At 65.4% G+C, this 55,316-nt stretch carries 54 protein-coding genes and 1 tRNA gene (1 of these 55 running past the window's edge); 38 read left to right on the top strand and 17 right to left on the bottom strand.

Going from position 1 to position 55,316, the window contains the following annotated elements; translation table 11 throughout:
• Positions 1–563 carry the 5' portion of a hypothetical protein gene (locus ACMNAY_RS11125; protein WP_418719437.1) on the bottom strand. The gene continues 97 nt to the left of window position 1, outside the view, so only the first 563 of its 660 coding nucleotides appear in the window; the start codon lies at positions 561–563; its stop codon lies off the left edge, out of view.
• Positions 564–946: 383 nt separating this feature from the next.
• On the opposite strand from ACMNAY_RS11125, the gene ACMNAY_RS11120 reads away from it, so the two are divergent.
• The 10 genes from ACMNAY_RS11120 (at position 947) to ACMNAY_RS11075 (ending at position 11,616) form a co-directional block, all read left to right on the top strand.
• Positions 947–1,636: a response regulator transcription factor gene (locus ACMNAY_RS11120; protein WP_418719436.1), complete on the top strand. Its 690-nt coding sequence runs from the start codon at positions 947–949 to the stop codon at positions 1,634–1,636.
• Positions 1,637–1,644: 8 nt separating this feature from the next.
• Positions 1,645–3,105, top strand: a complete 1,461-nt coding sequence (locus ACMNAY_RS11115; protein WP_418719435.1) for a sensor histidine kinase — start codon at positions 1,645–1,647, stop codon at positions 3,103–3,105.
• Between the two features lie 137 nt (positions 3,106–3,242).
• The gene (gene rpe / locus ACMNAY_RS11110; RefSeq protein WP_418719434.1) at positions 3,243–3,893 is read left to right on the top strand and encodes a ribulose-phosphate 3-epimerase; all 651 of its coding nucleotides are present in this window, start codon (positions 3,243–3,245) and stop codon (positions 3,891–3,893) included.
• 34 nt (positions 3,894–3,927) lie between these two features.
• Positions 3,928–4,932, top strand: a complete 1,005-nt coding sequence (locus tag ACMNAY_RS11105) for an RnfABCDGE type electron transport complex subunit D (protein ID WP_418719433.1) — start codon at positions 3,928–3,930, stop codon at positions 4,930–4,932.
• Positions 4,922–5,578 carry an Rnf-Nqr domain containing protein gene (locus ACMNAY_RS11100; protein ID WP_394977106.1) on the top strand — a complete coding sequence of 219 codons (657 nt, stop codon included), beginning with the start codon at positions 4,922–4,924 and terminating at the stop codon, positions 5,576–5,578. Before ACMNAY_RS11105 ends, ACMNAY_RS11100 begins: the two co-directional genes overlap by 11 nt.
• Positions 5,575–6,183, top strand: a complete 609-nt coding sequence (locus ACMNAY_RS11095) for an Rnf-Nqr domain containing protein (protein WP_394967655.1) — start codon at positions 5,575–5,577, stop codon at positions 6,181–6,183. The genes ACMNAY_RS11100 and ACMNAY_RS11095 overlap by 4 nt, the downstream gene beginning before the upstream one ends.
• A gap of 43 nt (positions 6,184–6,226) precedes the next feature.
• On the top strand, positions 6,227–7,309 hold the full coding sequence (locus ACMNAY_RS11090; RefSeq protein WP_418719432.1) for a putative glycoside hydrolase: 1,083 nt from the start codon (positions 6,227–6,229) through the stop codon (positions 7,307–7,309).
• 17 nt (positions 7,310–7,326) lie between these two features.
• Complete coding sequence (locus ACMNAY_RS11085; RefSeq protein ID WP_418719431.1) at positions 7,327–8,613, top strand: DUF1015 domain-containing protein; 1,287 nt, start codon at positions 7,327–7,329, stop codon at positions 8,611–8,613.
• Positions 8,614–8,646: 33 nt separating this feature from the next.
• Positions 8,647–10,305, top strand: coding sequence for a DEAD/DEAH box helicase (locus ACMNAY_RS11080; protein WP_394977111.1), 1,659 nt, complete (start codon positions 8,647–8,649; stop codon positions 10,303–10,305).
• Positions 10,306–10,419: 114 nt separating this feature from the next.
• Complete coding sequence (locus ACMNAY_RS11075; protein ID WP_418719430.1) at positions 10,420–11,616, top strand: FprA family A-type flavoprotein; 1,197 nt, start codon at positions 10,420–10,422, stop codon at positions 11,614–11,616.
• 94 nt (positions 11,617–11,710) lie between these two features.
• Here ACMNAY_RS11075 and ACMNAY_RS11070 read toward each other — a convergent pair whose 3' ends face one another.
• Entirely contained in the window at positions 11,711–12,109 is a 399-nt protein-coding gene (locus ACMNAY_RS11070; RefSeq protein WP_418719429.1) for a hypothetical protein, read from the bottom strand.
• Positions 12,110–12,134: 25 nt separating this feature from the next.
• Positions 12,135–12,623, bottom strand: a complete 489-nt coding sequence (locus ACMNAY_RS11065) for an Ltp family lipoprotein (RefSeq protein ID WP_394977117.1) — start codon at positions 12,621–12,623, stop codon at positions 12,135–12,137.
• Positions 12,624–12,731: 108 nt separating this feature from the next.
• Between ACMNAY_RS11065 and ACMNAY_RS11060 the strand changes: the two genes are divergently transcribed.
• Genes ACMNAY_RS11060 through ACMNAY_RS11045 form a run of 4 tightly spaced genes read left to right on the top strand, consistent with a single transcriptional unit; the run spans position 12,732 to position 14,458 of the window.
• The gene (locus ACMNAY_RS11060; protein ID WP_418719428.1) at positions 12,732–12,953 is read left to right on the top strand and encodes a helix-turn-helix domain-containing protein; all 222 of its coding nucleotides are present in this window, start codon (positions 12,732–12,734) and stop codon (positions 12,951–12,953) included.
• A 17-nt stretch (positions 12,954–12,970) separates the two neighbouring features.
• A complete protein-coding gene (locus ACMNAY_RS11055) occupies positions 12,971–13,333 on the top strand; it encodes a helix-turn-helix domain-containing protein (RefSeq protein ID WP_418719427.1) in 363 nt (120 codons plus the stop codon).
• 21 nt (positions 13,334–13,354) lie between these two features.
• Entirely contained in the window at positions 13,355–13,672 is a 318-nt protein-coding gene (locus tag ACMNAY_RS11050) for a hypothetical protein (RefSeq protein ID WP_418719426.1), read from the top strand.
• 54 nt (positions 13,673–13,726) lie between these two features.
• Positions 13,727–14,458 carry a class I SAM-dependent methyltransferase gene (locus tag ACMNAY_RS11045; protein ID WP_418719425.1) on the top strand — a complete coding sequence of 244 codons (732 nt, stop codon included), beginning with the start codon at positions 13,727–13,729 and terminating at the stop codon, positions 14,456–14,458.
• Between the two features lie 49 nt (positions 14,459–14,507).
• On the opposite strand, the gene ACMNAY_RS11040 is transcribed toward ACMNAY_RS11045, so the two are convergent.
• Entirely contained in the window at positions 14,508–14,660 is a 153-nt protein-coding gene (locus ACMNAY_RS11040; protein WP_394977124.1) for a hypothetical protein, read from the bottom strand.
• A 98-nt stretch (positions 14,661–14,758) separates the two neighbouring features.
• Between ACMNAY_RS11040 and ACMNAY_RS11035 the strand changes: the two genes are divergently transcribed.
• The gene (locus ACMNAY_RS11035; protein WP_418719424.1) at positions 14,759–15,715 is read left to right on the top strand and encodes a hypothetical protein; all 957 of its coding nucleotides are present in this window, start codon (positions 14,759–14,761) and stop codon (positions 15,713–15,715) included.
• On the opposite strand, the gene ACMNAY_RS11030 is transcribed toward ACMNAY_RS11035, so the two are convergent.
• Positions 15,693–17,096 (bottom strand): PLP-dependent aminotransferase family protein, encoded by a 1,404-nt coding sequence (locus ACMNAY_RS11030; protein ID WP_418719423.1) that lies wholly within the window; start codon positions 17,094–17,096, stop codon positions 15,693–15,695. The two genes, ACMNAY_RS11035 and ACMNAY_RS11030, sit on opposite strands and share 23 nt — an antisense overlap.
• A gap of 152 nt (positions 17,097–17,248) precedes the next feature.
• Here ACMNAY_RS11030 and ACMNAY_RS11025 point away from each other — a divergent pair, with 152 nt between their 5' ends.
• Positions 17,249–17,821: an ECF transporter S component gene (locus ACMNAY_RS11025; protein ID WP_394977128.1), complete on the top strand. Its 573-nt coding sequence runs from the start codon at positions 17,249–17,251 to the stop codon at positions 17,819–17,821.
• Between the two features lie 48 nt (positions 17,822–17,869).
• Here ACMNAY_RS11025 and ACMNAY_RS11020 read toward each other — a convergent pair whose 3' ends face one another.
• Positions 17,870–18,811, bottom strand: coding sequence for a DUF1848 domain-containing protein (locus ACMNAY_RS11020; protein ID WP_418719483.1), 942 nt, complete (start codon positions 18,809–18,811; stop codon positions 17,870–17,872).
• A 102-nt stretch (positions 18,812–18,913) separates the two neighbouring features.
• Here ACMNAY_RS11020 and ACMNAY_RS11015 point away from each other — a divergent pair, with 102 nt between their 5' ends.
• The 9 genes from ACMNAY_RS11015 to ACMNAY_RS10975 all read left to right on the top strand — a co-directional run bounded on the left by ACMNAY_RS11015 (position 18,914) and on the right by ACMNAY_RS10975 (position 31,906).
• Entirely contained in the window at positions 18,914–19,597 is a 684-nt protein-coding gene (locus ACMNAY_RS11015; protein ID WP_418719422.1) for a response regulator transcription factor, read from the top strand.
• On the top strand, positions 19,594–20,505 hold the full coding sequence (locus ACMNAY_RS11010) for a sensor histidine kinase (protein ID WP_418719421.1): 912 nt from the start codon (positions 19,594–19,596) through the stop codon (positions 20,503–20,505). The genes ACMNAY_RS11015 and ACMNAY_RS11010 overlap by 4 nt, the downstream gene beginning before the upstream one ends.
• A gap of 121 nt (positions 20,506–20,626) precedes the next feature.
• Positions 20,627–21,298 carry an ABC transporter ATP-binding protein gene (locus tag ACMNAY_RS11005; RefSeq protein WP_418719420.1) on the top strand — a complete coding sequence of 224 codons (672 nt, stop codon included), beginning with the start codon at positions 20,627–20,629 and terminating at the stop codon, positions 21,296–21,298.
• Positions 21,299–21,302: 4 nt separating this feature from the next.
• On the top strand, positions 21,303–23,954 hold the full coding sequence (locus ACMNAY_RS11000) for an FtsX-like permease family protein (RefSeq protein WP_418719419.1): 2,652 nt from the start codon (positions 21,303–21,305) through the stop codon (positions 23,952–23,954).
• Between the two features lie 180 nt (positions 23,955–24,134).
• On the top strand, positions 24,135–25,760 hold the full coding sequence (locus ACMNAY_RS10995) for a GDSL-type esterase/lipase family protein (protein WP_394967683.1): 1,626 nt from the start codon (positions 24,135–24,137) through the stop codon (positions 25,758–25,760).
• A 75-nt stretch (positions 25,761–25,835) separates the two neighbouring features.
• Positions 25,836–27,599, top strand: coding sequence for an ABC transporter ATP-binding protein (locus ACMNAY_RS10990; RefSeq protein ID WP_418719418.1), 1,764 nt, complete (start codon positions 25,836–25,838; stop codon positions 27,597–27,599).
• Between the two features lie 437 nt (positions 27,600–28,036).
• Positions 28,037–28,759 (top strand): ABC transporter ATP-binding protein, encoded by a 723-nt coding sequence (locus ACMNAY_RS10985; RefSeq protein WP_418719417.1) that lies wholly within the window; start codon positions 28,037–28,039, stop codon positions 28,757–28,759.
• The gene (locus ACMNAY_RS10980; RefSeq protein ID WP_418719416.1) at positions 28,760–30,559 is read left to right on the top strand and encodes a hypothetical protein; all 1,800 of its coding nucleotides are present in this window, start codon (positions 28,760–28,762) and stop codon (positions 30,557–30,559) included. It abuts the gene before it with no gap.
• A gap of 3 nt (positions 30,560–30,562) precedes the next feature.
• The gene (locus ACMNAY_RS10975) at positions 30,563–31,906 is read left to right on the top strand and encodes an ABC transporter permease (protein WP_418719415.1); all 1,344 of its coding nucleotides are present in this window, start codon (positions 30,563–30,565) and stop codon (positions 31,904–31,906) included.
• A 194-nt stretch (positions 31,907–32,100) separates the two neighbouring features.
• Here the strand turns inward: ACMNAY_RS10975 and ACMNAY_RS10970 are convergent, their stop codons facing one another.
• The 3 genes from ACMNAY_RS10970 to ACMNAY_RS10960 are packed head-to-tail and all read right to left on the bottom strand — an operon-like array spanning position 32,101 to position 35,258.
• Positions 32,101–33,678: a HAMP domain-containing sensor histidine kinase gene (locus tag ACMNAY_RS10970; RefSeq protein WP_418719414.1), complete on the bottom strand. Its 1,578-nt coding sequence runs from the start codon at positions 33,676–33,678 to the stop codon at positions 32,101–32,103.
• Positions 33,668–34,342 carry a response regulator transcription factor gene (locus ACMNAY_RS10965; RefSeq protein WP_418719413.1) on the bottom strand — a complete coding sequence of 225 codons (675 nt, stop codon included), beginning with the start codon at positions 34,340–34,342 and terminating at the stop codon, positions 33,668–33,670. The genes ACMNAY_RS10970 and ACMNAY_RS10965 overlap by 11 nt, the downstream gene beginning before the upstream one ends.
• 28 nt (positions 34,343–34,370) lie before the next feature.
• Positions 34,371–35,258, bottom strand: a complete 888-nt coding sequence (locus ACMNAY_RS10960) for an AraC family transcriptional regulator (RefSeq protein WP_418719412.1) — start codon at positions 35,256–35,258, stop codon at positions 34,371–34,373.
• A 199-nt stretch (positions 35,259–35,457) separates the two neighbouring features.
• Between ACMNAY_RS10960 and ACMNAY_RS10955 the strand changes: the two genes are divergently transcribed.
• The 7 genes from ACMNAY_RS10955 (at position 35,458) to dnaJ (ending at position 42,222) form a co-directional block, all read left to right on the top strand.
• Positions 35,458–35,652, top strand: coding sequence for a hypothetical protein (locus ACMNAY_RS10955; RefSeq protein ID WP_418719411.1), 195 nt, complete (start codon positions 35,458–35,460; stop codon positions 35,650–35,652).
• Complete coding sequence (locus tag ACMNAY_RS10950; protein ID WP_418719410.1) at positions 35,580–36,527, top strand: uroporphyrinogen decarboxylase family protein; 948 nt, start codon at positions 35,580–35,582, stop codon at positions 36,525–36,527. The genes ACMNAY_RS10955 and ACMNAY_RS10950 overlap by 73 nt, the downstream gene beginning before the upstream one ends.
• A 117-nt stretch (positions 36,528–36,644) precedes the next feature.
• A complete protein-coding gene (locus ACMNAY_RS10945) occupies positions 36,645–37,187 on the top strand; it encodes a stage V sporulation T C-terminal domain-containing protein (protein ID WP_394977153.1) in 543 nt (180 codons plus the stop codon).
• Between the two features lie 212 nt (positions 37,188–37,399).
• Entirely contained in the window at positions 37,400–38,428 is a 1,029-nt protein-coding gene (gene hrcA, locus ACMNAY_RS10940; protein WP_418719409.1) for a heat-inducible transcriptional repressor HrcA, read from the top strand.
• A complete protein-coding gene (locus ACMNAY_RS10935) occupies positions 38,425–39,012 on the top strand; it encodes a nucleotide exchange factor GrpE (protein ID WP_394977156.1) in 588 nt (195 codons plus the stop codon). Before hrcA ends, ACMNAY_RS10935 begins: the two co-directional genes overlap by 4 nt.
• A gap of 80 nt (positions 39,013–39,092) precedes the next feature.
• Entirely contained in the window at positions 39,093–40,928 is a 1,836-nt protein-coding gene (gene dnaK / locus ACMNAY_RS10930) for a molecular chaperone DnaK (protein WP_418719408.1), read from the top strand.
• A gap of 112 nt (positions 40,929–41,040) precedes the next feature.
• Positions 41,041–42,222 carry a molecular chaperone DnaJ gene (gene dnaJ, locus ACMNAY_RS10925; RefSeq protein ID WP_418719407.1) on the top strand — a complete coding sequence of 394 codons (1,182 nt, stop codon included), beginning with the start codon at positions 41,041–41,043 and terminating at the stop codon, positions 42,220–42,222.
• A gap of 62 nt (positions 42,223–42,284) precedes the next feature.
• On the opposite strand, the gene ACMNAY_RS10920 is transcribed toward dnaJ, so the two are convergent.
• Entirely contained in the window at positions 42,285–43,982 is a 1,698-nt protein-coding gene (locus ACMNAY_RS10920; RefSeq protein ID WP_418719406.1) for a DUF3825 domain-containing protein, read from the bottom strand.
• A gap of 164 nt (positions 43,983–44,146) precedes the next feature.
• Positions 44,147–44,581 carry a MarR family winged helix-turn-helix transcriptional regulator gene (locus ACMNAY_RS10915; protein ID WP_418719405.1) on the bottom strand — a complete coding sequence of 145 codons (435 nt, stop codon included), beginning with the start codon at positions 44,579–44,581 and terminating at the stop codon, positions 44,147–44,149.
• Positions 44,582–44,722: 141 nt separating this feature from the next.
• Between ACMNAY_RS10915 and ACMNAY_RS10910 the strand changes: the two genes are divergently transcribed.
• Together ACMNAY_RS10910 and ACMNAY_RS10905 are read left to right on the top strand one after the other, a co-directional pair.
• On the top strand, positions 44,723–45,298 hold the full coding sequence (locus tag ACMNAY_RS10910; RefSeq protein WP_394977166.1) for an MFS transporter: 576 nt from the start codon (positions 44,723–44,725) through the stop codon (positions 45,296–45,298).
• Positions 45,299–45,313: 15 nt separating this feature from the next.
• Entirely contained in the window at positions 45,314–45,910 is a 597-nt protein-coding gene (locus ACMNAY_RS10905; RefSeq protein WP_394977168.1) for an MFS transporter, read from the top strand.
• A gap of 96 nt (positions 45,911–46,006) precedes the next feature.
• Here the strand turns inward: ACMNAY_RS10905 and ACMNAY_RS10900 are convergent, their stop codons facing one another.
• Positions 46,007–47,278 carry a glycoside hydrolase family 10 protein gene (locus ACMNAY_RS10900; RefSeq protein ID WP_418719404.1) on the bottom strand — a complete coding sequence of 424 codons (1,272 nt, stop codon included), beginning with the start codon at positions 47,276–47,278 and terminating at the stop codon, positions 46,007–46,009.
• A gap of 56 nt (positions 47,279–47,334) precedes the next feature.
• Positions 47,335–47,841, bottom strand: coding sequence for a hypothetical protein (locus ACMNAY_RS10895; protein WP_418719403.1), 507 nt, complete (start codon positions 47,839–47,841; stop codon positions 47,335–47,337).
• 185 nt (positions 47,842–48,026) lie between these two features.
• Here ACMNAY_RS10895 and ACMNAY_RS10890 point away from each other — a divergent pair, with 185 nt between their 5' ends.
• From ACMNAY_RS10890 to ACMNAY_RS10880, 3 genes are all read left to right on the top strand, one after another.
• Complete coding sequence (locus ACMNAY_RS10890; RefSeq protein ID WP_418719402.1) at positions 48,027–49,418, top strand: MATE family efflux transporter; 1,392 nt, start codon at positions 48,027–48,029, stop codon at positions 49,416–49,418.
• Positions 49,419–49,430: 12 nt separating this feature from the next.
• Entirely contained in the window at positions 49,431–49,871 is a 441-nt protein-coding gene (locus ACMNAY_RS10885; RefSeq protein WP_418719401.1) for a hypothetical protein, read from the top strand.
• Positions 49,872–49,929: 58 nt separating this feature from the next.
• Positions 49,930–50,006, top strand: a tRNA-Ile gene (locus tag ACMNAY_RS10880).
• Positions 50,007–50,270: 264 nt separating this feature from the next.
• Here ACMNAY_RS10880 and ACMNAY_RS10875 read toward each other — a convergent pair.
• The gene (locus tag ACMNAY_RS10875) at positions 50,271–50,822 is read right to left on the bottom strand and encodes a hypothetical protein (RefSeq protein ID WP_418719400.1); all 552 of its coding nucleotides are present in this window, start codon (positions 50,820–50,822) and stop codon (positions 50,271–50,273) included.
• A 137-nt stretch (positions 50,823–50,959) separates the two neighbouring features.
• Here ACMNAY_RS10875 and ACMNAY_RS10870 point away from each other — a divergent pair, with 137 nt between their 5' ends.
• Complete coding sequence (locus ACMNAY_RS10870; protein ID WP_418719399.1) at positions 50,960–52,060, top strand: hypothetical protein; 1,101 nt, start codon at positions 50,960–50,962, stop codon at positions 52,058–52,060.
• A 74-nt stretch (positions 52,061–52,134) separates the two neighbouring features.
• Here ACMNAY_RS10870 and ACMNAY_RS10865 read toward each other — a convergent pair whose 3' ends face one another.
• Genes ACMNAY_RS10865 through ACMNAY_RS10855 form a run of 3 tightly spaced genes read right to left on the bottom strand, consistent with a single transcriptional unit; the run spans position 52,135 to position 55,225 of the window.
• Positions 52,135–53,550, bottom strand: a complete 1,416-nt coding sequence (locus ACMNAY_RS10865) for a Na+/H+ antiporter NhaC family protein (protein WP_418719398.1) — start codon at positions 53,548–53,550, stop codon at positions 52,135–52,137.
• A 57-nt stretch (positions 53,551–53,607) separates the two neighbouring features.
• Positions 53,608–54,831, bottom strand: coding sequence for a pyridoxal phosphate-dependent aminotransferase (locus ACMNAY_RS10860; RefSeq protein WP_418719397.1), 1,224 nt, complete (start codon positions 54,829–54,831; stop codon positions 53,608–53,610).
• 19 nt (positions 54,832–54,850) lie between these two features.
• A complete protein-coding gene (locus tag ACMNAY_RS10855) occupies positions 54,851–55,225 on the bottom strand; it encodes a RidA family protein (RefSeq protein ID WP_394968595.1) in 375 nt (124 codons plus the stop codon).
• Positions 55,226–55,316: the final 91 nt, after the last annotated feature.

The raw sequence follows: 55,316 nt of genomic DNA, 5'->3' as shown, positions 1-55,316 counted from the left end.
CTCGGGTCGCCCGTCTGCGCCGGGATCAGCTGGCCGGGCGCCGGCGTGGCGGACGGCTCCTCCGGCCGGGAAGGCTCGCCCTCCACATACCAGCGGAAATCCGCCTCGAGGGATGTGTTCTGGTATTCATTGCCCACCGAGGTGTCCATCCACACCCGGACCGTGAAGTCCCGGTCGATGCGGCCGGAACCGTCGGGAAGCTGCACCCGGTACACTTGACCCGTCACCTCGTCGAAGGTGCCCTCCGCCAGCACAGCGCCGCCGGTGGCGTCGGTGACCTGTATGTTCAGCACCTCGCCCAGATCGCCGGTCTCGTCGGTGACGACCACGTCAAAAAGAAGGGTGAGGGCACCGCTGCGGTGCACCTGCAGGGTGTATTGCTCAGTCACGGCGTCGCCGGGGAGCATGCCCGCCGCCGAAAAGCTCTGGTTGACGGAAGGCTGGCTTTTGTCCAGCACAAGCTGCGGGTCAGCCGCCAGCACTTCCTGGCCGGTCAGAGCGAAAGCCAGCAGCAGGCCGGCGACGCCCCGCGCGAGGCTTCGGGTCATATTCGTGCGTTTCATGGATCGCTGCACCCCCTGGGCGATAGTGTGTTCGGGCCGTGCGTGGGCCCGGGGAAATTTGTATAACCGGAGTTTTTCTCCTGTTTTCGGGACATGTGGCGAAGGGGCCGGCAATGCCGACCCTTTCCAAAATTTTTCACCTTTATTCTACTAAAACAAAATGCCGTTGTCAACAAAACGCACGGGCGCTTTTCCGCTTTTTCTGTAAAACCAGCCTATATTTTTGGTAAATTTTGATTTTACCGGCGCTTTTTGAAAAAGCCGGCCCGCGTTCTTTTTTTGTCCACAAATATACGGTATAATAGAAAAAATCGCCCCTTTTCCGGGGCGCAGCAACGGATGAACGCCCGCCCCAAAGGCGCGGCGAGGGAGGGAAGCACAGAATGCCAAGCGAAAAGATCCTTATCGTGGACGACGACCAGAACATCTGCGAGCTTTTGCGGCTGTATCTGGCCAAGGAGGGCTACCAGCCGGTCATCGCCACCGACGGCGAGGCCGCCGTGGCCGCCTTTGAGAGCCAGAAGCCCAGCCTGGTGCTGCTGGACGTGATGATGCCCAAGATGGACGGCTGGGAGGTCTGCCGGCGCATCCGCGCGGCGGGCGACACGCCGGTCATCATGCTCACCGCCAAGGGCGAGACCTTCGACAAGGTGCTGGGCCTGGAGCTGGGGGCGGACGACTATGTGGTCAAGCCCTTCGACACCAAGGAGGTGGTGGCCCGCATCAAGGCGGTGCTGCGCCGCTGCCATGCCGCGGAGGGCGGCGACAAGAACGTCATCCAGTTCGAGAACCTCTCGCTGGACATGAGCCAGTACCAGCTGAAGGTGAAGGGCAACATCGTGGAGGCGCCCCCCAAGGAGCTGGAGCTGCTGGCCTATCTGGCCGGCCACCCCAACCGGGTGTTCACCCGCGACCAGCTGCTGGACGAGGTGTGGGGCTTCGAGTATTACGGCGACTCCCGCACCATCGACGTGCACATCAAGCGCCTGCGGGAGAAGCTGGAGGGCACCAGCGACAAGTGGAGCCTCAAGACCGTGTGGGGCGTGGGCTACAAGTTTGAAGTAAAGGACTGAGACCGGCCATGCGCAAGAGCATCAGCTCCATGTATTTTTCCACCACGGCGGCGCTGCTCATCGTCAGCACCGCCGTGCTGTGCGCCATCCAGATGTATCTGGTGATGGGCTATTTCAAGCAGGATAAAAAGGAGTCGCTCAGCGAGGTGGTGTCCATCGTCACCACCCAGATCCACCTGCGCCAGCAGACGGAAAACTCGATGGACATCGACCCGGCGCTGGCCCAGAAGATCCAGGAGAGCCTGGCCCTGGTGAGCGAGACCAGCAGCACCATCATCCTGTTCACCGACGAAAACGGCGTGGTGCAGCTGTGCAGCGAGGGCACGTCCAGCTCCAACGTGGGGCGGCAGGTGCCGGCGAACATTCTGGCGGACCTTACGGCCGACGGCAGCTTTTTTGAGACGGGCACGCTGGGCGGCATCTATCCCAGCGCCTGCTACACCGTGGGCGGCATCGTGGACGACGGCGGCCTGCCGCTGGGCTATGTGTTCGCTTCCACCAGCGCGGGCAGCCTGAACATCTTCGTGGGCGATATGTTCTCCAGCTTTGTGCTGGCCGCCGGGCTGATGCTGCTGGCCTCCAGCGTGCTGGCCATCTTCTTCACCACCCGGCTCACCACCCCCCTGCGGCGCATCAGCGAGGCCGCCCGCAAGTTCGGCGGCGGCGACTTCAGCGTGCGGGTGCCGGTGGACGGCGACGACGAGGTGGCCCAGCTGGCGGTGACCTTCAACAACATGGCCCGCAACCTGGAGACCATCGACTCCAGCCGCGCCAGCTTCATGGGCAACATCGCCCACGAGCTGCGTACCCCCATGACCAGCATCAAGGGCTTCATCGACGGCATGCTGGACGGCACCATCCCCGACGACATGCGCCAGCACTACCTGGGCCTTGTGAGCCAGGAGGTGGGCCGGCTGACCCGTCTCATCCAGAACATGCTGGACATCTCAAAGCTCGAGGCCGGCGAGTACCGGGTGAACGCCCAGAGCTACGACGTGTGGGAGAGCCTCACCGGCGTGGTGTTCAGCGCCGAGCAGCGGGTGGAGGACCAGGGCGTGGAGATCCAGGGCCTGGCGCCGCAAAAGACCATGGTCTACGCCGACCCGGATCTGGTGTATCAGGTGGTGTACAACCTCTTCGACAACGCCCTCAAGTTCACCCCCAAAGGCGGCTACATCCGCTTTGCCGTGCAAAAGGCGGGGGGATTTGTCACCGTGTCGGTGGAGAACTCCGGCCAGGGCATCAGCGCCGAGGCGCTGCCCTTCGTTTTTGAGCGCTTTTATAAGGAGGACAAGAGCCGCGGCCTGAACACCAAGGGCAGCGGCCTGGGCCTGCACATCTGCAAGGTGCTCATCGGCCTGTCCGGCGGCAAGATCTGGGCGGAGAGCGAGGAGGGGCGGTTCTGCCGCTTCAGCTTCACCCTGCCCTGCGATTGCCCGCCCGCCGAAAAGCGGAAAAACCACAAGTGACCCTCTTCCGCGCTCTGGTTTTCAGGGCGCGGTTTTTTTGTGCAAAAACCGTGAAAAAGGGCGGCGGCGATTTGCTTTTTCAGCCGGTTTGGGATAAAATAAGTTATATATTGCTTTGTATAAGGGAGAGTTTGCCCATGACCCAACTGAGCGCCTCCATTCTGGCGGCGGATTTCGCCCGCCTTGCCGAGGACTGCCGCCGTGTTCTGGCGGCGGGCGCGGACATGCTGCACTTCGACGTGATGGACGGCCACTTCGTGCCCAACATCAGTTTCGGCGCGCCGGTGCTGAAAAGCCTGCACGCCGCGCTGCCCGACGCCTTTTACGACGTACATCTGATGATCAGCCACCCGCTGCAGTACGCGGGGGATTTCGCCAAGGCGGGAGCGGATCTCATCACCTTCCACCTGGAGAGCGAGGACGACCCCGGCGAGGTGATCGACGCCATCCACGCCCTGGGCTGCAAGGCGGGGCTTTCCATCAAGCCGGGCACCCCGGCCGGGGCGGTACTGTCCTATCTGAGCCGGCTGGACCTGGTGCTGGTGATGAGCGTGGAGCCGGGCTTCGGCGGCCAGAAATTCATGCCCATGGCGCTGGATAAGCTGGCTTTCCTGCGGGAGGCCTGCGCCGAGCGGGGCCTTGCGCCCTATCTCGAGGTGGACGGCGGCGTGGACGCCGTCACCGGCCCGCAGTGCGTTTCGGCGGGCGCCGACCTGCTGGTAGCCGGAAGTTTTCTGTTCGGCGCGCCCAGCGCCGACGAGGCGGCCCGCGCTTTGAAACAAGCCTAAACCGGCCTTTTGGGGGCCGGAGAAAGGAAACCCGATGAGCACAAAACCCAAAGTGGCTGCCCCCCTCCACGAGGACCAGGGCACCCATACCGACATTGTTTTCATGTGCCTGCCGCTGGTGGCCATGGCGGTGTTCTTCTATGGCCCGCGGCCGGCGCTTTTGTGCGCCGTGGCGGTCATCACCGCCAATCTGTGCGACCGGCTGGTAGCGCTGCTGCGCGGCCAGAAATACGAAAAAGGCGAGTGGAGCAGCGAGGCGTTCGCCCTGCTGGTGACGCTGATGATGCCCGCCACCGCCAGCTACTACATGGTCATCATCGGCACGCTGGCGGCGGTGCTGGTGGGCAAAGAGGCCTTCGGCGGCTACGGCGCCTACCTCTTCCACCCGGCGGCCGTGGGCTACGCGGTGGTGGCGGTGAGCTGGTCCGGGCGGATGTTCGCCTATACGGACACCTCCCTCTTCGCCTTCCTGCCCCTGGGCAGCGTGAGCGGGGTGAGCCTTGTGGAAAGCCCCAGCCACATGCTGCGCGAGGGCGGCCTGCCCACCATCGACACGGTGGACCTGGTGCTGGGCAACTACGCCGGCCCCATGGGCACCACCGTGCTGCTGGTCATCCTGGCCTGCGCGCTCTACCTCATCCATCGGCGGCGGATGGGCCTTGTGGCGCCTTTGTGCTTCATCTTCGCCTGCGCTTTCATGGCCTTCTTCTTCCCCCGGCTGGGCGATCTGGCCTTCGCCGCGCCCTGGGAGCACCTGCTGGAACGCCTGCAGGTGGTGAAGTACGAGCTGTGCACCGGCGGCGTGCTGTTCGCCGCGGTGTTCCTCATCAACGATCCCGTCACGCTGCCCAAGTCGAACGCCAGCCGCGCTGTCTACGGCCTGGTGCTGGGCGTGGCGACCATGCTGTTCCGCTACTACGGCACCTACGAGACCGGCGTGTGCTTTGCGCTGCTGGCGGTGGGCGCGGTGTCCGGCTGGATGGACCGGGCCGTGCAGCGGGCGATCCATCGCAAGGGGGTGGTGCGCCGTGAATACTAAGAAAGCGATGTATCTCTCGGAGAACATGACCCGCATCGCCCGGCGGGACCGCGTTTTCCTGAACAACCCCGTCATCATGCAGGGCATGGGCCTGGCGCCGCTGGTGGTGGCCGCCACCACCGCCCAGAACGCCCTGATGCTCTCGGTGGCGGTGATCCTGCTGCTCACCCCGGTGCGGGTGATCGCGGCGCTGCTGGCCCGCACCGGCTACTACCGGTTCCGGGGCCTGGTCTACTGCCTGACCAGCGCCACGGTGTACATCGGCGTATACTATGCGCTGCAGGCCATCTTTGACGTGGAGATCCTTCAGCTGGGCATCTACCTGCCCCTGCTGGTGGTGGAGCCCCTCATCATCAAGCGCTACGAGCGGCCCCAGAAAGAGCGCCTTGTCACCGCCCTCAAAAAGGGCCTGCGCACCACCTGCGGCTATGTGCTGGTGCTGATGCTCATGGGCTGTCTGCGGGAACTGCTCACCACCGCCACCCTCTTCGGGCACGCGGTGCCCCGGCTGCCCGCCGACCTGTTCCCCATGGCCAGCCTGCCCGCCGGCGGCTTTCTGCTGCTGGGCGTGGTGTGCGCCGTGTGGCGCAGCGCGGTGAACCGCTATAAGAAATATGTGAACATGGAGGCGAAGAGAGGCCAATGAGTGAAGTTTTGAGAGCCTGCGCCGTCTTCTTCCTCTACGCGGTGGCGGCCATGTTCGCTGAAAACGCGGTGTTCAGCCGCGCGCTGGGCGTCTCCCGCCTGGTGAAACTGGTGGACGACTCCACCGTGGACACGCTGGTGTTCGGCGGGTTGATGTGCGCGGTGCAGCTGATCAGCGCGCCGCTGGCGAAAGTGGCCAACGCCCTCATCCAGCCCTTCGAGTTCCGCAGCGCCGTGCGCCCGCTGGCGTTCATCCTCTGCAGCGCGGTGGCCTTTGCCGTGGTGCTGGGGCTGGTGCTGCTCATCTTCAAAAGCCGCGCCAAGGACATCGTGGCCGTGCTTCCCATGGCCACCTTCAACACCGCCGTGCTGGGCATGATGCTGCTCACCGCCACCCAAGGTTTCTCTTGGGTGCAGACCATGGGCTTTGCCCTGGGCAGCGGCGTGGGCTACACCCTGGCGGTGGTGGTGGTCACCGAGAGCCAGCGCAAACTGCGCAGCCGGGCGGTGCCCGCGGCCTTCAAGGGGCTGCCCATCACCCTCATCTACATCAGCATCCTGACTCTGGCGATCTACGCCTTCACCGGCCACCGGCTGGCCATCTGACACCCCGCGGGGCGGGACCATCTCCCTCAAGGAGGCAATGCGTATGGCACGAAAGAACATGGGCAAGGTCAAGCGCTACCGCCGCAGTTTTTACAGCGGCGGCCAGCAGCTGCGCCGCATCCTCACCGGGGTGCTGGCGCTGGCCGTGCTGTTCGCCGCCGGCTGGCTCATCGGCCCGGCGGTGATCGACTTCGGGACCAGCACCTGGTACAGCATGAAGCAGGGCGGCGAGAGCTCCGGCACTTCGTCCGGCACTTCCCAGCCCGCCTCTGAGTCTCAGGCCGCGCCCGAGCCCACCCCCGAACCTCAGCCCACCGCCGCCCCGGCCGTCGAGCCCGGGCAGGGAAGCTGGGCCTTTGTGAGCATCTCCGGCCTTTCCAGCGCCGAACAGGCGGCCGCCACCGCCCAGAACCTCGCCTCCCAGGGCGTGGGCTACGCGGTGGTGCCCTGCAAGGACAGCCAGGGCTACGTCTACTACCAGAGCAGCGTGGCCACCGCCCAGTCCAGCGTTTCGGCCACCACCTTTGACGCCGCCGCCGTGCAGGCGCTGAAGGACGCCGGCATCACCCCCATCGCTTCCATCTGCGCCTTCCGGGACCCGCTGGCCCCCTATGTGGACCGCAGTCTCGCGGTGCGCTATCAGGACACCGACTACTTCTGGCTGGACGCTGCCGCCGACGCGGGCGGCAAGCCCTGGCTGAACCCCTATTCCGACGGCGCGGTGAACTACATCACCGCCCTCATCGACGAAGTGCGGGCCATGGGCTTTGAGCAGGTGTGGCTCACCGGCGTGCAGTTCCCCACCACCGCCGGGCGGGACAAGGCCAACTACGGCGACACCGCGGGCATTTCCATGGGCCAGCGTCTGACCCAGGTGCTGAGCGGCTGGCAGGCCGGCGGCGACTGCTGGGTGGAGTATCCCTTGAGCGAAGTGCTGGCCGGGTCTGACAGTCAGCTGCTGGGCGCTTCCTGCGCCGAGCTGGGGGTCAAAAACCTGGCCATCCGGGCGGACGACGCCCTCACCGAGGAGCAGCAGCTGCAGCTGGACGCCGCGGTCACCGAACTGAAGGCGGGCGGCGTTGCCAACATCGCCCTGGTGCAGGGCGACAGCCTCACCCTGCTGTGAGGGAAGGAGGACGAAAGATGGAGCCCTGTTTTGTGCCCGGCCGCATCCTGCTGCCGGAGGAGAGCATCCCGGTGAGCCAGTGGGCCTGCCTTGCCTGCGACCAGTTCACCAGCCAGCCGGACTACTGGGAACAGGCCGCCGCGCTGGCGGCGGGCGGGCCCAGCGCGCTGAACATCGTGCTGCCGGAGGTGTATCTGGACAAGGTGGACACCCCCACCCGCATCCGGGCCATCCACGAGGCGATGGAGCGGTACCGGGCCGAGGTGCTCACCCGCAGCGTGAACGGCTTCGTCTACGTGGAGCGCACCCAGACCGACGGAAAAGTCCGGCAGGGTCTGGTGGGCCTCATCGATCTGGAACAATACGACTGGCGGCCGGGGATGAGCCCAGCGGTGCGCCCCACCGAGGGCACCGTGCCCAGCCGTATCCCGCCCCGCCTTGCGGTGCGAAACGGGGCGAGCCTGGAAAGCCCCCACATTTTAATGCTGGCGGACGACGCCGGCCGCACCCTGGTGGAACCGGTGGCCGCTCAGAAAGACCGGCTGCCCCTCGTCTACGACGGGGAACTGCCCATGGGCGGCGGTTTTGTCCGGGGCTGGGCGGTGGAAGACCCCGCCCTGCTGGCCGGCGTGGAACAGGCGCTGGCGGCCCTGGGCAGCCAGGCGGCCTTTGACGAAAAGTACCCCGGAGCGGCGGGCGCTCCGCCCATGACCCTGGCGGTGGGGGACGGCAACCACAGCCTTGCCACCGCCAAGGCATACTGGGAGGCGCTGAAAGCCGGACTGCCGGAAGAGGAGCGCAAGACCCACCCCGCCCGGTGGTGCCTGGCGGAGGTGTGCAACGTGCACAGCGAGGCCATCGGCTTTGAGCCCATCCACCGGGTGGTGTTCGGTGTGCCGGGGCTGCAGCTGCTGGCCCGGCTGAAAGAGTGGTGCGCGGCCAGGAACATCGCCGTGGACGGCGAGGAAGCCCCCGGCGACCAGGTCATCACCCTGGTGCACGGGGCCTGGCGACGGCCGGTGCGCCTTGCGGGCAGCCCCGAGCCCCTTGCGGTGGGCACGGTGGAGGCCTTTCTGGCGGATTACTTAAAGCGCAACCCCGCCTCGTCGGTGGACTACATCCACGGCGAGGAAGCGGTGGCGGAGCTGTGCGAAGCCGGCAACACCGGCATCCTGCTGCCGCCCTTTGAAAAGGGAGATCTGTTCCGGGGCGTGGTGCTGGGGGGCGTTTTGCCCCGCAAGACCTTCAGCATGGGCCACGCGAGGGACAAGCGCTATTATCTGGAATGCCGGGCCATTGTGTGAGCCCGGCGCTCCTTTGTAAGGTTTTGGAGGAATATGGATTTCAGTGAATTGCAACTCATCCGTCCGCTGCTGCGGGCGGTGGAGGAGGCGGGCTACACCAGCCCCTCGCCCATCCAGCGCAAGGCCATTCCGCCGGTGCTGGCCGGGCGGGACCTGCTGGGCTGCGCCCAGACCGGCACCGGCAAGACGGCGGCCTTTGCCCTGCCCATTCTGCAGCGGCTGAGCGAAACGCCGACGGCGGGAAAGGGCGTGCGGGCCCTCATCCTCACCCCCACCCGGGAGCTGGCGCTGCAGATCGACGAGTGCTTTGCGGCCTACGGCAAGTATCTGAAGGTGAGCCACACGGTCATCTTCGGCGGCGTGGGCCAGGCGCCTCAGGTGGCGGCGCTGCAAAAGGGGGCCCAGGTGCTCACCGCCTGCCCCGGGCGGCTGAACGACCTCATCGGGCAGGGGTTTGTGGACCTGTCGAAGCTGGAGGTCTTTGTGCTGGACGAGGCGGACCGCATGCTGGACATGGGCTTCATCCACGACGTGAAGAAGGTCATCCGCCAGCTGCCGGAAAAGCGCCAGAACCTTCTGTTCAGCGCCACCATGCCCAAGGAGATCGAACAGCTGGCGGCAGGCATCCTGCAAAAGCCGGTGAGCGTGAAGGTGGACCCGCCTTCCAGCACGGTGGACCGCATCGACCAGAGCCTCTACCGGGTGGCCAAGGCGGACAAAAAGCGGCTGCTGGCGGTGCTGCTGGCGGACCCGGCGGTGAAGAACGCCCTGGTGTTTAGCCGCACCAAGCACGGCGCCAACGCCATCGCCGCCTTTCTCACCAAGCAGGGCATCGAGGCGGCGGCCATCCACGGCAACAAGAGCCAGAGCGCCCGGGTGGCGGCGCTGGAGGGCTTCAAGTCCGGCCGGCTGAAGGCGCTGGTGGCCACCGACATCGCCGCCCGCGGCATCGACATCAGCGAGCTTTCCCATGTGTTCCAGCTGGACCTGCCGGAGGTGCCCGAGACCTATGTGCACCGCATCGGCCGCACCGGCCGGGCGGGCGCCGAGGGCACGGCGGTGGCCTTCTGCAGCCCGGAGGAAGAGGAATACCTGGCCGCCATCGAAAAACTCATCCGCAAAAAAATACCGGTGCGCGAAACGCCCGCCCTGCCCCGCCCGGCGCAGCAGGAAGCGGCCCGGAGCGCCCCAACGCCCGCCCCCGCGCCCCGCAGGGAGCCGAAAGCGGAACAGCCAGCCCGGAAAAGGGAGGAAGAGAACATGGAACAGAACCAGCAGGAAAAACCCACCCAGGGCCTGTCGGCCAGCGCCAAGCGGCGCCGGCGGCGCCGGCGGGCGGCGGCCTCCGCTGCCGCCGAGGGCGGCCCCAAGCAGGGCGCACCCAAGCAGAACGCCGCTCCCAAACAGGGCGGCCCCAAGCAGAACAACCAGAGCGGCCAGGGCCGGAGCGAGCGCGCCTCCGCCCGCGGCCCCAAGCAGGCGGCCCCTGCCCGGCCCGCCCGGGAACCGGCGGAGCACTCCGCCCCCCGGCGCAGCGAAAAGCCGGCCAAAGCCCCCGCCCGCACCGCGGACGAGGACCCCGGCCTGCTGCTCATCTCCCGCAAGCCGCCGGCGCAGAAATTCGCCAGCTTTGAGGAGTACATGAAGAGCCGGGGCGGCCCCGGCGCGCCCATCGTGGGCGACGAGGAATAAAAGCGTGCGCCCCGCCCAAACTGTTGCCATGGCAACACACCGGCGGGGCAACCGCTGCTATAATTAGTCCCCGGAAAAACCGGGGAGGACGCGGAACAAAAGGAGCGATGAGGAATGAGCGCAATCAAAGCAATGGACGACCTGTGGTGGGTGGGCGTTGAGGACCACGACCTGCGGGTGTTTGACATCGTGATGCACAGCGACTGGGGCACCAGCTACAATGCCTACGCCGTGCGGGGCACCGAGGGCGTGGCCCTGTTCGAAACGGTGAAGGAGAAATTCTTCGACGAATATCTGGCCAACCTCAAAGAGGTGTGCAGCCTGGACGAGGTGCGCTACATCGTTGTGGGCCACACCGAGCCCGACCACTCCGGCAGCCTGGAAAAGCTGCTGGATCTGACCCCGAACGCCACCGTGGTGGGCAGCGCCACCGCCATCACCTTTTTGAAGGAGATCGTGAACAAGCCCTTCGCCTCCCGCGCCGTGAAGGACGGGGAGACCATCGACCTGGGCGGGCGCACCCTCAGCTTTTTGAGCGTGCCCTTCCTCCACTGGCCGGACAGCATGTACACCTACATCCCCGAGCTGGGCGCGCTGTTCACCGTGGACTCCTTCGGCTGCCACTACGCCGACGACCGGGTGTTCAACGACCTCATCGACGGCGACTTCACCGAGGCCTACAAGTACTACTTCGACTGCATCATGGGCCCCTTCAAGCCCTTCGTGCTGAAGGCTCTGGACAAGATCAAGGGCCTGGACATCCGCTTCATCGGCAACGGCCACGGCCCGGTGCTGCGCACCGACATCCCCAAGTATCTTGAGATGTACCGCGCCTGGGCCACCCCGGTGGCGGTTCCCGCCGACGAGCGGAGGGTGGCCATCGCCTATGTCTCCGCCTACGGCTACACCCGCCAGCTGGCCGGCGTCATTGCCGACGCGCTGGCCGAGGGCGGCGTGAAGCACGTGGAGCTCTACGACCTGGTGGAGTGCGATCTGGAGACCGCCCGCGCCGCGGTGCAGTCCGCCGACGGCTTTTTGCTGGGCAGCCCCACCCTGGTGGGCGACGCCCTGCCTCCCATCTACGAGATGCTGGTGGGCCTGAACCCCATCATCCACAAGGGCAAGCCCGCCGGCGCCTTCGGCAGCTACGGCTGGAGCGGCGAGGCGGTGCCCAAGCTCACCGCCCAGATGCAGGCCATCGGCCTGAAGCTGCCGGTGGAGGGTCTGAAGGTCCGCTTCAAGCCCAGCGAGGCTCAGCTGGCCGAGGCCCGTCAGTTCGGCCTGGACTTTGCCGCCGCTGTTCTGGCGTAAAAACACAAAAGCAAAGCGTCCCTGCCCCCAAAAGGGCAGGGACGCTTTTTGTTTTTGCAGTTCAGCGCCGGCGCAGCCAAAAGGCTTTTAAGGGTCAATGCTCACCTTCCAAACCATTCATTTCCTCCGTGGCAGTCAGGCCGGCATCCTGGCTGTCGGTACAGATCGGCTGCTCCGCCTTGCTGCCCGCTTGCAGCCCGGCAAGGGCTTTGCTTTGCCCATCCACGATTTTTGACAGGTAATAAAGCGTGATGAACCCGATCCCCATCAGGGCAAACATGGAGCCCAGGACAAAAAAGCCCGTGGCATAGTTCCCGTTGATGATGTAATTATAGGCGTCCCCTCCCACATACGCGTTGTGGTATTCATAAGGGTAGTATTCGCCGCTGTTGTAATTGAACATCTTATCCAGGCCCAACCCCAGAAAAACCGTTGTAAGAACAAAAGAAATGCCGGACAGACCTTTCCATATCTTATTTCCTTCTGTTTTCATCGCTTCTTATTTCCTCCTTTATATTTCAATAGCCGTTTTGCTCCGCACCATAAACCGCCTGGTCATGGGTGAATCCTTCAAATTCCAATTGTTCGATCAGGCTCTGCCGGGAAAAGGATGCGATCTCGAGATACTCTTTTGCCGACAGAGCAGCTTGTTCGTACCAGTCCGCACCGCAGTGGTCAGCGGCGTAGGTCGCCTCGCTGGTAGAGTAGCCTTCATATTCCAGCTGTTCTATCAGACCGCTGTAGGAAAAGGAGAGCACATCCAGATAATCCAGCGCGGATTCAAGCGCGTTGCGTTCTCCCATTGTCGCGCCAGTATCCCCTGTGCCGTCCTGAGGCAAATCTTCCTCAATGCCTTCCATCACAGTCATGTAGCAATCGCGGCACAGAGAATACCCGACCAACTCATACCTTGCCCCGTTTTTCCCGCACACATAGCACCTGCGCCCGCATCCGACAAGCACCACACAAAGAAGCGCCACCGTCAGAATGGAAAATAACCGTTTCATTTTGCACCCTTCCTCTTCCATTTGATATCCGTATGGATATCTTGTGCCTATTTTTACACATACTTATTGTAATGTCAAGATATCCAAACGGATATTGGAGGGTAAAATGTGGCGTACTATCAAAGGATACGGGAACTACGGGAAGACCACGACCTGACACAGCGGCAGGTAGCTGAATACTTGAACATGCCCCAGCCGCAGTATTTCCGCTATGAGCAAGGCTACCGGGACATCCCCACCGACATCCTGATCGCCCTTGCCGTTCTTTACAAAACATCCACCGACTATATTCTTGGCCGCACGGATGACCCCGCGCCGCCAAACGTCTGACTCCCCCGGAACGCAAAGTGCCCCGGGGGAGCCTGTTTTTCCCACTCTACGCCCCGTGGGTGGTTTTTGGGGGCAAAACACGGTACAATAGCGGCAGGAAGGGGGCCAAAGGAAAGGATCAGGCAAAGACCGGGCGGTTCATCGCCGCCCGCCGCAGGGAGCTGGGGCTCACCCAGCGGCAGCTGGCGGAAAAGCTTTCCATCAGCGACAAGACCGTCTCCAAGTGGGAGTGCGGCGGCGGCCTGCCGGAGGTGGGGCTGATGCTGCCCCTGTGCGGCGAGCTGGGCGTCTCGGTGAACGAACTGCTGGCGGGCCGCCGGGTGGAGGAAACAGAGTACAAAGAACAGGCGGAGGCGAACATGATGGACCTTGTGCGGTAGAACCAGGAGAACAAAAAGCGGATGGCGCTTTTGGTCATCTGCGGGTCGGTGACGGTGGTAGCGGTGGTGGCGCTGGTCATTATCGCCAGCTATCTGCCTCTGCCGGTGGCGGCGCGACTGGCGGTGCTGGCGCTGGCGCTCGTCACCGCGGTGGCGGGCATCGGCGGCGCGGCGGTGCTGGACGCGGGCGCGGGCTGGTTCCAGTGCTCCGCCTGCGGGGCGCTGTTCGTGCCCACCATGGCGGAGTATGTGAAGGGGTACCACACCTTCACCCGCCGCAAACTCACCTGCCCGGAGTGCGGCAAGCGCGGCATGTGCCGCCACCGGGTGGTCTTTTGAGTCAAAATGCGCTACAATGGGCAAAGACACACCCGACGGCAGGAGGCGCAGAACATGAAAGAGAACAAATACGACGACAGCCGTTTTTTTGAGAAATACAGCCAGATGGAGCGCTCGAAAAAGGGCCTGGACGGCGCGGGGGAGTGGTATGCGCTGAAGCGCATCCTGCCCGACCTCAAGGGCAAGCGGGTGCTGGACCTGGGCTGCGGGTACGGCTGGCACTGCAAATACGCCGCCGGGCAGGGAGCGGCCTTCGTTCTGGGGACCGACATTTCACAAAAAATGCTGCAGACCGCCGCAGAGCGCAACCCCGACCCGAAGATCGAATACCGCTGCGCCGCCATGGAGGACCTGGAATTTGACGCCGGCGCCTTTGACGTGGTGCTCAGTTCGCTGGCCTTTCACTATGTGGAGGATCTTGAGCCTCTGGTGCGGAACATCGCCCGGTGGCTCGTTCCCGGCGGGGAGCTGGTGTTCTCCGTTGAGCATCCCGTCTTTACCGCCTACGGCACCCAGGACTGGTACTACGGCGCGGACGGCTCCATCCTCCATTTCCCCGTGGACAACTACTATTACGAGGGCAAACGGGAGGCGGTGTTTCTGGGGGAGCAGGTGACGAAGTATCACCGCACCCTCACCACCTACCTTGAGACTCTGCTGAACAGCGGGTTCCTTCTTCAGCACGTGGTCGAGCCCCAGCCGCCCGAAAACATGATGGATCTGCCCGGGATGCGCGACGAGATGCGCCGGCCCATGATGCTGCTGGTGTCGGCAAAGAAAGCATAAACAAAACGATGAGGGCGGCTCCCCGCGGGGAGCCGCCCTCTCTTTGTGTTCACAGATCATCCGCGTCCTGGGTGGGGCGCTCGTCCGGGTCGTGGGCCGGGGTGCCGGTGTAGCTGCCCAGCGGGTCGTGCTCGCTGCCGCGGGCCGCCTTGACCACCTTGCGCACCATCTTCGGCAGCACGTTGTCCTTTTCCTTTTTCATGCCGTTCTCCCCCTTTTTCCTCTTCTCTGCATATAGCCTGCCCTGCCGGCCCATGCTACATGCACATCCGTGTCTTGGCAAAAGGAGGGGGACCACCCATGCGCAAAAACGGCCCGCGGGCCTTCTGGATCTCGTTTTTTCTCACACTGGCCATTCTGATGCCCCTTTTGGGGGGCTTCGTGTTCTATTCCGCCTGGCAGGAGCGGGCCTCGGAGCCGGCGGCCCAACCCCAGAGCGGGGTGCCGGTGCAGCGGCCCGCCGCGGCCAACGATCTGACGGTGCTGGTGGCGGTGGCCGCTGAGGAACCGGCTTTCCTGCTGGTGCGGCTGAACGCGCTGGAGCCCGCCGTCACCCTGTGCCCGGTGCCCGCCGAGAGCGTGCTGCTGGGGCCGGGGGGCACCGTTCTGCTGGCGGACAGCTACACCAGCGCCGGGCCCGCCCGGGCAGCCCAGCTGCTGGGGGCGACGCTGAACATCTCCATCGACCGGTATCTGGCCATCACGCCGGGCAGTCTGGGCCAGGCCTGGGGCGAGCTGGAGCCGCTGCGTGTGAACCTGACCGGCCTTTTGGAAAAAAGCGAGCTGGAGGCGCTGGGCCTTGCCGGCGACCCGGTGGTGTCCCTCGCGCCGGAGGAAGCCACCGCCTTCATCGCCTCGCTGGGCCTGCCGGTGGCCCGGGAGGCCCGGCTGCGGGGCGAGGTGTGGCAAGCGGCCTTCCGTCAGCAGCTGGAAAATCTGCCCACGGCCCTGCCCGCCGGGCTGCGCTCGGTGATCGGCAGCCTGCTCACCGACCTGACCGCCGCCGACCTCTACGACCTGACGGACACCCTCACCTGGCTGGCAAAAGAGGACGCCGCCATCACCGCCGAGACGGTGCCCGGCCGCTACGACGCCCAAAGCGGGCGCTACGACTTCGCCCAGGACAGCATCGCCTTTGCCACCCGGCTGTTCCCGGCGGCGGAGGGGAGCGCGGCCACTCCCGCGCCCTCTCCTTCGCCCGCGCCCTCCGACCCGCTGGAGCCGGAGGCGACGGTCAGTCCCACCAGGCAGCCTTGAGAGCCGCCGCGGCGGCTTCCACGTCCTCGTCCGCCAGCGCGCCGTAGCCCACCACCACCGTGCGGGGCGGGCAAAGCTCCGGCCGGGCCAGATAGTAGCCGGACAGGCCTGCCAGCCGCACCCCCGCAGCGGCGGCCCGCTCCACCATCTCCTGTTCCTTTGGGCCGTCGGTCAGCTGCAAAAGAAAGTGCAGCCCGGTGTGCCGCCCGTGAAAGCGCACCCGCTCCGGGCCGAGGGCCTTTTCCAGCGCCCCGGTGAGGGCCTGCATCCGCGCCCGGTAGCGGCCTCGGGCCCGGGCCAGCTGGCGGGCAAAGTGGCCCTCGTCCATATAGATGGCCAGGGTCTGCTGCTCGAAGCGGCTGACGGTGGAGGAATAGCCCCCGAAGGCCGCCTCAAAGCGGCTCAAAAGGGGCAGGGGCAGCACCATGTAGGCGATGCGGATGCTGGGGGCAAGGCTGCGGGAAAAGGTGGAAAGATAAATCACCGGCCCCTCCCGCCCGGCCATGCCCTGCAAACTGGGCAGGGGGCGCACGTCGAAGCGGAATTCGGAGTCATAATCGTCCTCGATGATGTACCGCCCCGGCGCGGCGGCGGCCCAGTTCAGCAGCTTTGTGCGCCGCCCCACCGGCATCACCGCCCCGGTGGGGAACTGATGGCTGGGGGTGACATACACCAGCCGTGCCCCTGCCGTGGCAAGAGCGTCCGGGTTCAGGCCCTGGCCGTCCACCGGCACCGGCACGCAGCGGATGCCGTTGTTGTGCAGGATGCGCCGGGTGCGGGCGTAGCCGGGGTTTTCCAGCGCGGTGCTGGAACTGCCCACCACCCGGGCCAGCATGCTCAGCAGATATTCCACTCCCGCGCCCACCACCACCTGGTCGGGGGTGCAGTCCACCCCGCGCCAGGCCCGCAGGTGCCGGGCGATGGCCGCCCGCAGCTCGGCGTCGCCCCGGCCCTCGCCGTGGCCCAGCAGGCCGGGCCGGCTGTAGAGCAGTTCTTTCTGGATGCGCGCCCAGGTGCGGAAGGGAAAGAGGCCGGTGTCCACCCCGCCGGTGGATAAATCGAACCGCCACCGGCGGGCGGGCGCGGGAGCCGGCTGGGCGGGCTGCGCCGGGGCGGGAGCCGCCGGGGCCAGAGGCGGCTGGTAGGGCCGCACATAAAAGCCCGACCGGGCCCGGGCCTCCAGCCAGCCCTCCGCCGCCAGCATCTGGTAGGCCCCGTCCACCGTGTTCACGCTCACCCCCAGCTGCCCCGCCAGAGTGCGCTTGCCGGGCATTTTTTCCCCGGCGGCCAGCTGGCCCGAGCGAATTTGAGCCGCCACCGCCCGGTACAGCTGCTCGTACAGCGGGCCCTCTCCTTTGGGTGAAAAGGTGATCTGAAGCATGGGTTTGGCCTCCTTTTTTGAAAACTGACCCCATAAAAAATATTTTTTCTGGGTATTTCAATAGAATCAGTCCGGCGTATAATGGTAGCATAGACCGCGGGCAGCAGAAAGTCAAGGGCCGCCGGCCCGCCCGCGCAAAGAGGGGGATACATATGGAAAAGAAGTATTGGAGCGTGCAGCGTCTGGCGGTGTTCGGCGTGATGAGCGCGCTGGTGTTCACATCCAGCTGGATGCAGATCCCCATCGGGGACGTGAGCCGGGTGCATCTGGGCAACGGCTTCTGCGCTTTGACCGGCCTGTTGTTCGGGCCGTGGGTGGGCGGTTTTGCCAGCGGCGTGGGCAGCATGCTGTTCGACTTCACCAACCCCATGTACATTGCCGAGAGCTGGATCACCTTTTTGACCAAGTTCGCCATCGGCTTTTTGGCGGGCCTCATCTCCTGGGGCGGCCTGAAGCAGAAGGCTGCCGCCGTGCACACCCTGGGCCGTGACATCGCCGGCGCGGTGGTGGGCGTTCTGGCCTATGTGGCGCTTTACATGGGCAAGAGCTTCATCGTGATGTACTACATCGAGCGCCAGACCCTGGGCGCGGTGCAGGTGCAGATGCTCACCAAGCTGGCCAGCAGCATGGTGAACGCGGTGGCGGGCGCCATCGTGGCGGTGCTTCTGGCGAAGGCCCTTCGCCCGGCGCTGCACCGGGCGGGACTGTTTGCCCGGGAAATGTGAACCGAGAAAAAAGGAAGGTCCCCGCGCGGGGGCCTTCCTTTTTTTGTGTCAGAAGCCGGGCAGCACCGGGTCGTCCAGCCGGGCGGTGATGGCAAAGGGCCGCTGGTCAGCCTTGTGCACCTCGTCCCCCGGCTCCGGCCCGCCCAGCAGAAAGGGCGAGGCCGGATCGTGGAGGCAGTAGTTTTTCTGGGCAAGGCGCGCGTCGGTGTTGGCGTAGCAGTAGCGGCAGCCGTTGGGGCAGCTGTCGTAAGCGCCGATGTCCCGCGCCTCGATGCAGTGGCAGCCCGGCCGCATACCCCGATGCGCCCGCTCCTTGAACACCACGCCGCCCGCCCGGCCCAGCGTTTCCAGCGTCATGCAGCCGGAGGGGCGGATGCCAAAACGGGAAAAGTCCTCGTCGGTGCCGCAAATTTGCAGGGGCATCCCATACTTTTCGGCGATGGCCCCGAGGCCCGCCGCCAGCTCCTGCCGCCGGGCGGGGGAGACGGGGCGCAGTTCGGGCATATTCACCGCCAGCTTGCGGTAGAGTTCCACAAAGCTGAAAATGCACTTGTCCACAAAAGGGGCCAGCTCCCGGGCCATGGCCTCGAAGGTCTCGAAATGGCGGGCCGGGGTGTATTTTTCGGTGAGCAGCACCGGGTCGTAGCGCCAGGCCACCCGCTGCCGCCCCACCTGAGCGGAGAGGGCTTTCAGCGTTTCCACGCCCGCCTCGATGGGGGGCACCCCCGGCTCGATGTCCTTTCCGTAGGCGGTGATGGTGTAGAAAAAATAGGCGGGGAAGCGGTCGGTCACTTCATGCAGCCGGGGCAGGATGGGCCGATAATCCTTGGAGCAGAACACCACGCAATCCACCTTGTCCGGCGTAAGGTCGTAGCGGGTGACCAGATGGGGATAGCGGGGATTGCGCACCAGCACATATCCCTCGGTAAAGCGGCGCAGCAGCCAGTCGGAGTAATACTGCACGGTGTCGGTGCGCCCGCCGGTCTGGATGATCGTGGCCCTCGCCCCCTTTCCCTTTCATTATAGCGCGGGGTCGCATTTTTGCAAAAAGGCGGTATAATAAAGAAAAATCGCGGCGGAGGTGAGCCGAAGATGGAGCGCATCTTTCTTTTGGAGGACGACGAGGCCCTTGGCCGGGGCGTGGCCATGGCGCTGGCGGGGCCGGACCGGGAGGTGAGCCGGGCGGCCAGCCTTGCCGAGGCAAAAGCGGCGCTGGCGGGGCAGCGGTTTTCGCTGCTGGTGCTGGACGTGAACATGCCGGACGGCAGCGCCCTGGACCTGGTGCGCGGCCTGCGGGCCGCCGGGGACGGCACGCCGGTCATCCTGCTCACCGCCAACGATCTGGAACTGGACGAGGTGACGGGCCTTGAGGCCGGGGCGGACGACTACATCACCAAGCCCTTCTCGCTGGCGGTGCTGCGGGCGCGGGTGGCGGCCCGGCTGCGCAGCGGGGCAAAGCCCGCCGCCGGGGCGCTGGCGCTGGGGCCCTTCGTCTTCGACTTTGAGCGGATGGATTTCCGCCGGGAGGGGGCGGCCATCGAGCTTTCCAAGGCCGAACAGAAACTGCTGCGGGTGCTGGTGGAGAACCGGGGCCATGCGGTGAGCCGGGCCGCGCTGGTGGACCGGGTGTGGACCGACGGGGCCCAGTTCGTGGAGGAGAACGCCCTGTCGGTGACGGTGCGGCGGCTGCGGGGCAAGCTGGAAGCCGACCCCGCCCGGCCGGAATACCTCAAAACGGTGTACGGCATCGGCTACACCTGGGCGGTGGAGCCATGACCGGGTGGGTCATCGCCGCGGCGCTGCTGGCGCTGGCGGGCCTCATCGCTCTGGGGGCGGGCCTTGCGGCGCGCCGCCGGGCCGCCCGCACCCTGGACCGGGTGGAGGAGATGCTCACCGCCGCCATGGAGGGCCGCTTTGCGGAGGAACACTTTGACGAGAGCCGCCTCTCGGCGCTGGAGGCGCGGCTGGCCCGGTATCTGACCGCCAGCGAGACCTCGGCGGGCCGGGTGCGGCAGGAGAAGGACCGGTTGGCCAGCCTTGTGGCGGACATCGCCCACCAGACCCGCACGCCGGTGGCGAACCTGCGGCTTTATTCCCAGCTGCTGGCGGAGCAGCCCCTCTCCCCCGCCGGGCAGGACTGCGCGGCGGCCATCGACGCCCAGTCGGAAAAGCTGGGCGTGCTGGTGGAGGCGCTGGTCAAGACCAGCCGGCTGGAAACGGGCCTGCTGGCGCTGCACCCCGCGCCGGGGCCGCTGGAGCCCCTTTTGCGCCGGGCGGCGGCCCAGTACGCCCCCGCAGCAGCGGAAAAGGGCGTGACCCTCACCGTGGGCGAAGCGGCGGGGGAGGCGGTGTTCGACGAAAAGTGGACGGAAGAAGCCCTGTGCAACCTGCTGGACAACGCCATGAAGTACACCCCCGCCGGGGGCAGGGTGACGGTGGAGGCGCGGCTGTACGAGATGTTCGCCGCCATTCGGGTGGCGGATACCGGCCCCGGCATCCCGGAGAGCGAGCACGCCAAAATCTTCGGGCGGTTCTACCGCTGCCCCGGGGCCTATCAGGCGCGGGGGGTGGGCATCGGCCTCTACCTTGCCCGTCAAATTGCCCAGGGGCAGGGGGGCTATGTGAAGGTGGAGAGCGCCCCCGGAAAAGGCAGCGTCTTTTCTTTGTGGCTGCCCCGGCAGTGAGCCCCGGCGCAAACACTTGTGTCAGAACTGTCACATTCCCGACAGCACCGGGAAAGATGTTTGTGATAAAGTCTGTGTTGTCGCAAGGACGCACAGACTTTTTCTTTGGGAGGAAAGACCAATGATCGTTTTGCAGACCCGGGGTCTGGAAAAGGTCTACGGAACAGGAGAGGCCCGGGTGCGGGCGCTGGACGGCGTGGATCTGGACGTGGAACAGGGGGAGTTCGTGGCGGTGGTGGGCACCTCCGGCTCGGGCAAAAGCACCCTGCTGCACATGCTGGGCGGGCTGGACCGCCCCACCGCCGGCACCGTGGAAGTGGAGGGGCGGAACATCTTCGCCCTTTCGGACGAGGCGCTCACCGTGTTCCGCCGGCGCAAAATAGGCTTTGTGTTCCAGGCCTACAATCTGGTGCCGGTGCTCAGCGTGTGGGAGAACATCGTGCTGCCGGTGCAGCTGGACGGCCGCCGGCCGGACAAGGCTTACCTTGACCAGGTGGTGGAGGCGCTGGGCCTTTCGGAAAAGCTGGACCGGCTGCCGGGCCAGCTCTCCGGCGGCCAGCAGCAGCGGGTGGCCATCGCCCGGGCGCTGGCGGCCCAGCCGGCCATCCTGCTGGCGGACGAGCCCACCGGCAACCTGGACTCCAAGACCAGTCAGGACGTGCTGAGCCTGATGAAGGTAACGGGGCGGCGCTTTTCCCAGACGATGGTGATGATCACCCACAACGAGGAAATTGCCCAGCAGGCCGACCGCATCGTGCGCATCGAGGACGGGCGCATCGTGACGAGGGGGTGAGGGCATGAAGGTACAAAACCGGGCCTGTGTGCGGCGGCTGAGCCTGCGGGCCCTGGCCGCCAGCCGCACCCGCAATCTGGTGGCGGTGCTGGCCATCGCCCTCACGGCGGTGCTTTTCACCAGCCTGTTCACCATCGCCCTGTCCATCAACGAGGGCTTCCAGCAGGCCACCTTCCGCCAGGTGGGCGGCTACGCCCACGGGGGCTTCAAGTACATCACCGAAGAACAGGCGGAACTGTTTTCTTCCGACCCGCTGGTGAAAGCCCACGGCCTGCGGCGTTTTTTGGGCATGGCCGAGGGAGGCGCCTTCACGAAGGACCACGTGGAGGTGAGCTGGGCGGACGAGAACGAGGCGGACTGGATGTTCCTTGCCCCCACCACCGGGCGGCTGCCCGCCGAGGGCACCGACGAGGCCGCGGCGGACACCCGCGTGCTGGAACTGCTGGGGGTGGAGCCGGAACTGGGGGCGCAGTTCACCCTGCCCATCAACGTGGACGGCAAACTCACCGAAGAGACCTTCACCCTCTGCGGCTGGTGGGAAAAGGACGAGGCCACCTTTGCCTCCCACGTGCTGCTGCCCGAGAGCCGGGTGGACGCCATTTTAGACGAACTGGGCGTGACCCCGCCGGGAGCGGACGGCATGACCGGCTGCCGGAACCTGGACGTGATGTTCTCCTCCTCGCTGAACATCGAAAAGAACCTGCGGGACATCCTTGCCAATTACGGCTACCAGTGCGATACGCCGGGGGAAAACTACATCGGCATCGGGGTGAACTGGGCCTACACTGGCGCCCAGCTGAGCATGAAGCTGGACGCCTTCACCCTGCTGGCGCTGGCCGGGGCGCTGGGGCTCATCCTGCTCACCGGCTACCTCATCATTTATAATGTGTTCCAGATCTCGGTGGCGGGGGACATCCGCTTCTACGGCCTGCTCAAGGCCATCGGCACCACGCCCCGCCAGCTGCGCCGCGTCATCCGCATCCAGGCGCTGGCCCTCAGCGCGGCGGGCATCCCGGTGGGCCTGCTCCTCGGCTGGCTGCTGGGCGGCGCGCTGGTGCCGGTCATCACCGCCCGTCTCAACGGGGTGGCGCCGGTGGTGAGCGCCAACCCGGCCCTCTTTGCGGGGGCGGCCCTCTTCGCCCTCGTCACGGTGCTCATCTCCTGCCGCCGCCCCGGGCGGATGGCGGGGCGGGTGTCGCCGGTGGAGGCGGTGCGCTACACCGAGGGCCGCGCCCCGAAACCCGGCGCGCGGCGGCGGGCCAAGGCGGTGTCGCTGCCCGCCATGGCGCTGGCGAATCTCGGCCGCAGCCGGGGCAAGACCGCCCTCACCATGCTGTCGCTGGCGCTGGCGGTGGTGCTGTTCTGGGCCACCACGGCCTTTGCGGGCAGCTTTGACATGGACAAATACACCTCCTATTTCACCGCCACCGACTTCATCCTGGCCAGCGCCGCCCACTTCCAGACCGGCAGCGAAATTTTCAACCCCGACCAGGCCCTGCCCGAAGAGGCCATCGAGGCGGTGAACGCCGCCGGGGGCGTGGCCGGCAGCGCGCGGGTCTACGGACGCACCTCGCTGGTGCAGGAGTTCGTCACCGACGATTATTACCGGAGCCTGCACGGGCGGTGGTACACCGAAGAGCAGCTGGACGCCATGCTCCGCTCGAAAGGGCGCAACGAGGCGGGCCGGGTGGAGGACACCGCCCAGCTCTACGGCATGGAGCCCTTCGCCCTGGATCAGCTGAAGGTGCTGGAGGGCGACCTTTCCAAACTGAACGACCCGGAGGCCAACTGCATTGCGGCGGTCTACTCCGAGGACGACTACGGCGACCTTGTGACGGACAGCCACTGGGTAAAGCTGGGGGACACAGTGACCCTGCGGTATGTGGAAAAGCTGGAATATGTGGACACGAACACCGGCGTGGCGTACAGCGACCTGACGGAAGTTCCCGCCGGGGCGGACCTCGTCGAGCGGGCGGTGGAATACCGGGACGTGGATTACACCGTGACGGCGCTGGTGGCGGTGCCCAACGCCCTGGACTACGGCTACTTCGGCGCGGACGAGTTCGTGATGGGGGCTGAGACTTTCCTGCGGGATACCGGCACCGACAACGTGATGTACTACGCCTTCAATGCTGGGGAAGGGGCCGTCGACGGTCTCGAGGCGTTTTTGCAGAACTACACCGAAAACGTAGACCCCACCCTCGACTACGAGAGCAAGGCCACCTTCGCGGCGGAGTTTGAGAGCATCCGGCAGATGTTCCTTCTGTTGGGCGGCGCGCTGAGCTTCATCGTGGCGCTGGTGGGGGTGCTGAACTTCTTCAACGCCATCGTCACCGGCATCAGCTCCCGCCGGCGGGAACTGGCGATGCTGGAAGCGGTGGGCATGACCGCCCGCCAGCTGCGCGCCATGCTGGCGCTGGAGGGCCTGGGCTACACTCTGGGCGCGGCGGCGCTGGCCCTGGCGCTGGTGGCGCTTGCCGGGCCGGCTTTGGGCGCGGCGGTGGAGCGCATCGTCTGGTTCTTCACCTTCCGTTCCACCCTCTGGCCGGTGGCGGCGCTGGGGGCAGCATTCGCGGTGCTGGGCGCGGCCATCCCGCTGGCGGTGAGCCGAACGGCCAGCCGCCGCTCGGTGGTGGACCGGCTGCGGCAGGAATAAAAACAGGGGCGGGCCGCCGGGCCCGCCCCTGTTTTGGCCTCCAATGGGGGGAAAAAGGGTGAAAATCGCCCCGGAAGGTTTGCACTGAAGGGTAAAAAGGTGTAAAATAGCACCGAGACCGTCCTTCCGCCGCCGGCGGAACACGGGAACAAAACAACGACCTGGAAAGGGGTTTCCGTCGTGCAGTCTAAAAAACGCAAATCTTCCGATCTTTCCAAAAAGATCCGTGCTTTCATAAACAGTCCTGCCGGCCTGCCCATTCTGGCCGGCGTGTGCGGTGTGCTGGTGGTGATCATCATCGCCTGCGTCGTGTTCGCCGTGCGCAGCTCCGCCGCCCAGCCGGACAGCAGTTCCGCCAGCTGGTCCGAACCGGCGGACGATTCCTCCTACGACGCCGAGGCCGGCAAGGTGAACAAAGAGGAGTTCACCGGCACCATCCTGCCCGAGACGGAGGACGCCGGCCAGGAGTATCTGGATGAAACTCTTTTCATCGGCGACTCCAACACCGCCCGCTATATGTACTACGGGCCGGACGACAACTCCGATGTGCACTTCACCACCATCGAGAACACGGTGGGCGTGGTGAGCGCCGGCGTGCAAAACATCACCAGCCTCAAGTGGGAGCACTTTGTGGGCAAGGGCGAGATGACCATTCCCGAGATCGTGGAGGTCATGCAGCCCAAGCGCATCATCATCAGCTTCGGCACCAACAACCTCACCATGGAGACCGACACCTTCATCGACTACTACTCCAAGGGTCTTGAGGCCATCCATGAGGCTTATCCTTACGCCGACATCATCGTCAGCGCCATCCCCCCGCTGGACAAGGAGCGCTCGAACACCAACCTGTCCATGAAGCAGGTGGACCGGCTGAACACCGCCATCGTGGAGATGTGCGAAGAGGAGGGCTACAAGTATCTGGACACCAGCGAGGCTCTGGAGGACCCGGAGACCGGCTGGGCCAAGAAGGACTACACCCTCACCCTGGACGGCGTGCACCTGAGCAAGGAGGGCGCGCGGGCGCTGTTTGAGTACATCCGCACCCACGCCTACATCACCGAGGACACCCGTCCGAAGCCTCTGAAGGACATTCCCAAGATCAACGGCGTCACCCCCGGCCTCATCACCCAGGACCCCATCGGGTTGCGCGGGCCCAGCGTGCCGGTGGAGATCTCCGCCAGCGAGGGCGGCCACATCGTGGGCGAGACCAGCCAGAGCGTGAAGAAGGGCCAGCAGACCAGCGAGATCACCGCCGTGGCGGACGAAGGCTGGGAGTTCTCCCACTGGACCGCCAGCATCGGCTTTATCGACCAGCAGGAGACCATCCGCTTCACCGTGCCCGGCGACGCGGACGCCAACGGCGTGTTCATCACCGCCCACTTCCGCCAGAAGGAGGCGGAGCCCACTCCGTCGCCCAGTCCCTCGCCCAGCCCCAGCCCGTCGCCCAGTCCCTCGCCCACGCCGGACACCTCCGGCGGCACCTCGTCCGGCGGCGGAACTTCTTCCGGCGGCAGCTCCAGCACCCCGTCCGTCTCCACTCCGGCGCCCACCCAGTGCCCCCACAGCAGCACCAGCGTTTCCCGGGTGGAGCCCACCTGCGGCGCGGCCGGCTCTGAAACTGTGACCTGCACCGCCTGCGGCACGGTGATCAGCGTCACCGAACTGCCCGCCACCGGCGCCCACAGCTTTTCCAACGGGGTTTGCACCGTTTGCGGCGCGGCCGACCCGAACTTCGTCACCCCGCCGCCCACCAACTCCGTGAACAGCAGCAGTACCCCGTCCACGGGTTCCACGCCCGCCGCGTAAACCTCATCCACCCACAAAAAGGCCTTCGCGGGCCTTTTTGTTTTGCCGGGCGTTCGCCCCAAAAGGAGGAACATCATGGAACACACCGCCAAAAAGCAGGGCCTTATGCGGCGCTTCTGGCCCTATCTGAAAAAGTACAAGCGCATTCTGTTCTTTGACCTGGCCTGCGCGGCGCTCACCACCCTGTGCGATATGGTGCTGCCGCTCATCATGCGGTTTCTGACCAACACCGCCACCACCGACGCCTCCCTGCTCACCGCGGGGCTGGTGCTGCGGCTGGGCTTTATCTATCTGGTGCTGCGCATCATCGACGGCCTGGCCAACTACTACATGGCCGACATGGGCCACGTGATGGGCGTGTATGTGGAGACGGACATGCGCCGGGACGCCTTCGCCCATCTGCAGCGGCTGGGCTACACCTACTACTCCAATACCAAGGTGGGCCAGATCATGGGCCGCATCACCAACGACCTGTTCGATGTGACCGAGTTCGCCCACCACTGCCCCGAAGAATTCTTCATCGCCGCCATCAAGATCACCGCCAGCTTCATCATCCTGTGCCAGTCCAGCGTGGCGCTCACTCTCATCCTCTTCGCCTGCGTGCCGCTGATGGGCGTGGTGTCCACCATCATCAACCTGAAGCTGCGGGCGGCCTTCCGCCGCCAGCGGGTGCAGATCGGCGAGCTGAACGCCCGCATCGAGGACAGCCTTCTGGGCGAGCGGGTGGTGAAAGCCTTCGCCAACGAGGCGGTGGAAATTGAGAAGTTCCGGCAGGACAACGAGGCTTTCAAGGCCATCAAAAAGCAGACCTACCGCTTCATGGCGGCGTTCCAGACCAGCACCCGCCTGTTCGACGGCCTGATGTATCTGGTGGTCATCGTGGCGGGCGGCCTGTTCCTGGTGAGCGGGCGCATCGCCGCCGGCGACCTTGTGGCCTACATGCTCTATGTGACCACCCTCATCGCCACCATCCGCCGCATCGTGGAGTTTGCCGAGCAGTTCCAGCGGGGCATGACCGGTATCGAGCGCTTCTGCGAAATCATGGACGCGCCCATCGAGATCACCGACGCGCCGAACGCGCAGCCTCTGGAAGTGAAAGAGGGGGCCATCCGGCTGGAGAACGTCTCCTTCGAGTATCCCGACGACCACAACCGGGTGCTGCGGGGGGTAGACCTGGAAATCCACCCCGGCGAAAAGCTGGCCCTGGTGGGGCCCTCCGGCGGCGGCAAGACCACCCTGTGCAACCTCATTCCCCGGTTCTACGACGTGACCGGCGGGCGCATCCTCATCGACGGGCAGGACGTGCGCGCCGTCACGCTGGACAGCCTGCGGGGCGCCATCGGCGTGGTGCAGCAGGACGTGTACCTGTTCAGCGGCAGCGTGTTTGAGAACATCGCCTACGGCAAGCCGGGGGCCAGCCGCCAGGAGGTGGAGGCCGCGGCAAAGCTGGCCGGGGCCCACGAGTTCATCACAAAACTGAAGGACGGCTACGACACCTATGTGGGCGAGCGGGGCGTGAAGCTGAGCGGCGGCCAGAAGCAGCGCATCTCCATCGCCCGGGTGTTCCTTAAAAACCCGCCCATCCTCATTCTGGACGAGGCCACCAGCGCCCTGGACAACGAGAGCGAGGTGCTGGTGAACCGCAGCCTGGAGGCGCTGGCCAAAGGGCGCACCACCCTGACCATCGCCCACCGGCTGACCACCATCCAGAACGCCGACCGCATTCTGGTGCTGGGCAGGGAGGGCATCGAGGAGCAGGGCACCCACGAGGAGCTTCTGGAAAAGAAGGGCGTCTACTTCCGGCTGTGGAACGGCCTGGTGGGCGCGGAAGAAGAATAAGACAAGCGGCAAGCGCCGCCTCTCTCCAAAGCAGGAGGGGGGCGGCGCTTTTTGTTTTGGCGGGGCGGGGGGAGAAGGGCAGAGCGGCAGGCAGACGAGGCGAAGCCCGGTTTTCCCCACGTAGTGCGCATCGGAACGGACATTTTCCGTCGTCGTGGAAAATGTCCGGGACGCAGCGTGCGGTGGGGAGAAACCGGGCGGAGCTTTCCCCGCAACACTGGCCTTTTCATTGCCCGGGCGGACGCAAAAGGAGCAAGCGGACACGAAAAGGGCGGCGGGCAGCGACGCGGCCCCCTGAGCCTGCCGCGCCCTTCGCCGCCCGGCGACCCGGTCTGCCCCACGGGCATTTATGAAAAACCTTTCCAAATCTTAAGGCGGCGCAAAGGCAGGGGAAAGAATGGGGCTGTATACTCCCTTCATGAAAGGAGGCGAGCGCCGTGAATGAGCCTTCGCCGCGCACCCGGCCCATCGTGGAGGTACGGGGGCTGCGCAAAGAGTACCCTCTGGGCGACGAAACCGTGGTGGCCCTGAAAAACATCGACCTTTCCATCATGCGGGGGGAGATCTGCTGCATCTTCGGCACCTCCGGCTCCGGCAAGAGCACCCTGCTCAACCAGCTGGCGGGCATGGAAAAGCCCACCCGGGGCGAAGTTCGCATCGGCGGCGCGCCCATCTCCCGCATGAGCGAGGAACAGCTGGCGGCCTTCCGCCAGCGGCATCTGGGCTTTGTGTTCCAGGCCTACAACCTGCTGCCCAGCCTCACCGCCGCCGAGAACGTGGCGCTGCCTCTTCTGTTCCGGGGGGTGCCTCCCGCCCAGCGGGACGCCGCCGCCCGGGCCATGCTCAAACGGGTGGGCCTGGGCCACCGGATGGACCACTACCCCGCCCAGATGTCCGGCGGCCAGCAGCAGCGAGCGGGCATCGCCCGCGCCTTCCTGGCGCGGCCGGACGTGGTGTTCGCCGACGAGCCCACCGGCAACCTGGATTCCAAGACCACCGTGGAAGTCATGGAGATGATCTGCGGCTTTGCCCGGGATTTCCACCAGACCATCATCCTGGTCACCCACGACCCGGAGATGGCCCGCTATGCCGACCGCATCGTGACCCTCATCGACGGGGAGATCGTGCGGGAAGAAGTGACCAAAAGGAGCGTGCAGTAAATGAAACAGTTCTATTTCCGCCGGTGCGTCGCGTCGCTGATGGCGCTGCTGGCTTTGAGCCTTTTGAGCCTGCGGGCCCTGGCGGACGAAGCGCCCGTCACCCCGCCTGAGACCGTCTCTTCCTCTTCTTCCGCGTCGGAGCCGGAGATCACCCCCGCTCCCGTGCCCATGCCCGCGGTGCTCATCAGCCGCAGCGACATGGCCGACCTGCCCGCCGGCAGCGAGACGGACATCACCGTCTCCTTCCGCAACCTGGGCGAGGTGACTCTGAAAAGCCCGGTGGCCGCCTTCACCCCCTCCGACGGGGTGAGCATTGCAGGGGGCGCGTCCAGCTTTCTTCTGGAGGACATCCCCGCCGGCGGCACCGGCAGCGTGACCCTCAAACTGCGGGCGGCGGACAACGCCTCCGGCATCCAGAGCCTGCCGGTGGAGCTGCGCTTCACCTACGGTGAAGAGGCTCCCGCCGCCGGCACCGCCTCCGAACGGCTGACCGTGCCGGTGAAGGCAAAGCCCGCGGCCACCCAGCCGCTGGTGCTCATCAGCCGCTCGGACGTGACCAGCCCCATCTCCCCCGGCGAGGTGTTCGACCTGGTGCTCACCTTCAAGAACACCGGCAGCGTGGCGGTGAAGAACGCGGCGGCCAGCGTGTCCCCCTCCGAGGGGCTGAGCCTTCTGAACGCCGCCTCCACCTTCCCGGTGGCGGACATCGCCCCCGGCCAGAGCGCTTCCGTCACCGTGAAGCTGCAGGGAGCAAATCAAATCTCCTCCGCGGCCCAGAGCCTCTCGGTGGACCTGCGCTACACCTACGACAGCGCCGGCACGGCCACTGCCGCCACCGCTTCCGACCGGCTGAACATCCCCGCCAAGGCGGCCTCCGCCGCCTCCAGCGCCGACAAGCCGGTGCCCAACATCGTGGTGCAGAAATTCGAGTACGGCGGAAAGCCCGTGGCGGCCGGCGGCCGGTTCCCCCTCTCCTTCACCTTTGAGAACACCGGCACCGTGAAGGTGGAAAACATCGTGGTGACGGTGGACGGCGGCGAGTGCTTCACCGTGGATGGCGGCTCCAACACCGCCCACTACGACGCTCTGGCCCCCGGCAAGACCCTCACCCAGGAACTGCCCATGCAGGCGGTGCCCACCTGCAAAAGCGGCGCCCAGGGCATGACCGTCAGCTTTAAATACGAGTATGTGGACGGCGGCAAGCGCAGCCCCGTGTCGGCGGACATCCGCCTGTCGGTGCCGGTGAGCCAGCCGGACCGTTTCCAGCTGAATCAGCCCGCGGCTGCCTCTTTCACCGCCGGGGAAGAAGGCGAGATCACCCTGGCCTATGTGAACAAGGGTCGGGCGGACATCGGCAACCTGGAGGCCCAGCTGGTGGGCGAGGGCTTTTCCTCCCCCACGAAGGTGCAGTATCTGGGCAACGTGGCGGCGGGCGCGTCGGGCAGCATCGGCTTTGCCCTGACCCCCGAGGCCGCCGGCAAGATGGACCTGACCATCAAAGTGACCTACGAAGACGCCGACCTGCAGACCCAGACCAAAAAGTTCCCCCTCTCGCTGACGGTGGAGGAAGGCGTTCCCGACATTGATTTCACCCTGGACGACGCGGACGCCGCGCCCGCTCGGCCGACCTGGCTGCCGGTGATCCCCGCCACGGCGGCGCTGGCCGCAGCCGGCGGCACCGTTTTCTTCCTGGTGCGGCGGATGCGCCGCAAGAAGGAGGAGCTGGACCCCGCGGCGGCCGCCTGGGACTGGGCCGACACCCCCGATGAGACCGGTGCGGACCAGCCGAAGGAGGAATGACCCATGCGCAAACAGGACCTGTTTCGCCTGTGCCTGCAAAACCTTCTGCGAAAGCGCTCCCGCACCTTTCTGACGGTGCTGGGGGTGGTCATCGGCGGATGCTCCATCGTCATCATGGTGTCGCTGGGCATCGGCATGAAGGAGGCCCAGGACAAGCTGCTGGCGGAGCTGGGCGACCTGACCATCATCACCGTCACCGCGCCCCAGGGCGGGCGCGGCAAGGTGAAGCTGGACGACGCCATGGTGGCCCGGCTGAAAAAGCTGGACGGCGCGGTGGCAGTGATGCCCCGGCAGACCCTTGAATCGGCGGACCTGCGTCTTTACGCCGGCAGCGGAAAGCGCTATGTGGCGGACTGGGTGCCGGTGACCGGGCTGGACTCCGCCGGCATGGAGGCCATGGGCTTCAAGCTGGAACAGGGCGAGCGGCCCTCGAAGCCCGGCGAGGTGGTGGTGGGCCAGTATCTGGCCTACAACTTCCGGGACACCCTGCGCCCCGACGGCTCCAACACGGTGGACCGCTGGTCCGCCGGGTGGAACGAGGAGACCGGCAAGCTGAACGACCCGCCCCCCGCCTACTTCGACCCGATGAAGGAGCCGCTGGTGCTGGAAGCGGAGAACGGCGAGTACAAGACCAGCCTTACCCTGAAACCGGTGGCCCTGACCAAGGAGGACTACTCCAAGGGCATGGAGACCGGCGAGGGCCTGATGATGGACCTGAAGGACCTGAAAGCCCTCACCGAAAAGCTGCATCTGAACAAAAAGAACGGCTCCGCCTACCAGTCGGTGCTGGTGAAGGCGTCCGGCATCTCTCAGGTGGCGGCGCTGGAAAAGCAGATCCGGGCCCTGGGCTGCGCCACCGAGAGCATGGAGAGCATCCGTGAGCCCATGGAAAAAGAGGCCCGGCAAAAGCAGATGATGCTGGGGGGCCTTGGCGCCATCAGCCTTGTGGTGGCGGCCATCGGCATCACCAACACCATGGTGATGTCCATCTCCGAACGCACCAAGGAGATCGGCGTGATGAAGGCGCTGGGCTGCTATGTGCGGGACATCCGCGCCCTTTTCCTCGCCGAGGCGGGCTGCATCGGCCTCTTGGGCGGCGTTGTGAGCTGCGTCATCAGCTTTGTGGCGGCCTTCATCGCCAACATCGTCACCTTGGGCGGGCCATCGGCGGACAACCTGCGCATCGCCCTGCTGGGCGGCGACGGCCCCGCCCGGGTCTGCGTGACGCCCCTGTGGCTTTTGCTCTTCGCCATCGTTTTTTCGGTGCTCATCGGCCTGGGTTCGGGCTACTACCCGGCCAACAAGGCGGTGCGCATCCCCGCTCTGGAAGCCATCAAGAGCGACTGACCCTTTGCCAAAAGGCCGCGGGCCTCGCGTTTCCTCCCCCATTTGCGCGGCAAGAACGGCGCGGGCACGTTTCCTCCGCCTTGCGCCGAAGGCCCCGGCTTTTTCTCTTATATTCCCCGGTCATTCCGGGGCAAACACGGCAGCGCCGCGCCGCCCCGGACAGGGGGCGGCGCGGCGCTGTTTGTTGAATGATTTTATTCCTCCGCCAGCGGCAGGGTGAGCACGAATTCCGTGGCCCGGCCGGGAGCGGGCTTTTCGTTCAGCCGGATGGAACCGCCGTGCTTTTCCAGAATGCGGCGGGTGATGGCAAGGCCCAGCCCGCTGCCCGCGCCGGTGCGGGCGTCGCTGCCGGTGACAAAGGGCTCGAAGATGGTCTTGCGGCGCTCGAGGGGGATGCCCTCGCCGTTGTCCGCGATGCGCACCGTCACCTTCTGCGGCCCCGGCTCCACCTCCACAAAGAGCAGGGTGCCCAGCCGGTTGTGGCGCAGGGCGTTGGTGAGCAGGTTGTCCAGCGCACGGCGCAGCTGCAGCTCGTCCACCATGCAATAGGCGGGCGCTTCCGGGATGGCAGGCTCCAGCGAGAAGCCCGCCAGGTCGATCTCATCGTAGCGGGCGGCCAGCCAGGCCCGCAAAAACTCGCACACATCCACCCGCCGGGTGTGCAGCTCAAAGCGGGGGTGCTGGGTCTTGCTGTACTCGTGAAAGGCGTCGGTGAGGCGGGCCAGGTCGGCGGCCTTCTGCTGGATCATCCGCAGGGTGCGGTCCCGCTCTTCCTTTGGCACCTTGCCGTCGCAGAGGGCGTCCGCCGCGCCGCAGATCACCGTCACCGGGGTCTTGATGTCGTGGGAGATGTCCGCGATGAGCTTCTGGCGGCCCTCGTCCAGCCGTTTGCGCTCGGCCTCGCTTTTTGCCAGCCGGGCGGCGAACTGGTCAAAGCTCTCGCCGATGCGGCGTATCTCCCTTGGGCCGCCGCAGTCGCCCACCCGCAGGTCCTCGCCCCGGCTTTGGGCGTCCACCGCCGCGTTCAGCGCCTCCAGCGGCCGGGCGATGCGCCGGCGCAGCCGCCAGATGAACAGCCCCGCGGCCGCCAGATACAGCGGCAGGAACAGCGCCGCCACCCAAACACTGCTGCGCAGCGTCTGGGTGAACTGGGCGTCGGTGGGGTAGGTCTCCCGCAGAAGCAGGGTAAGGGGCTGCGCCCCCGGGCCGGAAATGGTTGCCCGGGCGGTGAAGCTGTTTGCAAACCGGGCGCCGGTGAGATAACGGTATTCCTCGGGGGTGTAGGCGGTGCGGCCTTCCTCCAGGCCGCCCAGCATCACCCGGTAATTTTCGTCCAGCACGGCGGTACGGGTGACCTCGCCTCCCGCGCCGTCCGGCGTGTGGGCCACCACCAGATAGCGGGCCTCGCCGCCGCTGAGTTCATAGGAGTCGATCTGCACCCCTTCGCTCCAGGCGGGCACGCAGGCCAGCGCCCCCGGCTCCACCCGCTCGTCGAAGCCCTCGCCGGTGGAAAACACCAGCGCGCCGTCCCCGTCGTAGACCGCAAACCCGCTGCCCGGGGTGAGGTGGCGGCGCAGCGTGTCCCAGCGGCCCTCGGCCAGGGCCGGGTCCGCCAGCAGGCGGTCCCAGTCGGGCGCCTGATAGATGCGTGCGGTGTAAAACATCCACAGGGCGAACACCGCCGCCGCAATGGCCAGCAGCGCCAGGGTGAACAGAAGATACTGCCTTGCCAGCAGGCCGAACAGGCCGCCGGCGTTCTTTTTACCCTTCAAAACGGTACCCCAGCCCCCTTATCGTGCGGATGTAGCGGGGAGAGCGGGGGTCGTCCTCGATCTTGTCCCGCAGCTTGGAGATGTGCACCATCATGGCGTTCTCGTCCCCTTCAAAATAGTCGCCGGCGGCCCCCTCGTACAGCTGGGCCTTGGTGAACACCCGCCCCGGCGAGCGCATCAGAATGGCCAGTATCTTCGCCTCCATGGGGGTGAGGGGCACCGGGCAGCCCGCCTTTTCCAGCCGCATGGACGCCAGGTCCAGCGCCAGCTCGCCGCCCCGCAGCACCTCGCCTCCGGCCCGGGCGGCCCGGCGCAGCTGGGCCTTCACCCGCGCCACCACCTCCACCGGGTTGAAGGGCTTGGCGACATAGTCGTCCGCGCCGAGGTTCAGGCCCAGTATCTTGTCGTTGTCCTCGCTTTTGGCCGAGAGGATGAGGATGGGCATCTCGCTGAACCGGCGCAGCGCCCTCGTCACCTCATAGCCCGAAAGGCCGGGCATCATCACGTCCAGAATGGCAAGGTCCGGGCTTTGGGCCCGGGCTTTGGCCAGGGCCTCGTCGCCGTCCTCCGCCTCCAGCACCCGCAGGCCCTCCCCCTCCAGATAGAGGCGGAGCAGCGCGCGGATCTCGGAGTTGTCCTCGGCGATCAGGATCAGTGGAGTCATGGTGGTTTCCTCCTTTTGGGGGTGGTCTTTACCTTATTATATCGGGGCCGCCCTTCTGCAGGCCGAAGTAGCGGGTGGGGGCCACGCCCATTTTCTCCTTGAAGGTGGCGGAAAAATGGGCCAGGCTGCCAAAGCCCGTGTCCAGCGCGAGGCGGGTGAGGGGATAGTTCCCCCCGTGCAGGTCCATGAGCTCGACGGCCCTGTTGATGCGGAAGTAGATGAGGTAGGTGGAGAAGTTCATGTTGAGATGCTGCGAGAACAGCGCCGACAGCCGCCGGGGCGTTGCCCCGCAGTATTCCGCCACCTGGGCGGCGGTGATCTTTTCGGCGTAGTGCTGCTGGATGTACTGGGCGGCGGTCATCAGATGCCGGTTTTGCAGCGAGCTGACCGGCGCCACCCCCGCCCCCACCTGCCGGCTGAGCAGCAGGATGAGCTGGAAGAGGTAGAGGTCGCACATGCGTCGGTAGTTGGGCCGCTTTTGCTCCAGCTCCTCTTTGAGGTACAGCGCGCAGTCGTAGAACTGGGGGCTGGCCGTCTGCTTGAGAAAGCGGCGGCGCTTCATGGCCAGGTCGATGAGGAAATACAGCTCCCGGTCCTGCAGCGTGTCGGAAAACAGCCGCTGGAACACCTCGGTGTGAAAGTGGAGCTGCAGGATGCCGCACCCCTGCGGCCCCGCGTCGGAGCAGTGGGGGATCTGGGGATAGACCACCAGATACTCCCCCGGCGCCAGGGTGACGGGAGTGCGGAACAGGGTGAGGGTGATGCTGCCCCCGGTGCAGATGATGAGCTCCATCGTGCTGTGCAGATGGGTGGCGAAATGGTCGCCGGGAGGCAGGGCGCGCACCGCCGCGTTGTCCACGGCGTCCAGGGTGTCCCGCCCCAAAAGCACCGCCTGCAGGTATTCGTCCGCCGGCATCAGCCCGCCCCCCCTTTGCCGCTTGTTTCTCCTTGAATATACCACACTCCGCCCCGCCCGCACAAGGCCGCCGCCCGGCCGAATTTCTCCGTCAAAAAAAGCAAATCCCGCCGCCCCGGCTTCCGATTTTTGAAAACGCCGCCGCCCCGGCCGCGCTACAATAGAATCAAACCAACGACAGAAAAGGAGACGGTCTTGTATGACACAGCGGGAAAATCTGCTGGCGCTTCTGCGCCGCCAGCCCTACGAGTTCGTGCCGGCGGAGTTCATGCTCTGCCCCAGCCTCATCGAGGACTACCGCCGGGAGAAAACCAGCCCGAAATGCCCTATGAGGACTATTTCCAGCTGCCCTGGCGGCGGGTGGGCGACCTTGTGCCCGACGACACCGACCTGACCCGGTTTGAAAAATACCACGAAGGCCGTCTGAACGAGCGGGTGACCATCGACGAGTGGGGCGTGGGGCACGAGTCCACCCCCACCTCCATGCACATGACCAAGATGCTCTTCCCCCTGGGGGACGCGGAGGATGTGCAGGACATTCTGGATTACCCTCTGCCCACCTACTCGCTGAAAAACAACGCCGATCTGAAAGAGCGGGTCGAGGCGCTGCACAAACGGGGCATCGCGTCGGTGGGCAACATGCAGTGCACCATCTGGGAGACCTCCTGGTACATCCGGGGCATGGAAAACCTGATGATGGACATGATGACCGACGAGGAGATGGCCGCCGCCCTTCTGGACCGGGTGGCCGCCATGAGCACCCAGCGGGCCCTTTTGTACGCTAACGCCGGCTGCGACATCCTGTTTTTGGGCGACGACATCGGCATGCAGCGCAGCATCATGATGAGCCGGGAGCTGTACAACCAGTGGATCCAGCCCCGGCTGAAAAAGCTCATCGCCCAGGTGAAGGCGGTGCGGCCGGACATCATCGTGTTCTACCACTCCTGCGGCTTCATTGAGCCGCTCATCGACGACCTCATCGACGCGGGCATCGACGTGCTCAACCCCATCCAGAGCGAGTGCATGGATTTTGGTGAGATCTACGCCAAATACCACGACCGGCTGGTGTTCCACGGCACCATCGGCACCCAGACGGTGATGCCCTTCGGCACGCCGGAGGAAGTGCGGGCCGAGGTGTGGAAGAACCTGGACATCGCCAAGGAGGGCGGCCTGTTCGTTGCCCCCACCCACCTGCTGGAGCCGGAGGTGCCCTGGCAGAACATCCGGGCCTATGTGCAGGCCTGCCGCGACTACCCCCTTCATCGCTGACGCAGACGGCCCGGGGCCCTTTCAGGCCCCGGGCCTCTTTTTGCCCGCCGCTGCATATTTTTCCCCCGGATGCAAATACTACCAGCAGCCAATATCTGCATTGGGAGGAACCGACTTATGAAAGCAACCGGCATCGTGCGCCGCATCGACGAGCTGGGGCGGGTGGTCATCCCCAAGGAGATCCGCCGCACCCAGCGCATCCGCCAGGGAGACCCGCTGGAAATTTTCACCACCGGCGACGGCGAGGTCATCTTTAAAAAGTATTCGCCCATCGGGGAGATGGCCGCCTTCGCCGCCCAGTACGCCGAAGTTCTGCAAAAGAACCTTTCCCGCACCGCCATCGTCTGCGACCGGGACAGCGTCATCGCCGCCTGCGGCCCCGCCCGCAAGGAGTGCCTGGAAAAGCGGGTGAGCATCCCGCTGGAAAAGCTGATGCACGCCCGCCGCGTCTATCTGCACTCCGGCCGCGCCGAGGACTGCCAGTTCCCCTGCGAGGGCGCCGCCCGCCACATCCACATGGCCGTGCCCATCATCGCCGCCGGCGACGTGGCGGGGGCGGTGGCCCTTCTGAGCGACGAGAAGACCGCCGCTCCCAACCCGGAGGAGCAGAAGTCCCTCACCATTGCCGCCGCCTTTCTGGCAAAGCAGATGGAGAGCTGACGCGCCCCGCTTTTCTTCCTCATGCCCGCGCTTCGCCCCAAAGGGCACAGCGCGGGCTTTTTCGCTGGGCGGCGGGGTGTGTGAACAAACCATGAAACTTTGCGAAATTTTCGTACCACCCCCTTGACAGACGGATAAAATGGAGTACAATAAATTTAGCACTCGGGAGCATTGAGTGCTAAAACTTCAGAAAAGAGGTGGGCCGCATGGCAATGGACGATCGAAAGCAGCGAGTGCTGGAGGCCATTGTGGCCCTTTACACCCAGGGCGGTGAGCCGGTGGGCTCCGGGCTCCTTTGCCAGTATTTCGACATGGCGGTGTCCAGCGCGACCTTGCGCAACGAGATGGCCGCGCTGACAAAGCTGGGCCTTCTGGAACAGCCCCACACCAGCGCGGGCCGGGTGCCCAGCGCCAAGGGCTACCGCTATTATCTGGACAATCTGATGCGCCCCGCGCCGGGCCTTAGCGCCCGGCAGAAGGCGGAGATCGACCACATCTTCGCCGGGCTCGACTACGAGCCGGAACGGCTTGCGGCGGGCGCGGCGGCGGCGCTGGCGGATTATTCCGGCTTCATGGTGGCGGCCACCACCCCCCGGGCGGACGATCTGTGCATCGCCCACTACGAGGTGGTGCAGGTGGGCCGCTGCACCGCGGCGGTGCTGGCGGTGACCAGCGCCGGCGGCGTGCGCACCCGTGTGGCCCGGCTGGAGACCGACCTCACCAGTGAGGACGCGGCGCTGCTGGCCGATGTGCTGAACCGGGGGCTGACCTTCGTGGCCCCGGCAGACCTGACCGGCGCTGTGCTGGCGAACCTGGCCGCCGAGCTGGGCCAGCGGGGGCAGGAGCTCTACCCGGTGCTGAACGCCGCGGCGGCCCTGCTTCGGGAAGCCGCCCGCGCCCGCACCTATCCCCAGGGGCTGCAGTACCTGATGCGCTGGCCGGAACTCACCGGCCTTCTGCCCCGGGTGCTGGAACTTTTCACCGACGACGAACGGGCCGGAAGGCTCATCACCCCTCGCACCGGCCGCACCACCGTGCTGCTGGGCGAGGACCTGCAGCGTCCGCTGCCGGGGCTGTGCTTCATGAGCAAGCGCTACCTGGCCGGCGGCGGCCTCACCGGGGCCATCGCCCTGCTGGGCCCCCCCCGGATGCCCTTTGAGCAGCTGGTGCCCGTTCTTGACTATTTTGCCTTGAAGCTCGGCGAGTGCATGGCCGGCAAGGCACAGGAGGACCCGCAATGATGGACGAAGCCAACATCCGGCCCGAAGAGGCCGCCGAGACCACGACCCCCGAGGCCGAAACCGCCCCCAAGGCGGAGAAGGCCCCCGCGAAGGAAAAGAAAGAGACCAAGAAGGATCTGGAGGCCCAGCTGGCCGCCGCCAAAGCCGAGGCCGAAAAGGCCCGGGCCGAGGCGGATGAAGCCAAGGACCGGCTGCTGCGCACCGCCGCCGAGTACGACAACTTCCGCAAGCGCTCGGCCCGGGAGCAGGACGCCGCCTTCGGGGGCGGCGTAGCCCACGCGGTGGGCAAGATCCTCACCATTCTGGACACGCTGGAGATGGCCGAAGCCGCCCCCACCGCCGACGAGAACTTCAAAAAGGGCGTGACCCTGACGCTGGAAAAAGCAAAGGCCGCCTTTGAAGCCCTCAAGGTGGAGGAGATCCCCGCGCTGGGGCTGCCCTTCGACCCGGCGGTGCACAACGCGGTGATGCAGAAGCCCGCCGAGAACGGCGAGGAGAGCGGCACCGTTTTGCAGGTGTTCCAGAAGGGCTACAAACTGGGTGACAAGGTCATCCGCCACGCCACGGTCATCGTGGCCGAATAATCCCGCTGAAAAGGGCGAACGGCCCTTTCCCATATCAAAACATTCCATCCCATTTGAGTATAAATAAGGAGAGATATACTATGAGTAAAATCATTGGCATCGACCTTGGCACCACCAACAGCTGTGTTTCCGTCATCGAGGGCGGCGAGCCCGTCGTCATCGCCAACGCCGAAGGCGCCCGCACCACCCCCAGCGTGGTGGGCTTCACCAAGACCGGCGAGCGTCTGGTGGGCCAGGTGGCAAAACGCCAGGCCATCACCAACCCCGACCGCACCGTGAGCAGCATCAAGCGCCACATGGGCACCGACTACAAGGTGAACATCGACGGCAAGGACTACAACCCCCAGCAGATCAGCGCCATGATCCTGGCCAAGCTGAAGGCAGACGCCGAGGCTTACCTGGGCGAGAAGGTCACCGACGCGGTCATCACCGTGCCCGCCTACTTCAACGACAGCCAGCGTCAGGCCACCAAGGACGCCGGCACCATCGCCGGCCTGAACGTGCGCCGCATCATCAACGAGCCCACCGCCGCGGCTCTGGCCTACGGCGCCGACAAGGACTCTGACCAGAAGATCATGGTCTACGACCTGGGCGGCGGCACCTTCGATGTGTCCATCATCGAGATGGGCGACGGCGTGACCGAAGTTCTGGCCACCAACGGCGACACCCACCTGGGCGGCGACGACTTTGACCAGCGCATCATCGACTGGCTGGCCGACAACTTCCAGAAGGAGAACGGCATCGACCTGCGTCAGGACAAGATGGCCGCGCAGCGCCTGAAGGAGGCCGCCGAGAAGGCGAAGATCGAGCTGTCCGGCGTGACCAGCACCGCCATCAACCTGCCCTTCATCACCGCCGACGCCACCGGCCCCAAGCATCTGGACACCACCCTTACCCGCGCCCAGTTCGACGCTCTGACCGCCGACCTGGTGGAGCGCACCATGGGCCCTGTCCGCAAGGCCATGGCCGACGCCGGCCTGAAGCCCTCTGACCTGGGCAAGGTGCTGCTGGTGGGCGGTTCCACCCGTATCCCCGCCGTGCAGGAGGCCGTTAAGAAGGAGATGGGCACCGAGCCCTTCAAGGGCATCAACCCCGACGAGTGCGTTTCCATCGGCGCTGCCATCCAGGGCGGCGTTCTGAACAAGGAAGTGGGCGGCATCCTGCTGCTGGACGTCACCCCGCTGAGCCTGGGCATCGAGACCCTGGGCGGCGTTTGCACCAAGATCATCGAGCGCAACACCACCATCCCCACCAAGAAGAGCCAGATCTTCTCCACCGCCGCCGACAACCAGCCCAGCGTGGAAGTGAACGTGCTGCAGGGCGAGCGTGAGTTTGCCCGCGACAACAAGAGCCTGGGCATGTTCAAGCTGGACGGCATCCCCGCCGCTCCCCGCGGCGTGCCTCAGATCGAGGTCACCTTTGACATCGACGCCAACGGCATCGTGCACGTGAGCGCCAAGGACCTGGGCAGCGGCAAGGAGCAGAGCATCACCATCACCGCCTCCACCAACATGAGCAAGGAGGACATCGAGAAGTCCGTGCGCGAGGCCGAGCAGTTCGCTGCCGAGGACAAGAAGCGCCGCGAGGAAGTGGATGTGCGCAACGGCGCCGACCAGATGGTGTTCCAGACCGAGAAGACCCTGAACGAACTGGGCGACAAGGTGGACGCTTCCAAGAAGGCCGAGGTCGAAGCCAAGCTGAACGAGCTGAAAGAGGCTCTGAAGGGCACCGACATCGAGGCCATCAAGGCAAAGCAGGAGGAGGTCCAGAAGGCCTTCTACGCCATCAGCGAGGAGCTGTACAAGAACGCCCAGGCCGCCGGTGCGGCGGGCGCCCCCGGCGCGGACGCGGGCAATGCCGGTAACGCCGGCAAGCCCGACGACGGTGTGGTGGACGCCGACTTCAAGGAAGTATAAATCCGACCATCAGCCTCCCCTTGGTCTTCAAGGGGAGGCATTCTGGGCTAAAACGGCCCGCCACTTCGAGGAAAGAGAGCCCGCCCGGCGGGCAGACACAGGTGAATAAGGTATGGCAGACAAACGCGATTACTATGAGGTCCTGGGCGTGGCGAAAAACGCCACCGAGGAGGACCTGAAAAAGGCGTATCGCAAACAGGCGAAAAAATATCACCCGGATCTGAACCCCGGCGACAAAGAGGCCGAGGCGAAGTTCAAAGAGGTGAACGAGGCCTATGAGGTGCTGGGCGACAAGGAGAAGCGCGCCCGCTACGACCAGTTCGGCTTTGCCGGCGTGGACCCCAGCTACGGCGCGGGGGCCGGCGGCCCCGGCGCGGGCGGCTTCGGCGGCTTTGGCGGCATGGGCGGCGTGGACCTGGGCGACATCTTCGGCGACCTGTTCGGCGGCATGGGCGGCGGCTTCGGCTTTGGCGGCGGCCAGCGGGCCAACCCCAACGCCCCCCGCAAGGGCGCGGACGTGCGGGTGAGTCTGGTGCTGGGCTTCATGGAGGCGGCTCACGGCTGCACCAAGACCATCACCATCACCAAGCAGGACACCTGCCCCGAGTGCTCCGGCACCGGCGCGGCCAAGGGCACCAGCCCCGAGACCTGCCCGGACTGCGGCGGCGCGGGCTATGTGAACCGCAGCCTGCGCATGGGCGGCATGGTGATGCAGCAGCGTCAGCCCTGCTCCCGCTGCGGCGGCAAGGGCAAGATCGTCAAGACCCCCTGCGCCCACTGCCACGGCACCGGCAAGGTGGCCGTGAAGAAGTCGCTGGAGGTAAAAATTCCCGCGGGCATCGGCGACGACCAGAGCATCGCGCTGCGGGGCCAGGGCGACGCCGGCGTGAACGGCGGCCCTGCCGGCGACGTGATCGTGATCATCACCGTGCGGCCGGACCCCATGTTTGAGCGGGACGGCTACGATGTGTGGGTCACGGTGCCCATCACCTACAGCCAGGCGGTGCTGGGCGCGTCCATCGTGGTGCCCACCGTGGACGGCAAGGTGGAGTACAACGTGCCCGAAGGCACCCAGAGCGGCACCACCTTCCGGCTGCGGGGCAAGGGCATCCAGTATCTGGGCGGCCGCGGCCGGGGCGACCAGTACGTGAAAGTCATGGTGGAGATCCCCAAAAAGCTCACCCGCGCCCAGCGGGAGGCGCTGAATGCCTTTGAGCAGAGCCTCAAGGACGACAACTACGAGCAGCGCAAGGGCTTCTTCAAGAACCTGCGGGACAAGTTCGACAAGAACTGACGGTTCCGATACATCAAAAAGCGCCGGACGGGAAATTCCCTTCCGGCGCTTTGTTTTGTGTGTTAATCCTCGTCGTCCAGATCCCAGTCGTCGTCGCTGCGCAGGATGCGCTGGGTGTTCAGCCACTCGCTGCCGGGCCGGCAGAGCAGACGCGCGTCCACATAGGCCATGGGCAGGGTGAGGATGGTCTGGCCCAGATAGTCGCCGGAGCGGGTGCGCTCGCACACCAGCACCAGTTCCGGGTCGCCGGTGGGCTTGAAGGCGATGGGCAGCATCATGCTCATCACGTTGCGGGTGGGGAAGAAGCAGGGCACCGCCAGCTTCCAGTTGCGCCGCACCCGCTTGAGGGTGCGCTTGAGGGCGCTGTCCAGCCGCTCGTTCAAAAGCGCGTAGAGGTCGAAGTCGTTGCAGATCACGTCTCCCAGCCGTTCGAACAGCGACTCCCGCTGCCGCTCGCTGCCCGTGGCCTCGATCTGCTCCAGAAGCTCCATCGCCTCGGGGTTGATGGAGCACTCCTTCTTGAGCAGGTCCATGGGCAGGCGGTTACAGTTGTCGTGGAAAATGTGGTCGGAGGAGAGCTGCACGTTGCAGTCCGGGTCCAGCAACAGGTCGGACATATGGGTGAAGTAGGTGGCGGGTTCCGGCTCGCCCTTGGTGCTGAACATCTTCTTGTAGCACCAACGCTCGCCCTGGTCGCCGCTGTCGGTGGAGCAGAAGCAGCTGAACCGCCAGGGGCTGCGCTCGTTGTCGCCGCTGGGGGTGAAGTAGGCGAACACGTCCTCGCCCAGCCGGCGGGACTGCAGGCCCGTGTTGAAGGCGGCAAAGCTGCCGTCGTCGGCAATGCAGATCTTGTCCTGGCAGACCAGGCGGTAGAAGGTGTAGGTGATGTAACGGTGGAGAATGGCGTAGGGCTTGCCGCCCTCAAAGGACCATTCCTCCTCCTGGACGTGCTCGGCCAAATCCCGCAGGAAGGCCTCGCCGTTGCCCAGGTAGGCAAACTTGCGCAGCGCGGCGCTGGGCCGGCAGGTCTTGTAGGCCGGTTCCTGAGACTCGCCCTCGGCCTCCTCCTTGATAAAGCTCACATACCAGGGCGCGCCGTCCTCCCGGGTGCTGCGGGAGATGTAGATCCACACCAGATTGCCCGCGGCGTTCCTCCGCTCCAGCGGGAAGCCGTAGGAGTTGTGGGCGGCGTCCGGCACCAGGCCGTTCCGGCTGCGGCAGGCCAGGTAGTTCTCCTGGATCTCCTCCAGCAGTTCCCGGGAGAGGGCGGCCTCCGGCTGATTCAGCAGGAAGGCGCTCACATGCTTCTGGGCTGCCACCGGGAAGAAGATTTCGTCCCGGTCCATGGTGGCGGGCAGTTCCTCCACGGCCTCGACGGGCGCCGGGGTCTCGGCGGGGGCGGGGGTCTCAGCCGCCGCAGGGGCCTCGGCAGAGGCAGGAGCCTGAGCGGGCGCGGGGGATTCGGCGGGTGCGGGAGCCTGAACCGGCGCGGGGGCCTTGTTCTTCTTTTTCTTGCTCTTGCGGGGCTGCAGGGTCGCATACCAGACCTGCCCCAGGCCGGATTCGGTGGTCTTGCTGCTGAGCTTCACCACATCCGGCATATCCTCCAGCATTTTCTTGAGCTTTCCGTAGCCGAGGGACTGGGGCGTGACGCCGCCTTCCCGCAGGATCTCGCCCACCCGCGTCATGGGGATACTGCCGCCCGGAGGACACTCTTCCACCAGGATCTGGTAGACCTGATTCTTGGCTTCATCTGTCATCGCACATCCACTCCTTTTCCTCTCGGCGCGGCGGGCCGTTTGCCCTCCGTATAAAAAACGTTTATTAAAAATATTATAGTTCTCCTGCGGAAATTTGTCGAGAAGTCTTTCCCGGGTTGCACAAAAAGTGCCGGGCAGGGGTTTCCTGCCCGGCGTTTTTTGGGTCAGTCTTCCGGCTCCAGGCAGGCATCCGCCGCCAGCGCCAGCAGCCGCTGGAACTGCCGCCGCTCCTCCTTTGTCATGCGGGCGGTCATGCGGCCAAAGCCCGCCTCGATCTGGCTTTGCAGGGCAGGATAGACCGCCACCGCCTTTTCGGTGGGGTGGATGTCGTAGGTGCGCTTGTCTTTGGGGTTGGTGCGCCGGGAGAGGAAGCCCGTCTCCTCCAGTTTCGCCACCGTTTTGGCCACCACGCTTTTGTCCAGCGAGAGGCGCTTGGTGATCTCGTCCTGGGTGAGGGCCCCGTGGTCGCACACCACTAAAATGACCACCGCCTGGGCCGCTGTGAGGCCGCAGGGGGCGCACCCCTCGCTGAGCCAGATGTGGCTTTTGCGGTAGAGGATGGAAAGGCTGCGCAAGGGACTGTCGGCAATGGGCTGCATGGGGCCACCTCCTTGTTTCTTCCCCTGCATTATACCTCAAACAGGTGGCAACTGCAACCGGATATTGACAGCGCCCCGCCCGGGTGTTACACTAAATATGGTGGCAGTTGCCACTATATTTTTTTGTAAAGAAGGGTATCCATGGAAAAAAACGAAAGGATATGGAACCGGCGGTTCATCCTCCTGTTCATCACAAATCTGCTGGTGCTGGCGGCATTTTATGCCTCCATCCCCATCATTCCGCTCTACTGCGAAGAGATCGGCATCACCGGCTCGAAGGTGGGCATCGTGCTCACCGCCATGTCGGTGGCCACCATCCTGTTCCGCCCGGTGGCCGGCTATCTGCTGGACAACTTCAACCGCTATCGAGTGTATCTTATTTTTCTGGCGCTGTTCTGCCTGTCCTTCCCGGCGTTTCTGGCCTTCCCGGTGTTCGGGGCGCTGATCGTGGTGCGGCTGTACATGGGCGCGGTCTACTCGGTGTGCGGCTCCGCCACCATGACCCTGGCGGGAGACGTGCTGCCCGCCGCCAAGGTCACCCAGGGCATCAGCCGCTTCGCCTTCACCGTGTCCATCGGCATGGCCCTGGGGCCCTTTGTGGGCCTGCAAGTGCAGGAGAATCTGAGCAGCCGTGCCTCCTTCCTCACCATCTTCGGCATCGCGGTGGCGGCGCTGGTCTGCGTGAGCCTGTGCCGCATCAAATACCCCAAGGTGTAGCGGGGCAGGTTCTCTTTGAAGGAGTCCATCTATGCCCCGGCGCTGCCCTTCATGCTGAACATGATGTTTCTGATGATCCCCTACGGGGCGGTCATCGCCTACTCCTCCATCCTGGCCCAGGAGAAGGGCCTCACTCCCTGGCTGCCCTACTTCTACGTTTTTCTGGTGGCGGGGATGCTGGCGTCCAAACTGTCCACCCAGAAGCACATCGACGCCGGCAACCACCGGGCGCTGGTGTGCGCCAGCCTGCTGGTGCTCATCCTCACCATGGCCAGCTATCTGTTCCTCTCCACCGGCGTTCACCTGCTGGCGGCGGGCTTCTTCTTTGGCGTGGGCTACGGCATTCTGCAGCCCCTGTTCCAGGCCTTCGTCACCGGCACCACGCCGCCGCCCCAGCGGGGCGTGGCCAACGCCACCTACATGCTCTCCTACGACGTGGGCATCGGTCTTGGCTCGCTGCTGATGGGCTTTTTGCAGCAGCCGGTGGGCCTGACCACCGGGTTTGCCCTCACCGCCGTTTTCTACCTTGTGGGCGGCGGACTGTACCTCGGCTGGACCGACGGCTATTACAGCCGCCGCAAGGCCGCCTGCGAAGCAGGTCAGAACCCCTGACGCGCGCACCGGGGCGGATGCCCCGAGGGATCATGGCCGCCCCTTTTGCGGGCGGGACAAAAAAGAGCCCGGCTTTGAGCCGGGCTCTTTTTTATGTCACTGGACGTTGACCGTCTTGAGGTTTTCCACTTCCTGGGCCGCCAGGTCTGCCCAGGCGCCGTTTTTATACAGGAAGTCGTAGCGGTAGAGCACATAGCCGTCCGCCCCCAGCGCCCGGCCGTCCTCCACCATGTCCGCCAGGGTGTGGCCGGTCTGCCAGCCGCTTTGGGCTTCGGCGTAGTTGCCGCCGTCGCCGTCACCGATGCGGTAGGCCCCCAGGCCGAAGTAGAGCGCCACGCTGGGCGCGCGCTCCAGCGCCGCCCACTCGGCGCTGATGTTCTCAAAGGCATAGCGGGTGCTGCCGGAGCCGGTGGTGTAGCCGTAGCCCCAATACAGCTGGGGCAGCACATAGTCCACATAGCCGCCCTCGGCCATCCACAGGGAGACATCGCTATACTGAGAGTTGTAATTGTTGTCCATATTCCCCTGGGGACTCACGCCGAACCGCACCGCCGGCTTTTCCGCCTTCACGGCGGCGTAGACCTGGCGCATCAGCTGGTTCACGTTCTCCCGCCGCCACTCCTCCAGGGAAAGGCCGCTGGACGAGGCGGCGTACTCCGCCTCGTCGAAGGAGGGGTCGGTGGTGGGGTAGAAGTAGTCGTCGAAGTGGATGCCGTCCACATCGTAGTTGCGCAGAATTTCCAGAACGCCGTCGGTGATGAGCTGGCGCACCGCGGGCAGGGAGGGGTCAAGGTAGAGCCCGCCGTCCACCTCCTTCACCCACTCGGGGTGGAGGACAGCGGGGTTATCCGCGGCCAGCTCGCCCGCCGGGCGGGTGGCGTTCAGCCGCACCCGGTAGGGATTGAGCCAGGCCTCCAGTTCCAGGCCGTGGCTGTGGGCCGACTCCACCAGAATGGCCAGCGGGTCAAAGCCCGGGTCCTGGCCTTGGACGCCGGTGCACAGGTGGCTCCAGGGGAACAGCTCGCTGGGGTAGAGGGCGTCGGCGAAAGGCCGCACCTGGGCGATGACCACGTTCAGGCCCATGTCGGCGCAGTTTTGCATCATCTCGTCCGCGTCGGCGGTAAAGGCCGCCTCGCTGGAAAAATCGAAGCTCTCCCATTCCAGATAACTCACCCACATGGCCCGGTATTCGCCCAACGTCCCGGTCTCCTGGGCCGGGGCGGAGGAGGGGGCGGGGGCAGACGAAACGGGAGCGGAGGCGGCCCCGCCGGACGAGGCGGGCGCACTGGAGGCGGGCGCGCCGCAGCCGGCGCAGAGCAGGGCGAGGGCGGCGGCCAGCGCCGCGGCTTTCAAGCGAAGGTGTTTCATGGCAGTTTCTCCATTGGTCGGCGCCCCGGCGGGGCGAAGGTGTAAAGGGGGCGGGGTCAGCCCTCGTCCCGCTGGCGGCGGTAGAGGGTGAGGGTGAGCCAGCCGCGGGCCGCGCCCGTGGCCAGGCCGCAGAGATTCATGAACAGGCCCAGCACCTCGGCGCCGCCCAGCAGCACCAGCACCCGGGCCGCGAACCACAGCGCTTCGGCGGCGGCCAAAACCCGGAACTGGGGGGCGAGGCGGGGGTCGGCGGCTTTTTCCCAGCCGGCGAAGCAGGGCCACACCAGCGCCAGCAGCAGATGCTGCAGCAGCGCCGCGGGCAGCGCCAGCGCCAGCACTTGAATGACGATGCAGCCCACAAGGGCTTTTTTGTCCTGTTTGGTGGTGCCCTTCACGCTGGCCAGAAAGCCCAGCATCAGCAGGGTGAGCAGGGTGGCCAGGTTCTCCGCCAGCGCCATGGGAAAGCGCACCGCGGCCCCCAAAGCGGCGGCCATGGTCAGGGCGGCGCTGAGCATACCCAGGGCGTAATAGGTCTTTTTGGACAGGGTCAGTCGAACGTTCACAGCGGTCTCCTTCCGGCGGCCGGCCTTTCCTTCGGCCGGCGGGCGTGCTATAATGGAAAAAGGCCCCGCGCACGGCGCGGGCTTCCCGGGAAATCATATGGCGTGTTTTGGGCCATTATACCACACCCGCCGCGCCCCCCGCAAGCCGGGGCCGCCGCCCGGGCCCTTGAAAGGAGACTTCCGCTTTGTCTGTTTCTGACGCGCATTCCGCCCCCCTGTCGGACAGTGACCGCCTGCTGGGTCACGCGCCCATCGGCGGGCTTATCGTAAAGCTGTCGCTGCCGGCGGTGGCGGCGCAGCTCATCAACGTGCTCTACAACGTGGTGGACCGGATGTACATCGGCAACATCCCGGACATCGGCGCCGCCGCCCTCACCGGCGTGGGCGTGACCTTCCCGGTGCTGATGATCGTGTCCGCCTTCGCGGCCTTCGCGGGCATGGGCGGCGCGCCCCGGGCGGGCATCCGCCTGGGCGCGGGCGACAAGGAGGGCGCCGAGCAGATCCTGGGCAACTGCGTTTCGCTGCTGCTGGTGCTGAGCGTGGCGCTGACGACGGTGTTCCAGCTGTTCCGCACCCCCATCCTCATCGCCTTCGGCGCAACGGGCGACCTGTTGCCCTACGCCGAGGACTACATCACCATCTACCTGTGGGGCACGGTGAGCGTGCAGCTGGCGCTGGGCCTCAACACCTTCATCAGCGCCCAGGGCCGCAGCGGAACCGCCATGATCAGCGTGGCCATCGGCGCGGTGCTGAACATCGTGCTGGACCCGCTGTTCATCTTCGTGTTCGACATGGGCGTGCAGGGCGCGGCCATTGCCACCGTGCTCAGCCAGACGGTGAGCGCCGCGTGGGTGCTGGCGTTTCTTCTGTCGGGGCGCAGCGTGCTGCGCATCCGGGCAAAGAACCTGCGGTTCTCCGCCCCGGTGCTGGCCAGCGTGGCCGCGCTGGGCGTTTCGCCCTTCATCATGCAGAGCACCGAGAGCCTTGTGACCATCACCCTCAACCGGGGCATGGCCCGCTACGGCGGCGAGCTTTACATGGGCACCATCACCATCCTGCAAAGCGTGATGCAGCTGCTGGTGATGCCGCTGCAGGGCCTGACCCAGGGCACCCAGCCCATCCTCAGCTACAACTACGGCGCGAAGAATCTGGACCGGGTGCGGGCCACCTTCAAGCGGGTGTTCCTCATCAGCCTGACCTACACCTGCAGCGCCTTTGTGTTTGTGTGTCTGCTGGCCTGGCCGCTGACCCGCATGTTCACCTCTGACGCCGCCCTCATTGAGCTGACGGTGAAGGCGATGCCGGTATTCTTTGGCGGCATCTGGGCCTTCGGCGCGCAGATGAGCTGCCAGGCGGCTTTCATGGGCCTGGGGCAGGCGAAGGTGAGCCTGTTCCTGGCGTCACTGCGCAAAGTCATCCTGCTGGTGCCGCTGGCCATTCTTCTGCCCATGCTGATGGGCGGCGACCCTTTCGCCATCTATCTGGCGGAGCCCGCGTCGGACATCATCGCCAGCGTCACCACCCTCACTGTTTTCCTGTTGTTCTACAAGCGCACGCTGAGCAAGCCCGCGCCCTGAGGAGGTATGTCCATGCCCGCCATTCTGTCCCTTGTGCTGGTCGCGGCGGCGGCCGTGCTGTGCTGGAAGCTGGCAAAGCAGCTGGAAGCAAAGCGCCAAAAAAAGGCCCCCGACGGCGACGGGTGCCTGGAATACCGCACCCCGCTGGCCTTCGACGAGTGTCTGGACGCGCTGGCCGCCCGCGGCGAGCAGGACGAGTTTGAATACGACTGCACCCGCCAGCCGGACGGCAGTTTCCTTTTGCACTTCACGCTACACAAGCCCACCGGCCAGCCGGTGGACACCCTCTACGCCCTGCGGCTGGACGCCGGCAAGCAGACGGTGGTGACACTGCACTTCCTGCGGGAGGCCTTCGGCTACCGGGAACCGGTGTTCCCCCGGCAGGTGCTGGACGCCTTTCTAGCCAAGAAGCTGAACGCCGCACCCCGCCCGCAGGAGCCTGACCGGCCCTGAACCCGCCTTTCGCCTTGCCTTTTCGGGGCACGGCTGGTATAATAGACGGGTATCACACGGGCCAGTAGCTCAGCTGGTCAGAGCTGTCGGCTCATAACCGATTGGTCGCGGGTTCGAACCCTGCCTGGCCCACCAGTTCGTCGCAAGCGCCATATCGCTTGCGACGATTTTTTTCAAAAATCACCGCGCGCTCATTCTGCTGCTCCTCACTTCCCCACAAAATTCTGCTTCGCAAACTTTTGCGGGGGCCCCGCCGCCCGGGGGGACGGCCCATGGACTTTGCTCCATTCAAAAAGCCCGGTCGTTTGACCGGGCTTTTCTCGTACCGCTCCGTCATTCCTCCTTTTCCGGTGGGCGGCTGTTGAAAAAGTCGTTTTGCTCTCTTTTTCTTCTTCTCCGTCACAGACTTCCCCGCACCGACAGCGTGATCCTGTCGGGCAGCTGGGAAATGCGCACGACGCGCACAGTGCTGGAAAATCCCCGTCTTTGCAGCAGGTCCGGCGGGTCCCAGGCGCGCGCCGGGCCCTGACTGGCGGATTCCGCAAAGCAGGGCTCGCCCTCCATCAGTTCCCGGAAATGGGCGCACAGCGTTTCCAGCATCCGGTCGCACTCCGCCTGCGTCTCAAACTCCATGCTCACCGACACCTCGGTGACATGGGCGCGGCGGCTCTCCTGCCGGCCATTGAAGGTATAACTCACGGCGGCGGCATGGCCGAACAGCTCCCGGTGGTCATAGTGAAAGTAACACAGGCGCACCCCGTCCTCCTGGACCGTCCGGTCCGGCGGGCCGGCCTGTTCGATGACCTGGCTCACGCTCATGCCCAGCGTCACCCTTTCGCCGGGGATGCCGGTGGCCACTTTCATCGGGAGGGTCAGCGCCAGCCAGGTGCACACCGCCAGGAGCGGCAGGCTCACCCAGAACACGACTGTTGCGAGTTTTTCCCTGTTCATTCCGGCTCCCTCCTTTTCTGTTTTTAGTCTACACCCGCGCCCGCCCCGGCCGCAAGGGGCGCGCCCCGATTTGACGGCGGGGGCCGGGTCCTGTATCATAGAGGGTACATTTTTGAATGCCGCAGGAGGTGCCGCCCATGATCCGCCGTTTTGCCGCCGCCGTGATGGCGCTGTGTCTCGCCGCGCTGGCGGCGGGCCCCTTTGCCGCCCGGGCCGAAAGCCCCGCGCTGGAGGTCACCCTGGAAGATGTGCGCCGGCTGGAAGAGCTGGCGGAAGGCTGGGCCGGCGAGCATCCGGGCAGCGACCCGGTGACGCTGACGGTGAACTATCTGTGCGAAGCGCGCTACGACGATCCGCTGTGGAGCCTGGTGCTGGGCGGCGGCGACGAGGACTTCCGCGCCCATGTGCAGCAGGCCGACCCGGGCCTTGAGGCGCTGCGCAGCCTGCGGACGGTGACCCTGCCCACCGGGGAAGATGTGGACTTTCTGCACCTTGTGGCCGCCGCCGGGGCGGGCTACGGCTATGGGATGCCCCAGATCGTGTGCTCCTGGGGCGGCGACTGCGTGCAGCTGGCGGCGTCGGTGCAGGGGCTTTCGGAGGATGTGTCGGTCTGTTACGAGGCCCTTTCGGCCAGCTTCGGCGACCCCGGCGGCAGCGGCTATTTCCCGCTGAGCGACTGGCTGGCGGATGTGGACGGGGTAAACGTGGGCCAGCGGCTGACCGAGGGCCAGTCCCTCTCCGCCGCGCTGGAAGGCTACTATTCGGAGCTGGCGGCCGCCCGAGACCCCGCGGCCGCCCGGTCGGAGGCGTTCGTGGCCGCCCAGTTCGGCGGGGCGGACACCGGCGACGCCGAGGGCTTCCGGGCGCTGGTGTGGGAGACCTTTTTCAGCGACGCGGGGGTGCAGCTGTTTCTGCTGGCCAACGAGTACGCCGGCGTGAACGAGGAGAATCAGACCGCCATCAACCCGGACATGCAAGCTCCCCTTGAGGCCGCCTGCATGCTGGCGGCGGACCGGCTGGCGGCAGACCTGGACGGCGCGGTGGTGGCGCCACCCGCCCCCACCCCCGGCCCCGAGGCCACGCCCGCGCCCACCCCGGTGGCCCAGGAGCAGGAGGCCGAGGCGGGCCTTTGGGCGGCGGTGCGCCGGGATCCCGGCCTGCTGCTGGGGGCCATGGGCCTGCTGGCCGCGGCGTTTCTGGCAGTGGCGGCGGCGCTGTGGCGTTTGCGGGACCGATGAGCAAAAACAGGGGAACGCCCCGCGCAGCGCGCGGGGCGTTCCCCTTTATCATGAGAGAGAAGCCGGAAGAGGACTTATTCGGGTTTCTTCTTCAGCGCTTCGCCGTTCTCGCCCTCGTAGTCGCGGCCCCAGCCGGTGGCCAGAGCGAACACCATGGTGCCGAAGAGGGTGAAGGCGTAGAGGCAGCCGCCCGCCACGGTGACGGGGGACAGGCCGGTGAGCGCGGCGCCGATGAACACGAACACGCTCAGGAAGGGCACGATAGCCGGCAGGCTGTTGGCGATGGCGTCCAGCATGTTGGCGCGGCGGTAGGGGTGGATGCCCTTGGCCATGCCGATCTTGTTGAGCACCGGGCCGAAGGTGAGGATGGAGGCGCTGGTGACGCCGCCGAAGATCAGGGTGGTGATGGAGATGCCGATCATGCAGGCGAACTCGGCGCCCCGGTCGGTCTGGGCCATGCGGCTGTTGAGGATCTTATCCACCAGCCACTCCAGCATACCCGCCTCGGAGAGCACGCCCATGATGCCGAACACGGCGATGACCAGGCCCACGGTGCCCAGCATGCCGGAGATACCGGTGATGAGGAAGCCGCCGGCCACGTTGTTAGCGGGGTCATTGCTGAACACGGCGGAGAAGGGGAACAGGCCGAAGCCCAGGCCGGTGGCCAGGCCCAGCACCAAGCCCACGAAGATGCCCAGGAAGATGTTGCGGCTCTTGGTGGCCACCACCAGCATGATGATCACGGGGATCAGCATGACCAGGCTGGTGGGATTGGACAGAGCGTCGATGGAGCCGCCCTGGTAGGTGCCGCCCATGCCGCCCAGAACGGCGAACAGGACCAGCGCGATGACGCCGCCCACGGCGGAGTACTTCAAACGGCTCTTCACGCAGCCGCCCACGTCGGCGGGATGGCCGTCACGATACTGCTGGGTGGAGGCGGAAGCGATGGTGGTGTCGGAGATGGGGGCCAGGTTGTCGCCGAACACAGCGCCGGAGACGATGGCGCCCGCCAGGAACATGGGGCTGCCGCCCAGCACCAGGCCCGCCGGGTAGAAGATGGGGAAGGCGGTGAACATGGTGCCGATGGACGAGCCGGTGGCGGTGGAGATGACGCAGGTGGCAAAGAACACGAAGGCCACGAACAGGCCGCCCTGGATGCCCACCGCGTTGGCCAGCCACACGAAGCCGCCGGACAGACCGCTCTCCTTCATCAGGGCGGAGAACATGCCGATGACGAAGAAGATGACGATGACCGACACGGACGAAATGGAGGAAATGCCCTTAATGGCGGCGTCCCAGAACTTGGTGTAGCTCTTGCAGAACGCGCCGCCGATGAGCAGCGCCACAAAGCCGCCCATGGCAAGGCTCTCCATGTTGAATGCCTTGCAGATCACGAACAGAAAGATACAGAAGGCGAAGAAGATCGCAACAGGGATCAGCGACATGAACATGCCGCCTCTGAATTCCAGGCGCTCCTTTTTTTCTGGCATGGGGAAAACACTCCTTTCACACGATACCTCAAATTTTGCCGCTTATGTTTGCTTTTCTCAGATGACGCCCTTTTCCCTGGCCATCTGAGTCAGTGCCGCTTTGATGCGCTCGAACCGCTCCACCGCGTCCTCGTCCTTCGCAAAGCAGGCGGTGACGATGCGGATGTGGCCCTCGCCCTGGCTGCCGTAGGGCGTGCCCTGGTTGACCATGATGCGGGCGTGCTCCATCAGATACTCGCTCACCTCGGCGCAGGTGCCCAGGGCGCTGATATCCAGCCAGGAGAGGATTCCGCTTTCGCTCATCTTCATCTTCACGCCCGGCGTGGTGGACAGCACCTCGTAGGCCAGACGGCGGCGGCGCTCCAGCCGCTCGTAGTTGCTCTTCAGCAGCTCCTTGTCCTTGATGGCCGCGATGGCGCCGATGGAGGAAGCGGTGCTGGCCGCACCCAGCACGTTCACCGCGCCGCCGTAGAGCACGTCCATGATGCGGTCGTTGGTGTAGATGTAGCCGATGCGCAGGCCCGACAGGCCGATGCCCTTGGAGATGGAGCAGACGGTGAGGGTGCGCTCCCACATACCGGGCAGGGTGCAGGGGGCCACGAACTCGATGCCGTCGTAGATGTGGTCCTCAAAGGCCTGGTCGCACACCAGGATCAGGTCGTTCTTCACGATGAAGCGGCACAGCTCCTCCAGCCCTTCCCGCCGGAACACTGTGGTGGTGGGGTTGTTGGGGTGGCTCATCAGCACCATCTTGGTGCGGGGGGTCAGCCGCTTTTCGAACTCCTCGATGCGGATCTGGTAGTTGTCCTCCTCATACAGCGGCACCGGAACCGTCACGCCGCCCAGCAGTTTGCCGTTGAGGAAGTTGCTGGGGTAGCTGGGGTTGGGCACCATGATCTCGTCGCCCTCTTCGATGAAGGGCATCATGGCGAACAGAAGGCCGCTGTCCGAGCCGGGGGTCACGATGACGTTGCGGCTGGGGTCGATGGGGATACCCGTGCGCTCGGTGATGTGCTCGGCCAGCGCCTCGCGCAGCTCATACAGGCCGATGGGCATGCTGTAGTGGGCGGGGAAGCCGCCCTCGATGGCTTCCACCATCGCCTTTTTCACCGACTCCGGCATGGAGGGGTCGGGGAAGAAGGGGTCCGCCCAGGCCATGATGTCGCCGCCGGCCTTCATGAAGTTGCCGGCGCCCTCGCCCACGTCCGCTTTGGTCACTTCCAGAAACAGGCCGCCCTGCAGGTCACGGAAACGGTCGTTCATCTTGGACTTGATATCCATTGCTGTATCCTCCTTTTTGTCAGCCGAGTTCGGCGATGACCTCCACTTCCACCAGCACGCTCTTGGGCAGCTGGCGAACCGCCACGCAGCTGCGGGCGGGCTTTCCGGTGAAGTAGCGGGCATACACCTCGTTAAACGCCGCAAAGTCGTTCATATCCGCCAGAAAACAGGTGGTCTTGACCGCTTTGTCCAGCCCGCTGCCGGCCTCTTCCAGCACCGCCGCCAGGTTCTTCATCACCTGCTCGGCCTGGGCTTCAACGCCGCCCTCCACCACCGCGCCGGTGGCAGGGTCCAGCGGGATCTGGCCGGAAGTGAACACGAGCCCGCCGGTGACCAGCGCCTGGGAATAAGGCCCGATGGCGGCGGGCGCGTGTTCCGTTTGTACATATTTCATAAAAATACCCTCCTTGCTCGAAAAATTTTAGAGCACACCTCATTGCCCTCATTATAGCAACAAAATTTTTTTACATTCAATTAGGAAAATA

The sequence above is a fragment of the Candidatus Allofournierella merdipullorum genome, from assembly GCF_048426865.1.
Lineage (GTDB): Bacteria > Bacillota > Clostridia > Oscillospirales > Ruminococcaceae > Allofournierella_A > Allofournierella_A merdipullorum.
The sequence above is the reverse complement of the archived record's forward strand: the minus strand, read 5'-3'. Positions and strand labels throughout refer to the sequence as shown.

Coding starts and splice junctions, on each gene's coding strand:
- ACMNAY_RS11120 (WP_418719436.1), top strand. CDS start 947: ATGCCAAGCGAAAAGATCCTTATCGTGGACGACGACCAGAACATCTGC.
- ACMNAY_RS11115 (WP_418719435.1), top strand. CDS start 1,645: ATGCGCAAGAGCATCAGCTCCATGTATTTTTCCACCACGGCGGCGCTG.
- rpe (WP_418719434.1), top strand. CDS start 3,243: ATGACCCAACTGAGCGCCTCCATTCTGGCGGCGGATTTCGCCCGCCTT.
- ACMNAY_RS11105 (WP_418719433.1), top strand. CDS start 3,928: ATGAGCACAAAACCCAAAGTGGCTGCCCCCCTCCACGAGGACCAGGGC.
- ACMNAY_RS11095 (WP_394967655.1), top strand. CDS start 5,575: ATGAGTGAAGTTTTGAGAGCCTGCGCCGTCTTCTTCCTCTACGCGGTG.
- ACMNAY_RS11090 (WP_418719432.1), top strand. CDS start 6,227: ATGGCACGAAAGAACATGGGCAAGGTCAAGCGCTACCGCCGCAGTTTT.
- ACMNAY_RS11085 (WP_418719431.1), top strand. CDS start 7,327: ATGGAGCCCTGTTTTGTGCCCGGCCGCATCCTGCTGCCGGAGGAGAGC.
- ACMNAY_RS11080 (WP_394977111.1), top strand. CDS start 8,647: ATGGATTTCAGTGAATTGCAACTCATCCGTCCGCTGCTGCGGGCGGTG.
- ACMNAY_RS11075 (WP_418719430.1), top strand. CDS start 10,420: ATGAGCGCAATCAAAGCAATGGACGACCTGTGGTGGGTGGGCGTTGAG.
- ACMNAY_RS11070 (WP_418719429.1), bottom strand. CDS start 12,109: ATGAAAACAGAAGGAAATAAGATATGGAAAGGTCTGTCCGGCATTTCT.
- ACMNAY_RS11065 (WP_394977117.1), bottom strand. CDS start 12,623: ATGAAACGGTTATTTTCCATTCTGACGGTGGCGCTTCTTTGTGTGGTG.
- ACMNAY_RS11050 (WP_418719426.1), top strand. CDS start 13,355: ATGGCGCTTTTGGTCATCTGCGGGTCGGTGACGGTGGTAGCGGTGGTG.
- ACMNAY_RS11045 (WP_418719425.1), top strand. CDS start 13,727: ATGAAAGAGAACAAATACGACGACAGCCGTTTTTTTGAGAAATACAGC.
- ACMNAY_RS11040 (WP_394977124.1), bottom strand. CDS start 14,660: ATGAAAAAGGAAAAGGACAACGTGCTGCCGAAGATGGTGCGCAAGGTG.
- ACMNAY_RS11035 (WP_418719424.1), top strand. CDS start 14,759: ATGCGCAAAAACGGCCCGCGGGCCTTCTGGATCTCGTTTTTTCTCACA.
- ACMNAY_RS11030 (WP_418719423.1), bottom strand. CDS start 17,096: ATGCTTCAGATCACCTTTTCACCCAAAGGAGAGGGCCCGCTGTACGAG.
- ACMNAY_RS11025 (WP_394977128.1), top strand. CDS start 17,249: ATGGAAAAGAAGTATTGGAGCGTGCAGCGTCTGGCGGTGTTCGGCGTG.
- ACMNAY_RS11015 (WP_418719422.1), top strand. CDS start 18,914: ATGGAGCGCATCTTTCTTTTGGAGGACGACGAGGCCCTTGGCCGGGGC.
- ACMNAY_RS11010 (WP_418719421.1), top strand. CDS start 19,594: ATGACCGGGTGGGTCATCGCCGCGGCGCTGCTGGCGCTGGCGGGCCTC.
- ACMNAY_RS11005 (WP_418719420.1), top strand. CDS start 20,627: ATGATCGTTTTGCAGACCCGGGGTCTGGAAAAGGTCTACGGAACAGGA.
- ACMNAY_RS11000 (WP_418719419.1), top strand. CDS start 21,303: ATGAAGGTACAAAACCGGGCCTGTGTGCGGCGGCTGAGCCTGCGGGCC.
- ACMNAY_RS10990 (WP_418719418.1), top strand. CDS start 25,836: ATGGAACACACCGCCAAAAAGCAGGGCCTTATGCGGCGCTTCTGGCCC.
- ACMNAY_RS10980 (WP_418719416.1), top strand. CDS start 28,760: ATGAAACAGTTCTATTTCCGCCGGTGCGTCGCGTCGCTGATGGCGCTG.
- ACMNAY_RS10975 (WP_418719415.1), top strand. CDS start 30,563: ATGCGCAAACAGGACCTGTTTCGCCTGTGCCTGCAAAACCTTCTGCGA.
- ACMNAY_RS10965 (WP_418719413.1), bottom strand. CDS start 34,342: ATGACTCCACTGATCCTGATCGCCGAGGACAACTCCGAGATCCGCGCG.
- ACMNAY_RS10960 (WP_418719412.1), bottom strand. CDS start 35,258: ATGCCGGCGGACGAATACCTGCAGGCGGTGCTTTTGGGGCGGGACACC.
- ACMNAY_RS10955 (WP_418719411.1), top strand. CDS start 35,458: ATGACACAGCGGGAAAATCTGCTGGCGCTTCTGCGCCGCCAGCCCTAC.
- ACMNAY_RS10950 (WP_418719410.1), top strand. CDS start 35,580: ATGCCCTATGAGGACTATTTCCAGCTGCCCTGGCGGCGGGTGGGCGAC.
- ACMNAY_RS10945 (WP_394977153.1), top strand. CDS start 36,645: ATGAAAGCAACCGGCATCGTGCGCCGCATCGACGAGCTGGGGCGGGTG.
- hrcA (WP_418719409.1), top strand. CDS start 37,400: ATGGACGATCGAAAGCAGCGAGTGCTGGAGGCCATTGTGGCCCTTTAC.
- ACMNAY_RS10935 (WP_394977156.1), top strand. CDS start 38,425: ATGATGGACGAAGCCAACATCCGGCCCGAAGAGGCCGCCGAGACCACG.
- dnaK (WP_418719408.1), top strand. CDS start 39,093: ATGAGTAAAATCATTGGCATCGACCTTGGCACCACCAACAGCTGTGTT.
- dnaJ (WP_418719407.1), top strand. CDS start 41,041: ATGGCAGACAAACGCGATTACTATGAGGTCCTGGGCGTGGCGAAAAAC.
- ACMNAY_RS10920 (WP_418719406.1), bottom strand. CDS start 43,982: ATGACAGATGAAGCCAAGAATCAGGTCTACCAGATCCTGGTGGAAGAG.
- ACMNAY_RS10915 (WP_418719405.1), bottom strand. CDS start 44,581: ATGCAGCCCATTGCCGACAGTCCCTTGCGCAGCCTTTCCATCCTCTAC.
- ACMNAY_RS10910 (WP_394977166.1), top strand. CDS start 44,723: ATGGAAAAAAACGAAAGGATATGGAACCGGCGGTTCATCCTCCTGTTC.
- ACMNAY_RS10900 (WP_418719404.1), bottom strand. CDS start 47,278: ATGAAACACCTTCGCTTGAAAGCCGCGGCGCTGGCCGCCGCCCTCGCC.
- ACMNAY_RS10885 (WP_418719401.1), top strand. CDS start 49,431: ATGCCCGCCATTCTGTCCCTTGTGCTGGTCGCGGCGGCGGCCGTGCTG.
- ACMNAY_RS10875 (WP_418719400.1), bottom strand. CDS start 50,822: ATGAACAGGGAAAAACTCGCAACAGTCGTGTTCTGGGTGAGCCTGCCG.
- ACMNAY_RS10870 (WP_418719399.1), top strand. CDS start 50,960: ATGATCCGCCGTTTTGCCGCCGCCGTGATGGCGCTGTGTCTCGCCGCG.
- ACMNAY_RS10865 (WP_418719398.1), bottom strand. CDS start 53,550: ATGCCAGAAAAAAAGGAGCGCCTGGAATTCAGAGGCGGCATGTTCATG.
- ACMNAY_RS10860 (WP_418719397.1), bottom strand. CDS start 54,831: ATGGATATCAAGTCCAAGATGAACGACCGTTTCCGTGACCTGCAGGGC.
- ACMNAY_RS10855 (WP_394968595.1), bottom strand. CDS start 55,225: ATGAAATATGTACAAACGGAACACGCGCCCGCCGCCATCGGGCCTTAT.